A 57,671-nucleotide genomic window follows, 5' to 3' on the forward strand; every position below is an offset into this window, starting at 1 on the left:
CGTCGCCAACGTCCACGGAGCCGATGATTTCACCGTTGTCCCAGACGTCGATGCGGTTGCCCGGCTCGCCGGTGCCTGAGAGCTCCGGCTGCGGGTCGTCGGTTACGTCGCCGCTCTGGATCGGGCCGGTCTTCTCGCCCACGTTATCCATGGCAACCGGTGGCTTATCATTGCCTGCTGGCGCCGTAGTATCGACGACAATATTCATCCCCGGCGACGGTTCAGAAACATTGCCTGCACGATCGGTTTCAGTAGTAGAGATATCATGGCTTCCGTCAGCTAAAGGCACATCCGGCGTCCATGACCAATTTCCGTTATCGTCAACGGTTGTTGAACCAATCGCTTTATTGTTATCGAGGATGGTAATTGTATTGCCCGGCTCACCTTTACCGGTGATTTGCGGGCGAGTTTCATCGGTGATATCGCCTGGTGAAAGCGGTCCGGTTTTAGTTCCGGTATTATCCAGCATTCCACTAACGCCCTGACTTACCGGCGGTGTCGTATCAATGACGGGATTATCATGATGACCGTCACCTTTACGATTATGATGAACCACGGCAGCGCCTACACCCACCGCACCTGCGAGCCCAAATAACCCCAGGAAAAGTGGCCACAGAGTAGTATCTGATTCGTCAGCGGCAAAGAATGCGTCTCCTGGCCCGACGGAAATACCGCCTAATGCAACAGGTAGCATCTGCCCATCGTTAACGACGTAGCCAGCCTCATAGCTTTCCCCAGACAGCGGAACATAAGGGTAAAGTTGACCATCTTCTGACATTCCTATCAGGACAGGTGAACGCTCACCATCTCCAAGCTCGGCAAAGTAATCTTCGAGAATGAGGCAAGGCTTGTCATCGCCTTCATTGAAAACCAGAAGATCGTTATCTATGCGTTTTATCGTGATGTTTTCTGGTGCAAAATTATCTGATTTGTTCTTCAGCAGATACACTGTATCTGATTTAGTTAATACACTAACCGTATTGTCAGAAGCGGGTTCGAACATTCCACTTTTTCCATCCGTAGTCCTTGTGACGAGGACGATATTCTTCTCGTACATACTTTCTCCAGATATGATTTTTGAGCTCAGCTCTCCAGGCAAACTCTTGGCGGTTAGGCCAATCTTAATATTCTATTTAACCAACAAGGCCAAAGATACCGAGGGAAATAGACCCTAAATAACCTCAGTTTTGAAACAGCCCAAAAACACATCATAACCAACTGAAATAAAAAGAGTTTAAACCCCAAGCAACGTGCCGATCCCGCCAGAAAAATAATCAAATTTAAGAAATACTCAATTAATTACTTACGCTTTTTCAGAAGAAATAAGTAATTTATTCCGTATTACCGTAAGATGAACCTGTATTTAAAATAAGGTTCACAAGGAATTCTACGAAAGCCAGAGCTCGATACTACGAAGCCTGCAATAGACTTAATGACTAATACGCACAGTACTGTAGTTAATCCATTAATATTACTTAATTATTTCTTTTGGTTATTTATGGCAGTTAGTCATGTATTGTTACAAGATGAAGATGGGATAATGCAGAAATAAGAGCAGTATGAGTTTTTGAAAAAGTCTAATACTTGCCACCCTAAGTTAGAAATGGCAAGAAAAAAATATTACCTGTCTGTTTTTTTAGACAGAGGTCCTTTTAGCTGCCAGCTTTTAATGCCTAATTTTTTAAAAATATTCGATTTATGAGAACTTATTGTTTTTTCACTTCTGGAGAGCTTATGAGAAATCGATTTATTAGTTTCACCAGCAAGGCACAGTCTGAGAATTTCTTTTTCTCTACGCGTTAATCCTGCTTTTTCATAAATATCATCAGCCATATTACCATATGCTGGTGCCACACAGTTTGAAATATTCCATGAAAAGCAATACCCTCCCCCTACGATTAGCTCAATAGCTTTAGCCAGAAATCCGGCATTCACGTTGCGATTAATCATCCCTTTCAAAGAAGGCAACTCATTTTGAAAGGTGCGCAGGAGATTGCTTTCCACTGCAATGACTAATACTGGAATATGAGTTCCAGAAAACATATTACTTACAGTATCTAAATGCGGGCTTACTGCTTCACAATCAAGAATAATAATATCGTAGTGATCATGAAAAGGAGTACAGCCATCGCTTTCAATACTAGCGAATACAATATCGTCCTTAACAAAATATTGCTTAAGGATATAATACATCCCATTACAGCTGAGATTATCTATTCCTACGTATAACATTTTCATTGTCAGTTTCCCTTCCGCCCAATGATTTTTATTTTAAATGGGAGAGAATGTTTCAGAGTTATTATAAAAAATTGGTAATTTAATACGCCTGGATGTATCAATATTAGGTGTTTTTGAAATGCCAGAACTCTTTCCATACGGCATTTTCTTATTTAATGATAATGGTAAAAAAAGCATTAATGATAACAGAGCAATGTCATTATTGTTAATCAGCCCTGACTTTTCACTAATATGACTTTTATGTAAACTTACCGTTTTGATACTCAAACCTAGCGATGAGGAAATCTCCTTAAGACTCGCCCCTTCAAGCATCATAGACATAACCGTTTCTTCTCGCTGAGTAAGATATCTCTTACGCAAAGCATACTTTTTCCCATATAAAACGCTCTCAACATCTTGAACTGATGCATGAGCAGATAAAAAAAATATATTGTTAACTTCTGATAAGATAGTAGAGAATTTAAAATCAAGGCAGATAATTATCTTTGCCCGGCTATAATTCATATAGTGGTTATAGAAATAATACATATCTTCTAGTGAGGAAAGGTTTAGCAAAATCCAGTCTTCACTTGAGATATGCGGGAAAAAACGCCTGTTCTTTTTTACATTTTCAGGGGAATAATAGATAGCATCGACTACGTCCTGCAGTCCCTGCATGTAATAATAATTATCAGTTACAATCAAAACCTTCATGATTATTTTCGCTATATTAGCAAGTCGTATACACTTCTTAACCTACTCCATTAACTCTTGCTCCTGAGAGATGAAGTGAGGAACCCATTACCTGAGCATCGGTTGAAGATGCGGATGTTCAGCATACCCCTTACACAACTCTTGAGACGATAGTAATCAAGAAAATTCTGTAATGGATACTCATATTTTTATGAAATACACCACTTCATAACTTCACTTCTTCATAAAGTCATAACCAATTGAATTTTAAGTAAAATCACATTTAAGCATTACTTAAAATTACCGTTTCGATTATTTTTTATTGAGATTTTTCTTACGCATCATAAGCTGAATTGTGCTGTCCCTGTGCTAATATGCAACTTCATAAATCAGATGGATTCTGATAGTTATCATTATTAGCAAAGCAGATGTGATATGGATACCATTTATCTTATTGATAACTCTTTCATTTTTAACCCTTCAGCGCATACCTTGCAAAAAATAGAGGGTAGCGAAACTATTAATCTGGCCATTTCGGCTAGCCTCTGCTTAACACTCCTTATTGAAAATCAAGGAGAGGTGACATTACGCCATGAGCTTCTCAACCAGGTCTGGGGGAGTCGAGGCATGAACGTAACCACTAACACGCTTTATCAGAATATCTCATTATTACGTAAGGCTTTTACCCGAGCAGGTATTGATATATCAATGATTCAGACAGTACCAAGGCGTGGTTTCTTATTTGATAGAAATGTTGATATCAAAAAGCAGATTGGGGAAAGAAGGCCGACCAAACTAATTGATACATCTGACGTTTATAATGCAAGATCGACAGAGATATACCAGACGGTAAACTATGCTTCAAATTTAACGCTCAGTAAAGAAGACAATGCAAAAATAACCACAAAGTGTTATAAAAAAATAGCCATTGGTAGTATAAGCATATTCTTGTTTATCATGATTTTTATTACTGCTTATGCAAGTAAGTTGGATAGCCTGCCTGAGACTTATGATAGGTTTATTTCTAAAAACAGCTGCGTAAAGAACATCAATCAGAGCTCAGCCATCGCTAACGGCTATGATAAAAATACTGCGAATAGTGATTTTAAGTGCGGCCAAAGGAATACAACATCAAAACTAATACATCATCCTGTATCACACCCGGACAGCGTGCTATGCCAATACCCGATAACGTTATCCCATTGGTCTGAGTGCGCCCCGTCAGTTTATTTTTAAGAGCACCAAAAAAATATCCCCGGATAGTCAACCAATAGCACAGGTTGCTGCCTTTTAATGAAAGGCGATCTTATTTTCTTAGCGAACCTATTCATTAGGCAGTATTAAGTATTAGCAGTTAACTTATTACTATGCTATCAGTTGAATGAAGTCACTGGATGTCAGTATTTATATCAAAATGAGTAGTCGGGAGTCAGTTCATCTAATACATACGCTACCGGCAAGGCCCTGACGGAGCAGGAGCACATATCCTCATTTAAAGTGCCAGCTCCCTGAGCGTTGCCTGTGATACCTCAAATCAGCGTGGATATCATCAACAGCTACCTTAACGCGCCGTAAAGCTTTAGTCTGCGCCCCGCTCCAGCATGGGTTATAAAAAACCCCGGATATTGAATGACAACATCCGGGGTGTTCAGATCGCACTAAGTAAAAGTACTCACATATGTGCAGCAATCAGCCGCTGATTATCCTGATACATACTCAGAAGGAAGTTGTTATAGCTGGAGCCACGCGTTGAGTAACCCTTAAGCTTATGGATCATCGCCGTAGCCGTAACTTCCTGATCGGTCTTGCGAAGCTGGGCCCGCGACTTGCGGAAAGAGTTATACGCCGGGTGGGTATTGATATTCACAACGTACGCTTCAACAGACTCTTTGACCGAATTAAAATTCGAATAGCCTTTTACCTTACCACCGGTAGAGGAACATTTGCCACGTCCGCACTTCATACCGAACAGGTTGTTATTAGAGCGCGCGAGTTTCGAGGTGCCCCAACCGCTCTCTGCCGCGGCCATCGTGGCAACCATGCTGCCCGGGATAATGTCCACGCGCTCAAGCAGCGAGTTCCACGGAACCTTGCGGGTGTTGCCTGACCACTTGACCTTATAACGCTGGGCGATATCCTTCAGGCGCGCGCGCTCGGAAGGTGACCAGCGAGACTCATACTGCTTTGAAATCAACCAGTTGCGATCTGAGTTGATTTTAGCATTTTGATTTTTAATAAAAGGCATCACTGTCCGGAGAAACGCTCTTTTCCTTGGGGTTCCGGAAGGGTATTTTCGCAAATCAGGAAGTGAACTGCTCTTTGCACTATTGCGAGAATACTCTTGTTTACTGCTGACCTTAGAACTGCCTGTTGCTTTTATTATTGGGGCTTTGTGACTCGCTGTTGCCGTGTGCTTTTGTGCCAGCACTTCACCTGAAAATGCGCAGATGAGTAACATGAGTATCGCTGCCCCATATCGTCGAATGGGAGTCGATATCATTAGGTCTCCTGGTCGGATTTAATCATTCCAACACCGTTGGTTTATCAAAAGTTTGCGTTAAAGAGCAGCAAATTATATCAAAAATACCCGTTTGGCGCATCCCAATTAATAGTCCAATTCCGAAAGGCTGTCACCAGGCAATGCAGGCTGTTCGCGGCTTAGCGCAACATATTTATGAAATTTAACGAGTTAGCGCAGTAACATTTTCCCCCAATTTGCCCGCACGATCCTCCTGCGTCATCCTCCCCCACAAAAGCGCATCAGGAGGAGTTGCGCCTGCCGCGCCGCTGGCAAAATAGCCAAAAATCGACAACAGGTGAACGCCATGAAGCTTGCCGCCCTGCCCATTCTCCTCCTGCCGGGATCTGCTCTCGCCGCCTGGACTACCACGGACTTCCCCGACCTGGTGCCAGACGGTAGCGGAAAATTCGTTACCCACAAAACGCTGGATAAAGGCGTACGCACGCTGCAGCTTAGCGCTGACGGCCAGTGCTGGCAGCCGGCTTCCCCCATTAAGCTCAATCAAACACTGTCGATGATGCCCTGCGAAGGTACCGCCCCCGAATGGCGCATCTTTCGCCGCGGTAGCTACACGGTCGCGGTAGACACGCGGTCGGGCACGCCGACGCTGCTGCTGAGTATTGAAAATACAGACCCGCCAGAAAAAGCGCCCGCGCTGCGCCAGTGCCCGCTATGGGACGGTAAACCGCTGACCGTTGAGGTGAGCCCCACCTTCGTCGAGGGTAGCCAGGTACGGGACTTTTACAGCGGGCAGACGGCGATTGTGAAGCAGGGAAAAGTCACGCTGCAGCCCGCCGCCGACAGCAACGGCCTGCTGCTGCTTGAGCAAGCCAGCGCGCCCGGCACAGCGCCCTTTGACTGGCACAACGCTACCGTCTACTTCGTCCTCACCGACCGCTTTGCCAACGGCAATCCCGATAATGACGGTAGTTACGGCCGCCACCGGGACGGCATGCAGGATATCGGCACCTTTCACGGCGGCGATCTGGCCGGCCTTACCGGCAAGCTGGATTACCTTCGCCAGCTCGGGGTTAACGTGCTGTGGATAAGCTCGCCTCTGGAGCAAATCCACGGTTGGGTGGGCGGCGGCACCAAAGGGGATTTTCCGCACTATGCCTATCACGGCTATTACCCGATGGACTGGACGAAGCTCGACGCCAACATGGGCACCGAAGCCGATCTACTCAAGCTTGTGGATGAAGCCCACCGCCGCGGCATCCGCATTCTTTTTGACGTCGTGATGAATCACGCCGGCTACGCCACGCTTGCAGACATGCAGGAGTTTCAGTTCGGCGCTCTATACGTGGCCGGAGCCGAGAAGGAAAAAATCCTCGGCGCGCGCTGGACGGACTGGACGCCGGGCCCGGGACAGACGTGGCACAGCTTTAACGACTACATCAACTTCAGCGATAAATCCGGCTGGGCCCAATGGTGGGGCAAACACTGGATCCGCACCGACATCGGCGACTACGACAGCCCGGGCTTTGACGATATCACCATGTCGCTCTCCTTCCTGCCCGATTTAAAGACCGAATCCACCGAAGCCTCGGGCCTGCCGATATTCTATCAGCACAAACCCGACACCCGCGCCCGGGACATTCCCGGCTTTACCCCGCGGGATTACCTCACCCGCTGGCTCAGCCAGTGGGTACGCGACTACGGCATCGACGGCTTTCGCATAGATACCGCTAAACACGTCGAGCTTCCCGCCTGGCAGCAGCTGAAAGACCAGAGCCAGCAGGCGCTGGCCGCGTGGAAAAAGGCCAATCCGGGCAAATCCCCGGACGAGGGCCCTTTCTGGATGACCGGCGAGTCCTGGGGCCACGGCGTCATGAAAAGCGCGTATTACCAGAATGGCTTTGATGCGATGATCAATTTTGATTATCAGGAGCAGGCTGCCAAAGCCGCCGGCTGCCTTGCGGATATTGATCCGGTCTGGCAGCAGATGGCGGAAAAACTGCAGGATTTCAACGTACTGAGCTATCTCTCTTCGCACGATACGCGGCTGTTCCGCGAAAGTGACTCCTCTGCTGCCGAACTACTGCTGCTCGCCCCCGGTGCGGTACAGATTTTTTACGGTGATGAATCCGCGAGGCCCGAGGGCCCGGGCGGCTCGGATCCGCTGCAGGGCACCCGCTCTGATATGAACTGGCAGGATGTTACCGGGAAAGATGCCGCGCGGGTTGCGCACTGGCAAGTGCTCGGCCAGTTCCGCGCGCGTCATCCGGCTATCGGCGCGGGAAGGCAAACGACACTGCCGCTGCCCCGGGGCTACGGATTTGTCCGCGAGCGCGGCGACGATAAGGTCATGATTATCTGGGCAGGCAAATCCTGAGCATTCGACTCAATCCCTCCGGTTCACCGGAGGGATCTGCTTTTAACATAAACATAATCAGCACAAATCACTCATCGTATGACCACTCCCCCGTTTGCACCACGCCAGCGCAAGGGTTATCGTTAGCCACTTCTTTGTGAGACCGACAGATTACCCGCATATGACATTTTCACTTTTCGGCGACAAATTCACCCATCACTCCGGTATTACCCGCCTGATGGAAGACCTTAACGACGGCCTGAGAACGCCGGGAGCCATCATGCTCGGCGGTGGAAACCCGGCGCAAATTCCGCAGATGAATGATTACTTCGACCAGCTGCTGGCGGAGATGCTGAAAAGCGGGAAACTCGCAGACTCGCTGTGCAACTACGACGGCCCGCAGGGCAAGTCAGAGCTGCTGACCCTGCTGGCGCAGATGCTGCAATCGGAGCTGGGCTGGGATATCGGACCACAGAATATTGCACTGACAAACGGCAGCCAGAGCGCATTTTTCTACTTGTTTAATCTCTTCGCGGGCCGCAGGGCCGACGGTACCACCCGCAAGGTGCTGTTTCCCCTGACGCCGGAGTACATCGGCTATGCCGACGCCGGTCTTGAAGAAGACCTGTTCGTCTCCGCGCGGCCGAACATTGAGCTGCTGCCGGAAGGCCAGTTTAAGTACCACGTTGATTTTGAGCATCTGCGGGTGACTGACGAAACCGGGATGATCTGCGTTTCGCGCCCGACCAACCCTACCGGCAACGTCATTACCGACGACGAGCTGAGAAAGCTGGACGCTATTGCCAACCAGCACAATATTCCGCTGGTGATTGATAACGCTTACGGCGTGCCTTTCCCGGCCATTATCTTCAGCGAAGCGCGCCCGCTGTGGAATCCAAACATCGTGCTGTGTATGAGCCTGTCGAAGCTCGGCCTGCCGGGCAGCCGCTGTGGAATTATTATTGCCAGCGAGCAGATCATCAGCGCCATCAGTAATATGAACGGCATTATCAGCCTGGCACCCGGCGGCGTCGGTCCGGCAATGATGTGCGAGATGATCAAACGTAACGATCTGCTGCGCCTGTCGGAAACCGTAATCAAGCCGTTTTACTATCAGCGCGTTCATGAAACGATTGCCACAATTCGCCGCTATCTGCCGGAAGATCGCTGCCTGATCCATAAACCGGAAGGCGCCATTTTCCTCTGGCTGTGGTTTAAAGATCTGCCGATTACTACCGAAGTGCTTTACCAGCGCCTTAAAAAGCGCGGCGTGCTGATGGTGCCCGGGCACTTCTTCTTCCCGGGCCTGGATAAGCCCTGGCCGCACACTCACCAGTGCATGCGCATGAACTACGTGCCGGATCCGGAAAAAATTGAGGCGGGCGTGAAAATACTGGCGGAAGAAGTTGAAATCGCCTGGCGGGAGAGCGGCTGTGAGCCAGCCTGAGCCTGAAAATGCGAAAAGCCCCGATGGGGCTTTTTTTCTGCGCTGAGGGCGAAACGGGCCACCCGAATTCGGTGGCCCGTCCGGCAGTTCCCTCTGCGACCATTCGTTATTTAGTCAGTTCAGCGGTCATGTGCACGCGGTTGTTGAACTGAGCGCTGGTAATTTTATAAGACGCCCCTTCTTTAGCAGCCTGTGCTGCAATTTTCGCTTCGGCGTTATCCAGCGTGGAAGCAGTTGCGCTTACGCTCTGGGCAAAAGCACCGAAAGAAAGGACTGAGAGGGCGGCAACAGCAACAAAAGTTTTGATAGTTTTCATGGTCGTATTCCTTAGCTAATCTGTTCACTGGAAGGCGTTTCGCCTTGATGTGATAAATAGTAGCCGCAGACCTGACTGATTAAAATCGAAACAATTTGCAGTTCTCATTCAAAATAAATGAATAATAATACCTCTCATTGTTTTACCTCTCTGAGCAACTTTCCGACCCGGCTAAACATCTCCTGAAACACCTGCATAATTGACAAATCCTGACGTGACAGTAATTATGCACCCAAATTACTGACCAGGCAGCAATCATGCAGGACGATTATCCGCAAACGCTCAAACTCAACCTTGCGCTTCTCTTTCACCTGTCGAACCAGTTCAAAGACCAGCTGATTGGCAAATACTTTGCCGGGATTGGCGTCACCGCCGCGCAGTTCAAGGTACTGATCAATATCTATCGCGGTACCGTCACGCCGGCGGAGATCTGCAAGCACCTGCAAATGGATACCGGCGCCATGAGCCGGATGATTGGCAGGATGGTTAATAGCCAGCTGATAGAGCGTCATCCCGACCCGCACAATAAACGCCAGGTGCGGCTGGGCCTGACCGACAAAGGCAGAGAAATCTGCCAGTCTTTTGAAAGCGTCGCGCTGGCGGACATCCTCGGCGATCTCACCGCACGCCTGGCCCCGGAAGAAGTGAATCAGCTTACCGGCCTGCTGCTCAAGCTGCTGCCGGACGAATTTACCGCCCGCTATCGCTAACGTTAAGGCACTCAAATGACCGACACCACCACTGAATCTCCCGCGCGTCCGGGCAGAAGAAAACGTAATTTACTGATACTTCTGCTTGTGCTGGTGCTGATTGGCGCAGGCACCCTGGCCTGGTATCTGCTCTACGGCCGCTACTACGAAAGCACCGATGACGCCTACGTTAACGGCAATCTGGTGACCCTGACGCCGCAGATCACCGGCACGGTAACCCAGGTCAGCGTTGACGACGGCGATCTCGTCCATAAGGGCCAGCCGCTGGTGCAGCTCGATCCCAGCGACACAAAAATCGCGCTGGAGCAGGCCGAAGCTTCGCTTGCCAACACCGTTCGCCAGGTGCGTGGCCTGTACAGCACGGCGGATAACTATCGCGCTCAGGTGGCCGCCCGCCGGGTTGCGCTGAAAACCGCGGAGAGCGATTTCGCCCGGCGCAGCAAAATTTTCGCCGCCGGGGCGGTCTCCGCCGAAGACCTCTCCCACTATCGGGATGCCGTGACCTCCGCCCGCAGCGATTTAGCCGCCGCCGAACAGGCGCTGAACACTAACCAGGCTATGGTTGACGACACCGTTATTGACAGCCATCCGGAGATCAAAGCTGCTGTCGCGACGCTGCGCCAGCGCTATCTCGACAACGCCCGTACCGCGATCCTGTCTCCGGTCAGCGGCTATGTGGCCAAACGCGCCGTGCAGCTGGGAATGCGGGTCACTTCCGGCACCACGCTGCTGTCCATTGTTCCTCTTGATGAGGTGTGGGTTGACGCCAACTTCAAAGAGAGCCAAATGCAGGCGATGCGCCTCGGCCAAAAGGTCACCCTCAGCGCCGATCTGTACGGCGACGACATCAAGTATCGGGGACGCATCGAAAGCCTGGGGATCGGCACCGGCAGCGCCTTCTCGCTGCTGCCCGCGCAGAACGCCAGCGGCAACTGGATCAAAATCGTCCAGCGCCTGCCGGTGCGCATTGTTCTCGACCCGCACGATATGCAGAAGCACCCGCTGCGCATCGGCCTGTCGATGGACGTAAAAGTGGATATTCACAACACCGACGGGCATCTGCTGCCGCAGAAAACCGTGGCGCAGCCGCGATTTACCACCGACGTCTACGATTCACCGCTGGCAGGCGCCGACCGGCTGGTGGCTAAAATCCTGCATGAGAATCTCAGCGCCGCTGCTGCGGTAAAACCGTAAGGAAGCCGTATGTCAGAGCAGAAGGCCGCCTTTACGCCACCCAGCCTGTTTCTCGCCACCCTGGCACTTTCGCTGGCGACGTTTATGCAGGTGCTGGACTCCACCATTGCCAACGTAGCGCTGCCGACCATCTCCGGTAACCTCGGGGTCAGCGCCGATCAGGGCACCTGGGTTATCACCTCGTTCGCGGTGTGTAACGCGATCGCCCTGCCTCTGACCGGCTGGTTTACCCGCCGCTTTGGCCAGCTGCGGCTGTTTATCGGCTCGGTGGTCTTTTTTACGCTGACCTCGTTCCTGTGCGGCTTCGCCCACAGCATGACCGAGCTGATTATCTTTCGCGCGCTGCAGGGCTTCTTCGCCGGGCCGATGTTCCCGATGTGCCAGACGCTGCTGCTGGTGATTTTCCCGCCGATGAAGCGCAGCATGGCGCTGGCGCTGCTGTCGATGGTGACGGTGGTTGCGCCAATCGTCGGGCCGATCACCGGCGGCTGGATAACGGATAACTACTCCTGGCCGTGGATTTTTTATATCAACGTGCCGATCGGTATTTTCGCCGCGCTGGTGGTCTGGTCCCAGCTACGGAGTCGCGAGGAGACCACTCAGTCGTCGCCCATCGACTATATCGGCATCGCCCTGCTGGTCCTCGGCGTGGGGCTGCTGCAGGTGGTGCTCGACAAAGGCAATGACGAAGACTGGTTCTCCTCCACGCCCATCGTAGTGATGTCGATTATCTCGGCCATTAGCCTGATCACCTTCGTTATCTGGGAGCTGGACGAACGCCACCCGATCGTTAATCTGCGGCTGTTCAAAGACCGCAACTTCGCCATTGGCACGCTGGCGCTGATGCTGGGCTACGCGGCATTTTTCGCCATCAACATTATTCTGCCCCAGTGGCTGCAAACCCAGATGGGCTACACCGCCACCTGGGCCGGGCTGGCGGCGGCGCCAATGGGCTTTTTGCCGCTGTTGCTGACGCCGATCCTCGGGCGCTACGCCACCCGCGTCGATATGCGCATTCTGACCACCATCTCGTTTCTGACAATATCCGCGTCGTGCCTGATGCGGGCGCAGTTCAACACCAGTGTGGATTTCCAGACCATCGCCGGCGTGCAGCTGTTTATGGGTATCGGCGTGGCGTTCTTCTTTATGCCGCTGACCACCATCGTGCTCTCCAACCTGAGCGGCGGCGAGGTGGCGGAGGGCTCAGGGCTGGCGACCTTCTTCCGGGTGCTGGGCGGCTCGTTTGCCTCCTCGCTGACCACCTGGATCTGGCAGCGGCGGGAGATCTTCCACCACGCTAATCTGGCGGAGAGCGTCTCCCTCTACAATCCGTCGGCGGTGGACTATTTGCAAAAGGTGGGGGGCGCCAGCCAGCAGCACTTTGCCGCTATCGACAGAACCATTGAGCAGCAGGCGTACATGATGTCCACCATCGACTACTTCTGGCTGCTGGGCTGGGGCTTTCTCGGGCTTATCGCCATTATCTGGTTTACCCGTCCGCCGTTCGTGAAGTCCGGGCCGCCGGGGGCGGCGCCCGCGGGCGGGCATTAAAAAAGCCCGCGACCGCCTCCTGAAAGAGAGGGCTGCGGGCCTTGGTCAAGCGACGCGTACGACTACATTGCCGCGCGGTAAATCGCCATAATCTCGTCGTGGCTGGCCTGAATCGGATTGGTCGCGCCGCAGGCGTCTTTCAGCGCGTTGGTCGCCAGCACCGGGAAATCTGCCTCCTTCACGTTCAGATCCCGCAGGCCGGCCGGGATATTGACCCGCTTCGCCAGCTGGCGAATGGCGTCAATGCAGGCTTTTGCCCCCTGCGCATCGCCCATTCCCTCAACGTTTACGCCCATCGCCCTGCCGCAGTCGCGCAGGCGACCGGCCACCGCTTTACTGTTGAACGCCTCAACGTGGGGCAGCAGCACCGCGTTGCACACGCCGTGGGGCAGATCGTAAAAGCCGCCGAGCTGGTGCGCCATCGCGTGCACGTAGCCCAGCGAAGCATTATTAAAGGCCATTCCGGCGAGGAACTGGGCGTAGGCCATCGCCTCGCGGGCTTCGGCATTATTACCGTCATCAACCGCCGCAGGCAGATTTTCGGCAATCATGGTCATCGCCTTCAGCGCGCAGGCGTCAGTGATCGGCGTCGCCGCCGTGGAGACGTAGGCCTCGATGGCGTGGGTCAGCGCGTCCATCCCGGTGGCGGCGGTGAGCGACTTCGGCATCCCGGTCATCAGCGAGGCATCGTTGACCGACAGCAGCGGCGTGACGTGCTTATCAACAATCGCCATTTTAATGTGCCGCGCCTCGTCGGTAATGATGCAAAAGCGCGTCATCTCCGAGGCGGTGCCCGCGGTGGTGTTAATGGCAATCATCGGCAGCTGCGGTTTTGACGAGCGGTCAATGCCTTCGTAATCGCGAATATCGCCGCCGTTCGCCGCCAGCAGCGCAATACCCTTGGCGCAGTCGTGAGGCGAGCCGCCGCCCAGCGAAATGACGCTGTCGCACTGGTTTTCCTGCAAAAGCTTAAGGCCGTCTGCCACGTTGCGGGTGGTCGGGTTTGGATGGGTGCCGTCGTACACCACGCTGGAAATACCGTGCTGCTGCAGCGCGTTCTGAATCTCGCCCGCCATGCCCAGCTTGCTCAACATGGCGTCGGTGACGATCAGGGCGCGGCGAAAACCGTACTCCTCCATCATCTTCAGGGCATCTTTTAAGCAGCCGGATCCAATAACGTTCACGGCTGGAATATAGAAAGTCGATGTTGGCATCATAGCGTCCTTTTTACGTGCAATAAGGTCGAAAAGAAACAGGCGGCACGAGGGCCGCCCGCGGTGTTGGCGATCAGAACAGACCCTGAGGTTTTTCGGAGTAGCTCACCAGCAGGCACTTCGTCTGCTGATAGTGTTCGAGCATCATCTTGTGGGTTTCGCGCCCGATACCGGACAGCTTGTAGCCGCCAAACGCGGCGTGTGCCGGATAGGCGTGATAGCAGTTGGTCCACACGCGCCCGGCCTGAATACCGCGGCCCATCTTATAGGCGATATTGCCGTTGCGGCTCCAGACGCCCGCCCCGAGTCCGTACTGAGTGTCGTTGGCGATAGCCAGCGCCTCTTCCATGGTTTTAAACGTAGTCACCGCCAGTACCGGGCCGAAGATCTCCTCCTGGAAGATGCGCATGTCGTTGGTGCCTGCCAGAATCGTCGGCTCAAGGTAGTAGCCGCCGTGCAGATCGCCCTCCAGCAGGCGGCGCTGGCCGCCGGTCAGCACCTTCGCGCCCTCTTTCTTGCCAATGTCGATATAGTTGAGGATGGTATCCAGCTGGCCCTTCGAGACCTGGGCGCCCATCTGGGTCGTCAAGTCCAGCGGGTTGCCGCTGCGGATAGACGCCACTTTCTGCACCGCGCGCTCCATAAAGCGCTCGTAGATGGACTCGTGAACCAGCGCACGGCTCGGGCAGGTGCAGACTTCGCCCTGGTTGAAGGCGAACAGCGCAAACCCTTCCAGCGCCTTTTCAAGGTAGCTGTCGTCGGCGTCCATCACGTCCGGGAAGAAGATGTTCGGCGACTTGCCGCCCAGCTCCAGCGTGACCGGAATGATGTTCTGCGTCGCGTACTCCATGATCTGCTGGCCCACTTCCGTGGAGCCGGTAAAGGCCACTTTGGCGATGCGTTTCGAGGTAGAGAGGTATTCGCCAATTTCGCCGCCCGCGCCGTTGACCACGTTCACCACGCCCGGCGGCAGCAGATCGCCGATAATTTCCATCATCAGCAGTACCGACAGCGGCGTCAGGCGCGCGGGCTTGAGCACCACGCAGTTGCCGGCGGCCAGCGCCGGAGCCAGCTTCCAGCACGCCATCAGCAGCGGGAAGTTCCAGGGGATTATTTGCGCCACCACGCCCAGCGGCTCGTGGAAGTGGTAAGCCACCGTTTCGCTGTCAATTTCGCTGATCCCGCCCTCCTGGGCGCGGATGCAGGAGGCAAAATAGCGGAAGTGGTCGATGGCCAGCGGCACGTCCGCCGCGCTGGTTTCGCGCAGGGGCTTGCCGTTGTCCCAGGTTTCCGCCGCGGCCAGCAGATCGAGATTCTGCTCCATGCGGTCGGCAATTTTCAGCAGTACGGCGGCGCGCTGCTGTACGGAGGTATGCGCCCATTGGTCCTTCACCTTATGGGCCGCATCAAGGGCTAAATCGATATCTTTTTTACCCGAGGAAGCAATTTCGCAAAGCGGCTTACCGGTAACCGGGGTCAGGTTCTGGTAATACTCGCCGCTTGCCGGAGCAATCCACTCACCGCCGATAAAGTTATCGTAGCGCGGCTTTAAATTCAGAGAATATCCATATGTGCCGGGCTGAATGCCGGTGGTGGAAGAGGTCGTTGTCATTATTATCTCCTTGCATTTTGTAGGTGCTTTGCAAGGATATATTCAGCTGGCGAATAATTCGCCAGCCATAATTAGTATTTACGAGGAAGATCACTCATTTAATGGATCGGTTGCAGGAAACAACATTGCGTCCCGTAAAAGGTGATCGTTACCGCGGCGGCGGGTAAAACCGATGCGGTCAAAGTGCTCGAGGATCTGGATCGCCAGCTTGCGCCCGACGCCGAGGCTGTCGCGAAAGTCCGCCGCGCAGGTCGATCCGCGCGCCAGATCCAGCCGGCGGATCAGCTGGGCGAACTGCACAATGCGATCGTTGAGGTAATAGCGATCTTTAACGATCGCGGTGATGATCCCCTGCTGCGCCGCCTGGCGCAGGGTTGCGCGCATCAGCGCCTCGTCGGTGGCGGTTTCCCGCGCTAAATCCCGAACCCACCACGGCTCATCGGCAAACAGCGCCTGCGCTTTCTGCCACACCGCGGCCTGCTCGTCGGTAAAGCCCGCCTGGTGTTCCGGCAGGTGCAGCCAGCCGTGGTGGCTGGCGATAACGCCGCTGGCCCGCAGCTGCTCGATAAGCGCCAGCACCAGCCCTTCATCTTCCACCGGCAGCGCAATACGCCGCAGGCGTTCGCGCCCGGGGCCGGGCTCGTCGCGGTGCTGTTCGTGATAAACCGCCAGCGCTTTCAGCAGCGCCTGCTGCCAGCCGGCGGCAACCCCGGCGCTGAGCAGGCTATCCCCGGCAACGATGGTTTCCGGTTCGCGGATCAGCGCGGCTAATCCGCCCTCGCCGAGCTGCCGCGCCCAGCCGAAGGCCCGGCGGCTAACCGCGCCGCGCTGCAGATGAACCGCCAGTGTCCGCGCGTCGGTTTGCGCCTCGGCAAGCTCGGCCAGCCACTGCAGATAGGCCGGCTTGCGCTTGCCGCGCCGGGGAGGATTGAGCGCGACGACCCGCGCGCCGGCCAGCGTTTCCCGGGCAGAAATATCCCGCAGCACCAGCCGATCGTTATCCGCCAGCCGCAGCGGCGCGTCCAGCACCAGCTCCGCCAGATTGCCCTCCAGCAGGGAAACCCGCCCGGTAATGTGGCTCGCCGCGTGGTGAATGTGCAGCGGCTGCCACTGGCCGAGCGGCGCGTGGCGGGCCAGCTCAACGATCACCCGCTCCGACGCCGCGGGCAGCTCCTGCGCCAGCAGCCAGTCGCCCCGGTGCAGATCCTCTTTTTCCACGTCGCCGGTAATGTTCAGGGCAATGCGCTGCCCGGCACGCGCCTGCTCTACCGGCTGATTCTGGGCGTGCAGGCCGCGCACGCGAACCGGCTTATCAACGCCGGTCAGCCACAGCGTATCGCCGACACGCACTTCACCGGAAAGCGCCGTGCCGGTCACCACCAGCCCTGCGCCTTTCACGCTAAAGGCGCGGTCCAGCGCCAGCCGGAAACGTTTGTCTCCGGTATGCTGGCGCTCGGGCAGGTTCAGCAGATGCGCGCGCAGCGCCTCAATCCCGACCCCTTCGGCAGCCGCAGTTTCAAATATCGCTGCGCCGTTGAAGCCGTACTGTTGAAGAACGTTGGTAACTTCCCGGCGAACGTCGGCAATTCTGCTGCTATCCACGCGATCGATTTTGGTCAGCGCCACCGTTAACGTCGGGCTACCGGTCAGCTGCAGGATAGCCAGATGCTCCCGGGTCTGGGCCATCACGCCGTCGTCACAGGCCACCACCAGCAGGGCGTGATCGATGCCGCCCACGCCGGCCAGCATATTGGCGAGAAACTTTTCATGCCCCGGCACGTCGATAAAGCCCGGCACGCGCCCGTCGGGCTGCGGCCAGTAGGCATAGCCTAAATCAATCGTCATTCCGCGCGCTTTTTCTTCCGGCAGGCGATCGGCGTTGATCCCGGTGATCGCCTGCAGCAGCGTAGTTTTGCCGTGGTCAACGTGACCGGCGGTGGCAATAATCATTTCAGCATTATCTCCAGAAAGCGGGATTCATCTTCGAGGCAGCGCAGGTCGAGCCACAGCCGGGCGTCACTGATGCGGCCAATCACCGGCACCACACCGCTGCGCAGCTTCTCAGCCAATGCCTCCAGGCTGCTGCCACGCCCGTCGTTAGGGGCAAAGGTCAGCCCCAGAGACGGCAGGCGGTCGACCGGCAGCGAGCCGCTGCCGATCTGCGACAGGCACGGCTCCAGCCGCAGGGTAAAGTCGGGAAACGCGGGCGCCAGCGCCGCCAGCAACCGCTCGCCCGGCGCGCGCAGCGCCTCGGCCGTGCGGGTCAGCAGACGCAGGGTCGGCAGAGCCTCCGCCAGCTTTTCAGGATGCAGATAGAGGCGCAGCGTGGCCTCCAGCGCTGCCAGGGTCATCTTATCGGCGCGCAGGGCGCGCTTGAGCGGGTGCTTTTGCAGCTTTGCAATCAGCGCCCGCTTGCCGACGATAATTCCGGCCTGCGGGCCGCCGAGCAGCTTGTCGCCGGAGAAGCTCACCAGGCTCACGCCGCTGGCAATCAGCGTCTGCGGCATCGGCTCCCGGGGCAGGCCATACAGACTCAAATCCACCAGCGAACCGCTGCCCAAATCGGCAATGACCGGCACATTCAGCTCGCGGCCAATGTCCGCCAGCTCAGCCTCATCGACCGCTTTGGTAAAACCCTCAACGCTGTAGTTGCTGGTATGAACCTTCATCAGCAGGGCCGTATTTTCTCCCACCGCCTCGCGGTAGTCCCGCTGGTGGGTGCGGTTGGTGGTGCCCACTTCGCGCAGCACGCAGCCGGCCTGGCGCATCACGTCGGGAATGCGGAACGCGCCGCCGATCTCCACCAGCTCGCCCCGGGAAACTACCACCTCTTTGCCTTCGGCGGTGGCCGCCAGCATCAGCAGCACCGCCGCCGCGTTATTATTAACGATGCAGGCATCTTCCGCGCCGGTCAGCCGGCACAGCAGGTCGGCGATCCCTCTATCCCGGTGACCGCGCCCGGCGCCGTCGAGATCGTATTCAAGGGTCACCGGAGAGCGCATGGCCTGGGTCACCGCTTCTATCGCCGCTTCCGCCTGGATCGCGCGGCCCAGATTGGTGTGCAGCACGGTGCCGGTAAGATTGAATACCGGACGCAGCACCGTTTGCGGTCTGAGTAGCGTGTCTACCGCCTTTGCCCAGTCGCCGCTCCAGCCAGGCAGCGTGCCGCTGGCGCGGATATGCGCCCGGGCCTCTTCCTGCAACTGGCGCAAGGCATGAGTCACCTGCGCATGGCCAAAAGTGTCCAGCAGCGGCGCAAACGCGGGCTCGCGCAGCAGGCGATCGGTGGCGGGGATCTGGCTAAACGGCGATGGATTTTCGGTAGTCATGGATAAACCTGTAGTTTGCCTCCTCCCGACGGGAGAGGGGTCAGAAGACGGTAATCTGCCGCCAGCGTGAATCATAGCAGACGCGCCGTAAAGGTTGCGCCAGCCCGGCGGGCGAAGCCATACACAGTAGCAGGAAGCGCTGGCAGGCGGTTTGATCTTAACCGCCGCGGGCCGAATTTTTTATGGTATACCCTAAATACGTCGAGTTGCATGCGGGATGGACAAAAGAAGCCAATACGCAGGCAACCCGAAGCATGACGGAGAGATTCCTGCTGAAAAACATCGCGGAGAAAGCGCGTGGATAAGGTCGAAAACTTACTGCCGATGGCAATATTTGCCCGGGTTGCCGAAACGCTGAGCGTCACGGAGGCCGCCCGCTCGCTGGGAGTGTCAAAATCTTCCGTCAGCCGGGCCATCGCCCAGCTGGAAGAGGCTACTGGCGGACCGCTGCTGAAAAGAACCACCCGCAAAATTGAAATCACCGGGCTGGGCGCGGAGTATGCGCGCTACTGCACCCGCATCGTTGAGACGCTCGCGGAATCGGAGGCGTTTATCCGGGAATATTACCGCCCGCCGGAAGGAACGATGACCCTGCTGGCGCCGGTGACCTTCGGCACCCAGCACGTGGTGCCGGTCTTGAGCCGCTTTCTGAAAAATAATCTTCACGCCCGCATCGACCTGGATCTCTCGGATAAAGAGGTGGATATCCGCGAGAGCCATTACGATCTGGTGATTGAAGTCCTGCAGGGCACACCCGCCCACGAGCACGCCCGCTATTTGTGCGCAATCAGCTGGGGGCTGTACACCACCCCGGACTATCTGCGGCACATCAAACCCATCGTGGTACCGAAAGACCTGCCCTGTCACGACTACATTTTATTTCGCGGCGTGGCCCGCACGGTGTCGCTGCCGTTTCGCAAAGAGAAGCAGAAATTTGCCCTTAGCGTCGAGAGCCGCTTTCGCAGTAACAACAGCATTACGCTGATGAATATGGCGCTTTCCGGCTGCGGTATCGCCTATCTGCCCGCCTACGCCGCCCGCGCCTTCGTCGAGAGCGGGCAGCTGGTGAGGCTGCTGCCGGGCTGGACAATGGACGAGCATAAAATCTGGCTGCTGGCAAAAGAGAAACAGACGTTAACCGAGAGCATCAGGCGCTTTAGTGAAGATCTGCAGCAGCACATTGCTGCCGCAGAGGGGCGGGAAAATCAGTAGTAGTCGCCGTGGCGGTAGTCCCAGCTGGTAAAGCCGTCCGCCAGCAGCGCCATGATTTTATCGACGTCCAGCCCTTTGCGGATCAGTACCGGGCACGGCGTGACTTTGCGCTGCCCGCGCTGCTCCGGCACCAGGCGGCCCTCGCTGTCCACCATCGACACCATTACGCCCTGCTCGTAGCGCGCGTCCTCGCTTTTACCCGACTGGATTGACGCCACGTAGTCGTTAGCGCTGATAATTAAATCCGCCCGGGACTCAATGCGCTCGCCAATCCCCTCCACCAGGCCGCGGTTGCCCTTGCCGGAAGGATTCGCCGAGCTGGCGAAGGCCAGCTTGCCGTGCTGGCTCCACAGCGCGTCGGCCAGCATTTCGCCGGGCTTGCCAAATTTAATGACGAAACAGCTGGTCTGGCGGCCGTCCATCATCAACGCCTTTAGCCCGTCATCGGCCAGCTGCGCCACGGCTTCCGGTTTCCACGGCAGGATGCAGCCAAGCAGGATATCCGCGTCCCAGTGGGCCTGATAAAACGCCTCAATTTCCGGATTAAGCTGCGCCAGCGATTTGAGCTGCTCCATGCTGGCACACAGCACCACGCCGGGCTTGTTGCGGTTGCGCTGCTTGGCTTCAAACTTGCGTTCGAGCCCGGCCTTGTCCGAGGTCATGATGATGTAGCCCACTTTGGTGGGGCAGACAATCATTCCGCCGTCGGCGGCTAACAGGGTCATGGCTTCTGGCTGGACGCCGCCGTTCCAGACAACTTTGCTGTGGGTCATATTTACGCTCGCTGATGAGGGAGAAGTCCCTGCATCATTGCCGCCGCCGGTGAGTCCGGCAATCAATGGTCGCTAATTGGGCGCATTGTTCCTCTCCTGCAACAGAAGACATCTATACCCGTCATACTTCAAGCTGCTTGTGCGTTGGCTTTATTACTCGGCTCATCCCTGAGCCTCGCCCTGAAGGGCCGCCGCTCCGCGACGTTCAAATCTGCTCCAGACAGATTTGTCGTTCACCCCGGTCACTTACGGAAGTCAAGCTCCCGGGGATTCACTCACTTGCCGCGTTATTCGGCCTGCGGCCTCACCCTTTCAGGGTCAGCGCAAGCGCTGCTCAAAGCATCAGAGATGCTTTGTCAAGCAACTCGAATTATTTAGGGTATATATACGCTTAATCTGATCTCTCAACGCTCCGCCAGCATGCGGGTAAAAATGTCGACGAAGGCGCTCACTTTGGCCGGGCGATAGCTGGTGGTGGGATAGACGATATAGATGTCGGCAGCGGGCAGCGTCCAGTCGGGCAGAACCTCAAACAGCCTTCCCTCTGCAATATCCCCGGCCACCACATAATCCGGCAGCACGGCAATACCGCCGCCCGCCAGCACTGCGCGGTGCACCGCCAGGGTGGCGTTAAACAGCATCGACGCCTGAATAGCGACTTTTTGCTGCTCTGCGCCGCGGGAGAAAACCAGCCGGGTGGGCTCTTTCAGTGCGGTATTGGCAATCAGCGAGGCGTTCTGCAGTTCAGACGGCGCGCCAATACCGGCAAACTGCGCCGACAGCACCGGGGAGGCCACCAGCTTCTGGGCAAACGTGCCTATTTTGCGCCCCTGAAGATGCGATTCGGTCAGCCAGCCCATGCGCACCGAAAGATCGAACTGGCTGGCATTGATGTCCTGAATCTGGTCGCTGAAGCTCACCTCCACTTTGCAGTCCGGGTAGCGGGTGGTAAAGCGGGCCAGCGCGGGGACGATCACTTCAATGCCGTAGTCGTAGGGCGCGGTAAGGCGCAGCACGCCGGAAGGTTTGCCGGAAGACTCCGACAGCTCGCCAAAGGCGTTTTCAGCCTCTTTCAAAATGCGGATACAGCGCAGGTAAAAGCCTTCGCCGGCCTCGGTCAGCCGCACCCGGCGGGTGGTGCGGATCAGCAGCGCAATATTGAAATCCGCTTCGAGCCTCGCCACCTGCTGGCTGACCACCGCTTTAGTGATCCCCAGCCGGTCGGCGGCGGCAGTGAACGAGCCTGCCTCCACCACCGCGACAAAATAGACGATGCGGTTAAGACTAAAGCCCTCTACGGAGGTCACGCTATCGATATTGTTTATTTTTTCCATACTATATGTTCGTATTGTATGCGTTTATCTGTCAATAGGGAGCCGATATAGTCTGCGGCATGCGATACCGCTGACCACAATGAATTAATAAGGTGAACTCAATGATGTTATCCCGTTATGCACTGCCTGCCGGCGCTATCCTGCTGGCATCACTGATCGCCGGCTGCCAGCCTCACGAAGCCATTGCTAAAACATCCGCCACAGCGGTATCCGGCGCGCAGCAGCAGGCGCTGAAAACCGTGGTATTTAATCCCGGCGAGCAGGCCATTTTTGCCGTCTCTTCGGTGCTGGTGGAAGGCAATAAAGACGCGGTGCTGATCGACGCCCAGTTCTCCGCCGAGCAGGCCCGCAAGCTGGCAGAACAGATCAAAGCCTCCGGCAAGCGCCTGACCACCATCTATATCAGCCACGGCGATCCGGACTACTACTTCGGGCTGGACACCCTCCACGCCGCTTTCCCGGACGCGAAAATCCTCGCCACGCCGCAGACCATCGCCCACATCGAGGAAACGAAGGCCGAAAAGCTGAAAATCTGGGGCCCAAAGCTGGCCGCCAACGCGCCGAAAACCCTGATCGTACCGCAGCCGCTGGTGGGCGATACGATCGAGCTTGAAGGCCAGCCGCTGAAAATCATCGGCCCGACGCCGGACCGCACCGTTGTCTGGATCCCATCCATCAGAACGGTTGCCGGCGGTATTCCGGTGCAGGCGGGCGAGCACGTATGGATGGCGGATACGCAAACCGCGAAGTCCCACATCGACTGGCTGGCAACCCTGGCGCAAATCAAAGCGCTTTCGCCGCGCGTCGTCATTCCGGGCCACTTCGTCGGCCAGATGCCGTCTGGCGTGCAGGCAGTAGATTTTACCGCCGACTACATCCGCGCCTTCGATAAAGCAGCGGCCAACGCGAAAAACTCAGCCGCGCTGATTAAAGCGATGAACGCGCGCTATCCCGGTCTCGGCGGCGAAGTTTCGCTGGAGCTGAGTGCCAAAGTGGCCAAAGGCGAGATGGCCTGGAAATAAGCGGCATCAGCGATGATCGGAGTGCCGGGATCGGCATTCTGTTTTAACAGGCCCGGCGCAGCGCGTCGAGCCTGTTGTTACATTTGCGCCGCGCCGGAAAGTTTGCGCCCCGTCACATTCGTTACCGTCCGGTTAAAAATACTTTGTGAAACACCTCACACTTCTCGAATAAACAGACGATTCAGAAATGTGACACATATCACTTACAAGACCAATAGCACCGCATTTTTGGTCACGATTTAGCAGGCGCAAATCCATTTATGTGATCTAAGTCACTCTAAAACACCGCCTACCCCACACCAATTCGTGACACGAGTCACACAAAATCCCGCCTGCTGGACAGCTTCGCCTTTCGATGCCAGATTTCAGCTCATTAACATTATCCGGCTTCCTCTGCCACTCATTAACAACAAACCTCGGGCCTCCGGCCTCGCGACAGCAACTAAGAAGGGGTGTTTTTTATGTCATCCGATATCAAGATCAAAGTGCAAAGCTTTGGTCGATTCCTCAGCAATATGGTGATGCCAAATATCGGCGCGTTTATCGCGTGGGGCATTATCACCGCTCTGTTTATTCCGACAGGCTGGTTGCCGAACGAGACGCTGGCGAAGCTGGTCGGCCCGATGATCACCTACCTGCTGCCGCTGCTGATTGGCTACACCGGCGGACGCCTGGTAGGCGGCGAGCGCGGCGGCGTGGTAGGTGCGATCACGACCATGGGCGTTATCGTGGGCGCCGACATGCCGATGTTCCTCGGTTCGATGATTGCCGGCCCGCTGGGCGGCTACTGCATCAAGAAATTTGACGCAGCCGTCGACGGCAAAATCAAATCCGGCTTTGAAATGCTGGTAAATAACTTCTCCGCGGGCATTATCGGGATGATCCTCGCCATTCTGGCGTTCCTCGGTATCGGTCCTGCGGTTGAGGTGCTGTCCAAACTTCTGGCGTCGGGCGTTAACTTCATGGTCGCCCACGACATGCTGCCGCTGGCGTCTATCTTTGTTGAACCGGCGAAAATCCTGTTCCTCAACAACGCCATTAACCACGGCATCTTCTCGCCGCTGGGTATTCAGCAGTCCAACGAGCTCGGCAAGTCCATCTTCTTCCTGATTGAAGCCAACCCGGGTCCGGGCATGGGCGTTCTGCTGGCATATATGTTCTTCGGCCGCGGCAGCGCGAAGCAGTCCGCGGGCGGCGCAGCAATCATTCACTTCCTCGGCGGCATCCACGAGATCTATTTCCCGTACGTGCTGATGAACCCGCGCCTGATTATCGCCGTGATCCTCGGCGGCATGACCGGCGTCTTTACCCTGACGCTGCTGAACGGCGGCCTGGTCTCTCCGGCTTCTCCGGGATCCATCCTGGCCGTGCTGGCGATGACGCCAAAAGGCGCCTACTTCGCCAATATTGCAGCAATTCTTGCCGCTACCGCCGTCTCTTTCGTGGTCGCTGCCTTCCTGCTGAAAACCAGCAAAGTGAAGGAAGAAGATGACATTGATGCCGCAACTCGCCGGATGCAGGACATGAAAGCGGCCTCCAAAGGCGCCGCCTCTCCGCTGGCTGCCGGTGACGTGACCAGTGACCTGAGCCACGTGCGCAAAATCATTGTTGCCTGCGACGCGGGCATGGGCTCCAGCGCCATGGGCGCCGGCGTGCTGCGTAAAAAAGTAAAAGACGCGGGTCTGGACCACATTTCCGTCACCAACAGCGCGATCAATAACCTGCCGCCGGACGTGGACCTGGTGATCACTCACCGCGACCTGACCGAACGCGCGATGCGCCAGGTGCCACAGGCCCAGCACATCTCCCTGACCAACTTCTTAGACAGCGGCCTGTACAGCAGCCTGACCGAGCGTCTGGCGGCGGCCCAGCGCCACGAAAGTAACGAAGTTAAAGTGCGCGACAACCTGAAAGACAGCTTCGATGAGAGCGAAACTCACCTGTTCAAGCCGGGCCCGGAAAACGTCTTCCTCGGCTGCAAGGCAACAAATAAAGAAGAGGCGATCCGTTTCGCGGGCGAGCAGCTGGTGAAAGGCGGCTACGTTGAGCCGGCCTATATCGACGCCATGCTGGCGCGCGAGCAGCTGACCTCGACCTACCTCGGCGAATCCATCGCCGTGCCGCACGGCACCATCGAAGCAAAAGATCGGGTGCTGAAAACCGGCATCGTCTTCTGCCAGTACCCGGAAGGCGTGCGCTTCGGCGACGAACCGGACGAGGTCGCTCGCCTGGTGATCGGCATCGCGGCGCGCAACAACGAGCACATTCACGTCATTACTGCCCTGACCAATGCGCTGGACGACGACGCGGTTATTGAGCGTCTGGCCACCACCCAGAGTGTGCAGGAAGTGCTGGATCTGATTGCCCCGAAACCGTAACGCCGTTTCCCCCCTCTCCCCACCGGGAGAGGGCTGGGGTGAGGGGAAAGCCTCACCCCAGCCCTCTCGGGTAACAACATTGAAAGGTAACGATGATGAAAGCATTACACTTTGGCGCAGGTAACATTGGCCGCGGCTTTATTGGCAAACTGCTGGCGGACGCCGGTATCTCCCTGACGTTTGCCGACGTTAACCAGACGGTGCTGGACGCGCTCAACGCCCGCCACAGCTATCAGGTTCACGTGGTCGGAGAACAGGAGCAGGTGGACACCGTCTCCGGCGTCAGCGCCGTCAGCAGCATCGGCGACGAGGTTATCGATCTGATTGCAAACGTCGACCTGGTCACTACCGCGGTGGGTCCGGTGGTGCTGGAGCGTATTGCGCCGGCCATCGCTAAAGGCCTCAGCAAGCGCCGGGCCGCGGGCAACACCGCGCCGCTGAATATCATCGCCTGTGAAAACATGGTGCGCGGCACGACCCAGCTGAAAGGCCACGTTGACGCCGCGCTGGCGGAAGAGGACAAAGCCTGGGTCGCCGAACACGTCGGCTTCGTCGACTCTGCCGTAGACCGCATCGTACCGCCGTCGGCCTCCGCCACGCAGGATCCGCTGGAAGTGACCGTGGAAACCTTCAGCGAGTGGATCGTTGATGAAACCCAGTTCAAAGGCCCGCTGCCGGCGATCCCGGGTATGGAACTTACCAACAACCTGATGGCGTTTGTTGAGCGTAAACTCTTCACCCTGAACACCGGGCATGCTATAACCGCCTACCTCGGCAAGCAGGCAGGCCTGCAAACCATTCGCGAAGCGATTCTGGATACGGCGATCCGCGCGGTGGTGAAAGGCGCGATGGAAGAGAGCGGCGCGGTGCTGATTAAGCGCTACGGCTTTGATGCTGACATGCACGCGGCCTATATCCAGAAAATCCTTGGCCGCTTTGAAAACCCGTTCCTGCAAGATGACGTTGAGCGGGTAGGACGCCAGCCGCTGCGCAAGCTGAGCGCCGGCGATCGCCTGATCAAGCCGCTGCTGGGCACCCTGGAGTACGGTCTGCCCCACGCCAACCTGATCAAGGGCATCGCCGCTGCCATGCACTACCGCAGCGCGGAAGATCCGCAGGCGCAGGAGCTGGAAGCGCTGATTAACGCTAAAGGTCCGCAGGCGGCGCTGGCTGAAATCTCCGGGCTGGATGCCCACAGCGACGTTGTCGTTGAAGCCGTTAACGACTATAACGCCAGCCGATGATGCCCGATCCGGTGCTGTCCGGCGGGCAGCACCTCATCAACAGATTGTCAGATATGCAGGCAATAATGGAACAAACCCAGGCTTTTGAAAATCGGGTGCTTGAGCGTCTGAACGGCGGTAAAACCGTCCGAAGCTTCCTGATAGCCGCGGTCGAGCTGCTGACAGAAGCGGTGAACATGCTGGTGCTTCAGGTCTTTCGCAAAGACGATTACGCGGTAAAGTACGCCGTGGAGCCGCTGCTGGACGGCGAAGGCCCGCTGGGCAATCTGTCGGTACGCCTGAAGCTTATCTACGGCCTGGGCGTTATCAACCGGGCCGAGTATGAAGATGCCGAGCTGCTGATGGCCCTGCGCGAAGAGCTTAATTACGACGGCAGCGACTACGCCTTCACCGATGACGAGATCCTCGGCCCCCTGGGCGAGCTGCACTGTGTTGACGCCCTGCCCCCGCAGCCGCATTTTGACAGCAGCGACGCTGAACTCTACGACATGCAGCGCCAGCGCTATCAGCAGGTGGTGCGCTCAACAATGGTCCTTTCACTGACAGAGCTGATCTCGCGTATCAGCCTGAAAAAAGCCTTTCAGAAGTAGCTTATCCTCTCTTCCCTTCCGAGCAGCAGGTCAGCCCTTTGGCGTAGCCAATAAAATCCGCCAGCGCGCCGTTTTTACCGCGCCGCTTCCAGATTAAGGTAAGCGTAGTGGTCGCCTCGGCATCCTCCAGCGCGCAGTAGCTGACGTCAGTCATCATCACCGACCGCTGGGTCTCCGGCACCAGCGCCACGCCCATTCCGGTTGACGCCAGGCTAATGGCCACCGACACGTCGCGGGTGAGCTGTACCTTTCCCGGTACAAATCCCGCCCGCTCGCAGGCGCGCAGCACCGACCAGCCCAGCCCGATTCCCGGCGGATCGTCCTGGATCAGAAACGGCATATCGGCGAGGGCGGCGAGGTCGATCCTGGAGGTGCCCGCCAGCGGATGATCGTAGGGCAGCGCCGCCACCAGCGGGCGGGTAGCTACGTCGAGATACTCCAGCTCGTGGCTTCGCGGCACCGGGGAGCGCACGAGGCCAAAATCGAGCTGGCCCTCCCTCAGCAGCGCCAGCTGGCTGTTAACATTATGTTCTTCAATCGAGACCCGGATCCCGGGATGCTGCCTGCGGTAACCGTTAATTAACAGCGGCATTGCCGGATCGAGAATCGAGGAGCCGACATAGCCGAGCGTGATCTGCCCCTGAAAACCCGCGCGCAGGCTGCCGGCACGCTCCTGGAAAGCGCGATAGTGCTCCAGCACGCTCTGCGCTTTTTCCACCAGCTGCCGGCCTTCAAACGTCAGGGCCACGTTGCGCTTATCGCGGTTAAACAGGGCCAGGCCGAGGCTCGACTCCAGGCTTTTAATCTGTTGGCTGAGCGCCGGCTGGGCGATATTAAGCCGCAGCGCGGCCCTGCCAAAGTGCAGCTCTTCGGCCAGCACCACAAACGCGCGCAACTGTCGATATTCCACGGCGACCTCGCTGAACTAATAAAAAATACTTATTAAATATAGCAAGTTTAATATTGGATTTTTACTGCCGACCGCCGTGAAAATAAACCCTACAAACAATAAGCGTGCTCTTCCAACAGCGCGCGCAAAAATAACGATGAGAGGAAAATTTAATGTCTGAACATGCACCCGTTAACGATTTACGCTCGGCGCTGGCCCTACTTGACCGCTACGGCGACGAACTGATCGGCACCGATGAACCCGTCGATCCTGCTGCTGAACTCTCCGGCGTGTACCGCTACGTCGGCGCGCACGGCACGGTGATGCGCCCAACCCGCGTGGGCCCGGCCATGATCTTTAACCGTATCAAAGGTTACGACGACATGCGGGTGCTGATTGGCCTGCTCTGCTCCCGCCGGCGCGTGGCGCGCCTGTTCGGCACCGAGCCGGAAAAGCTGGCCTTCCTGCTGAAGGACTCGGTCGCCAATCCTATTGCGCCGGTGGTTATTCCGCGCGAGCAGGCGAAGTGCCAGGAGGTGGTGCACCTGGCCTCGGATCCGGACTTTGATATCCTGAAAATTCTGCCTGCTCCCACCAACACGCCGGAAGACGCGGGCCCCTATTTCACCCTCGGCATGTGTTACGCCGCCGACCCCGAAACCGGCGAGCACGACGTGACCATCCACCGCCTGTGCGTGCAGGGCAGAGATGAAATTTCGATGTATTTCGTACCCGGCCGCCATCTCGACGTTTTCCGCCAGAAAGCGGAAGCCGCCGGCAAGCCGCTGCCGATTTCGGTCAGCATCGGCGTAGATCCGGCCATTGAGATTGGCGCCTGCTTCGAACCGCCTACCACACCGCTGGGCTTTGACGAGCTGTCGATAGCCGGCAGCCTGCGCAACCGGCCAGTGGAGCTGACCGAATGCATCACCGTCGGCGCCCGGGCCATCGCTAACGCTGAGATTGTGATTGAAGGGGAGCTACTGCCGAACTACCGCGTGCAGGAGGACCAGCATACCCACACCGGCAAAGCGATGCCGGAATTTCCGGGGTACACCGGCGAAGCGCAGGCCGCCGTGCCGGTAATTAAAGTGAAAGCCATTACCCACCGCCGCCATCCGATCCTGCAAACCTGCATCGGCCCGAGCGACGAACACACTAATCTGGCGGGCATTCCTACCGAAGCCAGCATTCTGCAAATGGTGGAGCGCGCCCTGCCGGGCTTCGTGCAGAACGTACACTGCCCGTCGCCGGGCACCGGCAAATACCTGGCGGTGATTCAGGTGAAAAAACGCTTCGCCGGAGACGAAGGGCGCCAGCGCCAGGCCGCCCTGCTGGCCTTCGCGGCGTTCTCCGAGCTGAAGCACGTCATGCTGGTGGACGAGGACGTGGATATTTTCGATATGAATGACGTGATGTGGGCGATGACTACCCGCTACCAGGGCGATGCCAGCACGGTGTTTATTCCCGGCGTGCGCTGCCATCCTCTCGACCCGTCGTCGGACCCGGCCTTCAGCCCGTCGATTCGCGATCGCGGCATCGCCTGCAAGACCATTTTCGACTGCACGGTGCCCTACGACATGAAACACAGCTTCCGGCGCAGCGCGTTTATGGACGTGGACGTAGAACGCTTCATTCCCGGCTTTAATCGCAAAAAATAGCGGGTATTCGCTGCAGATTAGCTAAAATTCATCGCCGTGGACTATCAGTCGCGGCGCTCAGCGCATACTATAGGCCATCGATACACTTTTACGACACGTAGCCCGAAACCATGAAAGAAGTTGAAAAGAACGAAATCAAGCGCCTGAGCGATCGCCTCGACGCCATCCGCCACCAGCAGGCCGATATGCCGCTGGTAGATGCCGCCGATAAATATGCCGAACTTGAGAAAGAGAAAGAGACTATCGAGGCGGAAATCATCCGCCTGCGCGGCGTGCAGAGCCAGAAGCTGAGTAAAGAAGCGCAGAAGCTGATGGCGATGCCGTACCGCCGCGCCATCACCAAAAAAGAGCAGGCCGATATGGGCAAGCTGAAGAAAAGCGTGCGCGGCCTGGTGGTGGTGCACCCCATGACCGCCCTTGGCCGGGAAATGTCCCTCGAAGAGATGACGGGATTCTCGAAGACCGAGTTCTGATCGCCGCCTCTCGCAAGGCCCTCTTCCACGAAGAGGGCTTTTTTCTTACCTCGCCGAAATTGGCCCTACCAATATCCCTTTAATCTGTACACCTCCTCACAGATCTGCAAGATAGCGCAACAGCCACGTTGCTAAGAAGCAACATCTGATTAACCATTCGTTGTCATTAACCCTACACTGCACTATTGGCAGGGCCAATTTTACATTACGTGCGTATTAAGACGGGCAAAGACCCGGTCGCGCAATGTGGGCCCCACTGGAGACCTCTGCATGAATCTGTGGCAACAAAACTACGATCCCGCCGGCAATATCTGGCTCTCCAGCCTGGTTGCCGCGCTGCCTATTCTGTTCTTCTTCTTTGCCCTGATTAAGCTCAAGCTCAAAGGCTACGTGGCGGCCAGCGTTACGGTGCTGATCGCCCTGGCGGTGGCGCTGCTGTTTTATAAGATGCCGGTGGATCGCGCGCTGGCGTCGGTGGTGTACGGTTTCCTCTACGGGCTCTGGCCGATTGCCTGGATAATTATCGCGGCGGTGTTCGTCTACAAAATCTCGGTGAAAACCGGGCAGTTCGACATTATCCGCTCCTCTATCCTCTCCATTACGCCGGACCAGCGCCTGCAGATGCTGATCGTCGGCTTCTCTTTCGGGGCCTTCCTGGAAGGGGCCGCCGGCTTCGGCGCGCCGGTGGCCATCACCGCAGCGCTGCTGGTGGGGCTGGGCTTTAATCCGCTGTACGCCGCCGGGCTGTGCCTGATTGTCAATACCGCGCCGGTGGCGTTCGGCGCGATGGGGATTCCGATTCTGGTAGCCGGGCAGGTAACGGGGCTCGACAGCTTCCAGATTGGCCAGATGGTAGGCCGCCAGCTGCCGTTCCTGACGATTATTGTCCTGTTCTGGATCATGGCGATTATGGACGGCTGGCGCGGCATTAAAGAGACATGGCCGGCGGTAATCGTCGCCGGCGGCTCGTTTGCCGTTGCCCAGTTCCTGAGTTCCAACTTCCTCGGCCCGGAACTGCCGGACATCATCTCATCGCTGGTATCGCTGGTGTGCCTGACGCTGTTCCTCAAGCGCTGGAAGCCGGTGCGCATTTTCCGCTTCGGCGACATGGGCGCTTCGCAGGTAGACATGACGCTGGCGCAAACCAAATACAGCGCCGGGCAGATTATTCGCGCCTGGTCGCCGTTCCTGTTCCTCACCGCCACCGTGACGCTGTGGAGCATTCCGCCGTTTAAAGCGCTGTTCGCTCCGGGCGGCGCGCTGTACGACTGGGTGATTGCCGTACCGGTGCCGATGCTCGATAAGCTGGTTGCCCGCATGCCGCCGGTGGTCAGCGAGGCCACGCCGTATGCCGCAGTCTTTAAGCTCGACTGGCTCTCCGCGACCGGCACCGCCATTCTGTTCGCCGCGCTGCTCTCCATCATCAAACTGCGCATGAAGCCGCGCGACGCCATTGCCACCTTCAGCCTGACGCTGAAGGAGCTGGCGCTGCCCATCTACTCTATCGGCATGGTGCTGGCGTTTGCCTTTATCTCGAACTACTCCGGCCTGTCGTCTACCCTGGCGCTGGCGCTGGCCCACACCGGCAGCGCGTTTCCGTTCTTCTCGCCGTTCCTCGGCTGGCTGGGCGTGTTCCTGACCGGATCGGATACCTCCTCCAACGCGCTGTTTGCCGCGCTGCAGGCCACCGCCGCCCAGCAGATTGGCGTCTCGGACCTGCTGATGGTGGCGGCCAACACCACCGGCGGCGTGACCGGCAAGATGATTTCGCCGCAGTCCATCGCCATTGCCTGCGCGGCGGTGGGGCTGGTGGGCAAGGAGTCGGACCTGTTCCGCTTTACCGTTAAGCACAGCCTGATTTTCACCTGTATGGTGGGGCTGATTACCACCCTGCAGGCCTATGTTTTAACCTGGATGATCCCATGATAGTGATGCCACGGCGCCTCGCGGACGATGTTGCAGACCGCATTCGGGCGCTGATTAACGAACAGCAGCTGGAGGCGGGCATGAGATTACCCGCCGAACGCCAGCTGGCAATCCGGCTCGGCGTCTCCCGCAACTCGCTGCGGGAGGCGCTGGCGAAGCTGGTAAGCGAGGGACTTTTGCTAAGCCGCCGCGGCGGCGGCACCTTCGTGCGCTGGCAGCACGAGCCCTGGTCTGAGCAGAATATTGTTCAGCCCCTGAAGGGCCTGCTGGCGGACGATCCGGATTACAGCTTTGATATTCTCGAAGCCCGCCACGCCATCGAGGGCAGCACCGCCTGGCACGCGGCGCTGCGGGCCTCCGACGCCGATAAAGAAAAAATTCGCCTCTGTTTCGAGGCGACACTGGTTGACGATCCGGACCTCGCCTCCCAGGCCGACGTCCGCTTCCACCTCGCCATTGCCGAAGCGTCGCACAACGTGGTGCTGCTGCAGACCATGCGCGGCTTCTTCGATCTGCTCCAGTCCTCGGTGAAGCAGAGCCGCCAGCGCATGTACCAGGTGCCGCCGGTTTTCGCCGGACTCACCGAGCAGCACCAGTCCATTCTCGACGCCATCCTGCGCGGCGACGCCGACGGCGCTCGCCAGGCCATGATGGCCCACCTCAGTTTTGTTCATACCACCATTAAGCAGTTTGACGAAGACAGGGCCCGCCAGGCACGCATCACCCGCCTGCCCGGCGACGCCGACATTTCTTCAGGGGAGAAAAACCGATGATTATTTCCGCAGCAAGCGACTACCGGGCGGCCGCGAAACGCACTCTGCCGCCGTTTCTGTTCCACTATATCGACGGCGGCGCCTACGCCGAACACACGCTGCGCCGCAACGTCGAGGATCTTTCCCAGGTGGCGCTGCGCCAGCGGGTGCTGAACAACATGTCCGATCTGAGCCTTGAGACCCGGCTGTTTAACGAAACGCTGTCGATGCCGGTGGCCCTTGGCCCGGTCGGCCTGTGCGGCATGTACGCCCGGCGCGGTGAAGTGCAGGCGTCGGCGGCAGCGGATGCCAAAGGCATTCCGTTCACCCTCTCTACGGTTTCCGTCTGCCCCATTGAAGAGGTGGCGCCAAAACTTAGCCGCCCGATGTGGTTCCAGCTGTACGTCCTGCGGGATCGCGGCTTTATGCGCAACGCGCTGGAGCGCGCCAAGGCCGCGGGCTGCTCAACGCTGGTGTTTACCGTAGATATGCCCACACCCGGCGCGCGCTACCGGGACGCCCACTCCGGGATGAGCGGCCCGAACGCCGCCATGCGCCGCTATCTGCAGGCCGTTACCCATCCCAAATGGGCGTGGGACGTGGGCCTCAACGGCCGCCCGCACGATCTCGGCAATATTTCCGCTTATCTCGGCAAGCCCACCGGACTGGAAGACTATATCGGCTGGCTGGCGAACAACTTCGATCCGTCAATTTCGTGGAAAGACCTGGAGTGGATCCGCGAATTCTGGGACGGCCCGATGGTGATCAAAGGGATCCTCGATCCGGATGACGCCCGCGACGCGGTGCGCTTCGGCGCGGACGGGATTATTGTCTCCAACCACGGCGGCCGCCAGCTGGACGGCGTGCTCTCGTCCGCCCGCGCTCTGCCCGCCATTGCCGATGCGGTGAAGGGAGACATCACGGTGATGGCCGACAGCGGCATCCGCAACGGTCTGGACGTGGTGCGGATGATTGCGCTGGGCGCCGACACGGTGCTGCTGGGCCGCGCCTACCTGTACGCACTGGCTACCGCCGGGCAGGCCGGGGTGGCAAACCTGCTGGATCTGATTGAAAAAGAGATGCGGGTGGCGATGACGCTCACCGGCGCGAAGACGATCCGCGATATTACCCGCGACTCGCTGGTGCAGGAAGCCACCGCGCTCAACGCGGCGCTGGCGCCGCTGGCCCACGGAGATGCGGCCTGATAAAACAGACCCGGCTCCGCTGGCGGAGTCGGGTATCCTGCCCGCGCGATCCTCTTTCCCTGCCGCTGCGGATTTCTGCTATCCTGCCCGCCGTCAAAAGGGGGCAGCATGCTTAACATCGTCTTATTTGAACCTGAGATCCCGCCGAACACCGGCAACATCATCCGCCTGTGCGCCAACACCGGCTTTCGCCTGCACATCATCGAGCCGATGGGGTTTGCCTGGGACGACAAGCGCCTGCGCCGCGCCGGGCTGGATTACCACGAGTTTGCCGCCGTAAAGCGCCATCGCGACATGGCAGCATTTATGGCCGCCGAAAACCCGCAGCGCCTGTTTGCCCTGACCACCAAGGGTACGCCCGCACACAGCGCGGTAGGCTATCAGGCCGGGGACTATATGATGTTTGGTCCGGAAACCCGCGGCCTGCCGGGAACGACTCTCGACGCGCTGCCGCCGGAGCAGAAGATCCGCATTCCGATGATGCCGGACAGCCGCAGCATGAACCTGTCTAACGCGGTGTCGGTAGTGGTATACGAGGCGTGGCGCCAGCTGGGCTATGCCGGCGCGGTGCTACGCTAGCCTGTTATCAGGCTACAGGGGCAGAGGAGAGTAAGCGGAGGCGGTATCAGATCCCGTCGCCGTACTCAAAGGTGTGGTGGATGCCGTTAAAGTGCTGATCCATATCCATTGAGGGTTTGTCGCTGTCGGGCTTGCCGACGATGCGCGCCGGCACCCCTGCGGCGGTGGTGTGCGGCGGAACCGGCTGCAGCACCACCGAGCCGGCACCGATCTTGGCGCCCGCGCCCACTTCAATATTGCCGAGAATTTTCGCTCCGGCGCCAATCATCACGCCTTCGCGAATTTTCGGGTGGCGATCGCCGCTGGTTTTCCCCGTCCCGCCGAGCGTCACGGACTGCAGAATCGAGACGTCGTTTTCAATCACCGCCGTTTCCCCCACCACAATGCCGGTGGCGTGGTCGAGCATGATCCCGCGGCCGATTTTCGCCGCCGGGTGAATATCCACCTGGAAACTCACCGACACTTCGTTCTGCAGGAAGATAGCCAGCGCCTGACGCCCCTGATGCCACAGCCAGTGGCCGATGCGATAGGCCTGCAGGGCGTGGAAACCTTTGAGGTAGAGCAGCGGCGTGGAGTATTTATCGACGGCGGGATCGCGGGTGCGCACGGCCTGAATATCGCAGGCGGCGGAGGCAATCATCTCGGGATCGGCGGCGTAGGCCTCCTCCACCACTTCGCGAATGGCTATGGCGGGCATGATCGGAGACGCGAGCTTATTCGCGAGCATGTAGCTCAGGGCGCTGCCGAGGTTTTCGTGCTTGAGCAGGGTTGCGTGGTAAAAACTGGCCAGCATCGGCTCACAGTCGGCCAGCGCCCGGGCTTCAGCTTTGATATTGTTCCAGACAATGTCCAGTTCTTCACACGGCATGGCTAACTCCAGAGACGATAAAAACGCCCGGCCAGCGCGGCGCTGGTCGGGTCATTCAGGTGGCTAGTCGCGGCTGCGCTCGTCTTTGCGGGCGCGGCCCAGAAGCGTTAATGCTGCCTCGCGCGCGTTTTTTCCGCAATACAATACCTGATAAATTTCCTCGGTAATGGGCATTTCGACACCGTAACGGTGTGCCAGCGCCCTCACCTCTTTGGTATTGCGATAGCCTTCAACTACCTGGCCTATCTCGTCTTGGGCGGTCTGCACGTCCTTGCCCTCGCCAAGCTTCATACCGAAGCGGCGGTTGCGGGACTGATTATCGGTGCAGGTCAGCACCAGATCGCCTAACCCCGCCATCCCCATAAAGGTGGCCGGATCGGCACCGAGCGCGGCACCCAGGCGGGACATCTCGGTCAGACCGCGGGTGATCAGCGCCGTGCGGGCATTGGCACCAAAGCCGATGCCGTCGGACATGCCCGCGCCGATGGCGATAACGTTCTTCACCGCGCCGCCCAGCTGTACGCCGATAAGATCCGGGTTGCTGTAGACGCGAAAGCTCTTGCCGCAGTGCAGCAGCGTCTGCAGCTCACTGGCAAACTGCGCGTCCGGTGACGCGAGGGCAATCGCCGTCGGCAAACCAGCGGCCAGCTCTTTGGCAAAAGTGGGCCCGGAAATCGCCGCCAGCGGAATGGCATCACCCAGCGCTTCGCGCGCGACGTCCTGCAGCAGGCGACCGGTTTCGGCCTCCAACCCTTTCGTCGCCCACACCAGGCGCGCGTCCGGACGCAGCAGCGGCTTCAGCTGGCGCAGCACGTCGCCAAACACGTGGCTCGGTACAACCACCAGAATATCGCGGCTGGCGGCCAGTGCGGTGGCCAGATCGCTCTCAAGGTGCAGGGTATCGGGGAAGGTGACGTCGGGAAGGAAAGCCGCGTTGCAGCGGTCGTGGGCCAGCGTGGCGATGTGTTTGGGGTCGTGCCCCCACAGCACCACGTCGTGGCCGTTTCTTGCCAGCGTGATGGCAAGAGCGGTGCCGTACGAGCCGGCACCGATCACAGTCATTGCAGCATTAGGCGCGTTCATCAGGCATCCTGATGTTGCTCGGCACCTTCGCCAGCCTGCTGCTGCAGGTAGTTCATGAACAGCGCGTCAAAGTTGACCGGCGCGAGGTTCAGCTGCGGGAATGTACCGCGGCCAACCAGGCTGGTGATGCATTCGCGGGCATACGGGAACAGGATGTTCGGGCAGTAGGCACCCAGGCAATGCGCCATCTGGTTGCCGTCGATGCCTTCGATGGAGAAAATACCGGCCTGCTGTGCTTCGCACAGGAATGCGGTTTCTTCGCCCAGAGACGCGGTCACGGTCACGCGCAGCACGACTTCATAAACACCTTCCGCCAGCTGGGTAGATGCGGTGTCGAGGTCAAGCTTAACTTCCGGCTGCCACTCTTTCTGGAAAACCTGCGGCGCGTTCGGCGCTTCGAAAGAGACATCTTTGGTGTAAATACGCTGGATCTGGAAAGTCATTTCCGGGTTGTTTTGTTCTGACATCTTTTAGTCCTTAAAAGGGAAATTAGCGCAGCAGGGGATCGAGTCCACCACGCGCGTCAAGAGCATACAAGTCGTCGCAGCCGCCAATGTGCTGCCCATCAATAAAAATCTGCGGCACCGTGGTGCGGCCACTACGTTCAATCATCACTTCACGCTTCGCGGCGTCGCCGTCAATCGGCAGCTCCTGGAAGGTCACGCCTTTGTCGTTCAGCAGCGCTTTCGCGCGGTGGCAGAACGGGCACGTTGCTTTGGTATAGATTTCAATATTGGCCATACAACACCTCAGTTATTTTCCGCGAACCAGCGGCAGGTTTTCACCGCTCCAGCCCGCAACACCGTCTTTCAGAACATACACGCGCTCGAAGCCCGCTTTATTCAACGCGGTCGCGGGTTCCTGCGCCTGCATACCGGAACCATCAACAACAATAATGGGCTTATCTTTATGCTTTTCAAGCTCGCCCAGGTTATTGGCTTTAATTTCGGCCGGCATCAGGTTAATGGCGCTGGCAATATGGCCCTTGCGGAAATCGTCACGCTGGCGCAGATCGACGACAACAGCATCTTCTTTATTGATAAGGCGCGTTGCTTCACCGCGGCTGATCGTTTTGACGCTGGAGGTCAGTCCTTTGATGAAGGTGAAGATAACGGCTGCCAGCAGGCCAATCCACGCGATGCTCAGAACAGGGTGGCGACCAACAAATTGCATAATTTCTTGCATGGGGGGTACAGACTCCCGACTGTGTGATAAAAAAAACCAGCAGGGAGTATACCTGTGCGTGGTGGCAAATACAGCAAACCGCGCATCCCCGAAACTAATTTCTGCGCGCTTGCCCGAGAAAATCACCTTTAAAATCGATCTCCGAAACCCCCACCCGACCCGATCTTTGATCTTCTACGGCAGTTTTATCGATTCAGCTGGAGTAAAATTGCGCAAAATTTTATTTTCAGCACAGAGGTTGTCGCAATGTCGGTTACTAAAAAACCTATGGTACTGGTGATTCTGGATGGCTACGGCTATCGCGAAGATCAGCAGGATAATGCAATTTACAGCGCTAAAACCCCGGTTATGGACGCGCTGTGGGCAACCCGCCCGCACACGCTGATTGATGCATCCGGCCTTGAAGTGGGCCTGCCGGATCGCCAGATGGGCAACTCCGAAGTCGGCCACGTTAACCTCGGCGCCGGCCGCATTGTTTATCAGGACCTGACTCGCCTGGACGTTGAAATTAAAGAGCGCACCTTCTTTAAAAACAGCGTGCTGACCGGCGCGGTGGACAGTGCGGTTGCCGCCGGCAAAGCGGTTCACATTATGGGCCTGCTCTCCGCGGGCGGCGTACACAGCCACGAAGAACACATTCTGGCGATGGTCGAACTGGCGGCCGAGCGCGGTGCTGAAAAAATCTACCTGCACGCCTTCCTCGACGGCCGCGACACGCCGCCGCGCAGCGCCAAAGGCTCGCTGGAGAAATTTGAAGCGAAGTTTGCCGAACTGGGTAAAGGCCGCGTCGCCTCCCTGATTGGCCGCTACTACGCCATGGACCGCGATAACCGCTGGGACCGCGTCGAGCAGGCCTACGATCTGATGACCCTGGCGAAAGGCGAGTTCCAGTTTGATACCGCCGTAGCCGGCCTGGAAGCAGCATACGCCCGCGATGAAAACGACGAGTTCGTGAAAGCCACGGTTATTCGCGCCGAAGGTCAGGCCGATGCGGCGATGGAAGACGGCGACGCGCTGATTTTCATGAACTTCCGCGCCGATCGCGCTCGCGAAATCACCCGTGCCTTCGTTAACAGCGACTTCGACGGCTTTGCCCGTAAGAAAGTGGTTAAGCTCAACTACATCATGCTGACCGAATACGCCGCCGATATTAAAGTGCCGTGCGCTTATCCGCCGGCATCCCTTGCAAACACCTTCGGCGAGTGGATGGCGAAGCACGATAAAACCCAGCTGCGCATCTCCGAAACTGAGAAATATGCCCACGTCACCTTCTTCTTTAACGGCGGCATTGAAGCGCCGTTCGCCGGCGAAGAGCGTATTCTTATCAACTCGCCGAAAGTCGCTACCTACGATCTGCAGCCGGAAATGAGCTCCGCCGAGCTGACCGAAAAGCTGGTTGGCGCCATTAAAGGCGGCCAGTTCGACGCCATCATCTGCAACTACCCTAACGGCGATATGGTCGGCCATACCGGCGTGATGGAAGCCGCGGTGAAAGCGGTAGAAACGCTGGATAGCTGCATGAATGAAGTGAGCAAAGCGGTAGAGTCCGTCGGCGGCCAGCTGCTGATCACCGCCGACCACGGCAACGCCGAGCAGATGCGCGATCCGGCTACCGGCCAGGCGCACACCGCGCACACTAATCTGCCGGTGCCGCTGATTTACGTGGGTGACAAAGCAGTGAAAGCGGTAAACGGCGGCAAGCTGTCCGATATCGCACCAACTATGCTGTCGCTGATGGGGATGGCGATCCCGGAAGAGATGACTGGTAAGCCGCTGTTCATCGTGGAATAATCCCTCCCCATGAGGGGAACGGCGATAAATTCCAGAACATGGATTGCGACTGTAGTCCGATCCGTATGCTACGCCAGCGCGCTCAGCGCTGGCGTATTGCTGTGCGCGTCGTATGCCCACGCCGACGATCGAGATCAGCTAAAGTCTATTCAGGCGGACATCGCCGCCAAGGAGCGCGCGGTGCGCCAGCAGCAGCAGCAGCGTGCTGCCCTGCTGGCCCAGCTTAAAGCGCAGGAGGAGGCGATTGCCGCTGCCGCCCGCACGCTGCGCGCAACGCAGGACTCCCTGACCCAGATAAACCGGCAGGTGGATGCCATGAACGCCTCCATCGCCAAACTCGAAAAGCAGAAGGCCGTGCAGGAGAAAAACCTCTCCGCGCAGCTCGATGCCGCCTTCCGCCAAGGTGAGCACACGGGAATTCAGATGATTCTTAGCGGTGAAGAGGGCCAGCGCGCCCAGCGCCTGCAGGCCTACTTTGGCTATCTGAATCAGGCCCGCCAGGAAACCATCGCCCAGCTCAAACAGACCCGGGAAGAAGTCGCCGCCCAGCGCGCCGAGCTGGAAGAGAAGCAGAGCCAGCAGCAAACCCTGCTGTACGAGCAGAAAGCCCAGCAGGCGAAGCTTGAGCAGGCGCGCAACGAGCGTAAGAAAACCCTTTCCGGCCTTGAATCCTCGATTCAGGCAGGCCAGCAGCAGCTCGGCGAAATGCGCGCTAACGAATCCCGCCTGCGCAATAGCATCGCCAGAGCGGAAGCTGCCGCCAGAGCCCGCGCCGAAAAAGAGGCCCGCGAAGCGCAGGTCGTTCGCAACAAGCAGCAGGACGCCTCCCGCAAAGGCTCCACCTATAAACCGTCCGAAAGCGAGCGCTCGCTGATAGCCCGCACCGGCGGACTGGGCGCGCCGCGCGGTCAGGCTTTCTGGCCGGTTCGCGGCCCGATCCTGCACCGCTACGGCGAACAGCTGCAGGGTGAGCTACGCTGGAAGGGCATGGTTATCGGCGCCTCCGAAGGTACCGACGTGCGGGCAATTGCCGATGGCCGGGTGATCCTCGCCGACTGGCTGCAGGGCTACGGCCTGGTGGTGGTGGTCGAGCACGGAAAAGGCGACATGAGCCTGTACGGCTATAATCAGAGCGCGCTGGTCAGCGTCGGAACCCAGGTTCGCGCCGGACAGCCGATTGCCCTCGTGGGCAGCAGTGGCGGACAGGGCAGACCGTCACTCTACTTCGAAATTCGCCGCCAGGGTCAGGCGGTCAATCCACAGCCGTGGTTGGGAAGATAAGTTTTGCTTCAATTTCGCGCTATTGTTTTATCCGCTGTCGCTGCCCTGGCGATTGCGGCACCGGCGCAGGCCGGCAAGCTCGCCATCGTCATTGACGATTTTGGCTACCGCCCGCATCAGGAAAATCAGGTTCTGGCCCTGCCAAATACCGTTTCCGTAGCGGTGTTGCCCAACGCGCCGCACGCGCGGGAGATGGCGACCAAAGCCCACAGCGGCGGCCACGAAGTGCTCATTCACCTGCCGATGGCCCCGATCAGCAAGCAGCCGCTGGAGAAAGACACCCTGCGCCCGGACATGAGCAGCGCGGAGGTAGAGCGCATTATTCGCGACGCGGTGAGCAAGGTGCCTTACGCGGTAGGTCTGAACAACCACATGGGCAGCGCCATGACCTCCAGCCTGTTCGGCATGCAGAAGGTGATGCAGGCGCTCAGCCACTACAATCTCTACTTCCTCGACAGCGTCACCATCGGCAACACCCAGGCGATGCGCGCCGCCGCCGGCACCGGCGTGAAGGTGATCAAGCGTAAGGTGTTCCTCGACGATACGCAGAATGAGGCAGATATCCGCGTCCAGTTCAACCGCGCCGTGCAGCTGGCGCGCCGTAACGGCTCCGCCATTGCCATTGGCCATCCGCACCCCACCACGGTAAGAGTGCTCCAGCAGATGGTGTACAATCTGCCGCCGGATATTACGCTGGTGCGCCCGAGCAGCCTGCTTAACGAGCCCCAGGTGGATACTTCCACGCCGAACGGCGCTGGCCCGGCTACCGCTCAACCGCAGAAACCGCGCAATCCGTTCAGCGGCGTGAAGCTATGCCGGGCGAAGAAAGGTGTCGAGCCGGTGTACGCCAGCCGCTACTTTGAGATTCTGGGCGACAGCATCCGCCACAGTACGCTGGTGCAGTACATGACGCTGCAGTGGCAGGGCTGGGGAAACAAGTAAAAGAAAGGGGCCGATGGCCCCTTTCTCATTTTAATTCCAGTTCAGAATTACTTTGCCGGACTGGCCCGAGCGCATCGCGTCGAAGCCCTTCTGGAAGTCGTCAATGCCGAAGCGGTGGGTAATGATCGGGTTGAGATCGAGGCCGGACTGGATCAGTGCCGCCATCTTGTACCAGGTTTCGAACATCTCGCGGCCGTAAATACCCTTGATGAACAGTCCCTTAAAGATAACCTTGGTCCAGTCGATAGACATTTCTGACGGAGGAATGCCGAGCATCGCGATGCGGCCGCCGTGATTCATGGTATCGAGCATGGTGCGAAATGCCGCCGGCGCGCCGGACATCTCCAGCCCCACGTCGAACCCTTCAGTCATGCCCAGTTCGGCCATCACGTCGGTCAGGCTTTCGTTGGCAACGTTCACCGCGCGGGTGACGCCCATTTTACGCGCCAGATCCAGGCGATACTCGTTCACATCGGTGATCACCACGTTGCGCGCACCGACGTGCTTTGCCACCGCCGCCGCCATCACGCCGATCGGCCCCGCGCCAGAGACCAGCACATCTTCCCCAACCAGGTCGAACGAAAGCGCAGTGTGCACCGCGTTGCCGAACGGGTCGAAGATGGAGGCCAGATCGTCGGAGATATTGTCCGGGATTTTGAAGGCGTTAAACGCCGGCAGCACTAAATACTCCGCGAAGCTGCCCGGGCGGTTTACGCCGACGCCCATCGTGTTGCGGCACAGGTGAGTGCGGCCGGCGCGGCAGTTGCGGCAGTGGCCGCAGGTGATATGCCCTTCGCCGGAAACACGATCGCCAATGTTAAATCCCTTTACTTCCTGACCGATGCCGACCACTTCGCCCACGTATTCATGGCCGACGACCATCGGAACCGGAATGGTTTTTTGCGACCACTCGTCCCAGTTGTAGATGTGCACGTCGGTACCGCAGATGGCGGATTTGCGAATTTTAATCAGCAGATCGTTGTGGCCGAGTTCTGGCTCCGGCACGTCGGTCATCCAGATCCCTTCTTCAGCTTTCAGCTTGGCTAATGCTTTCATCTCACATCCTCAGGCAATCACGCCCAGTTGCTTACCAATACGAATAAACGCGGCGACCGCGTGCTCGATTTGCTCAGGGGTGTGCGCCGCGGACATCTGGGTGCGGATGCGCGCCTGCCCTTTCGGCACCACCGGATAGAAGAAGCCCGTCACGTAAATGCCCTCTTTTTGCAGTTCGCGGGCAAAGGCCTGAGCGACCGTGGCTTCGCCAAGCATCACCGGGATAATCGCGTGATCGGCACCGGCCAGCGTAAAGCCCGCAGCGCTCATTTTTTCGCGGAACAGGCGGGCGTTGGCCCACAGGCGGTCGCGCAGCTCGCTACCGCTTTCCACCATTTCCAGCACTTTAATGGAGGCGGCAACAATCGCCGGCGCCAGCGAGTTGGAGAACAGATACGGGCGCGAGCGCTGGCGTAGCCACTCCACTACCTCTTTGCGGGCAGCGGTATAGCCGCCGGACGCGCCGCCGAGGGCCTTGCCCAGTGTGCCGGTAATAATATCGACGCGGCCCATCACCTCACAGTATTCGTGGGAGCCGCGGCCGTTTTCGCCCACAAAGCCCACCGCGTGGGAGTCGTCGACCATCACCAGCGCGTCATATTTGTCTGCCAGATCGCACACGCCTTTCAGATTGGCGATCACGCCGTCCATCGAGAACACGCCGTCGGTGGCAATCAGCACGTGGCGGGCGCCGGCTTCGCGGGCCTCTTGCAGGCGCGCTTCCAGCTCCTGCATGTCGTTATTGGCATAGCGGAAACGCTTCGCCTTGCACAGGCGCACGCCGTCAATAATCGAGGCGTGGTTCAGGGCGTCGGAGATAATGGCGTCTTCCGGGCCGAGCAGCGTCTCAAACAGGCCGCCGTTGGCGTCAAAACAGGAGGAGTAGAGAATGGCATCTTCCATACCGAGGAAGTCGGCGAGCTTTTTTTCCAGCTGCTTGTGGCTGTCCTGAGTGCCGCAGATAAAGCGCACGGAGGCCATGCCGAAACCGTGGCTGTCCATACCTTCTTTAGCAGCGGCAATCAGATCGGGGTGGTTGGCCAGGCCGAGATAGTTATTGGCGCAGAAGTTAATGACCCGGCTGCCGTCGCCGACGGTAATATCCGCCTGCTGCGCGGAGGTAATAATCCGCTCTTCTTTAAAGAGTCCTTCTTCCCGGGCGGTATCAAGATCGCGGTTCAACTGCTGATAAAAATCACCACGCATTGCAATTCTCCAGATTCAGCAAAATTTAGTCGATATTACCCAATGCCGCACGGGGATACGAGATGACGCAGCACAGGATTCCTGTTTTGCAGCATAAATCACGCGTACCCCTGCCGCCAGTCGGTGAATGGCTGAAGCCTCCGCCGTGTGATGATATGATATTAGACATTCGCGTCCGGGAGAGTCCCGGCCATCTACAGTTCAAGGGCTATCGTTATGATCATCGTTACCGGCGGCGCAGGCTTTATCGGCAGCAACATTGTTAAGGCGTTAAATGACAAGGGCATCACCGACATTCTGGTGGTCGACAACCTGAAGGACGGCACCAAGTTCGTCAACCTGGTGGATCTGAACATCGCCGACTACATGGATAAAGAAGATTTCCTGATCCAGATTATGGCCGGGGAAGACTTCGGTGATATCGACGCGGTATTCCACGAAGGCGCCTGCTCTTCCACCACCGAGTGGGACGGCAAGTACATGATGGATAACAACTATCAGTATTCGAAGGAGCTGCTGCACTACTGCCTGGAGCGCGAAATTCCGTTCCTGTACGCCTCTTCTGCAGCGACCTACGGCGGACGCACTTCCGACTTTATCGAGTCCCGCGAGTACGAGCAGCCGCTGAACGTCTACGGCTACTCCAAGTTCCTGTTCGACGAATACGTGCGCCAGATCCTGCCGGAAGCGAACTCCCAGGTTGTCGGCTTCCGCTACTTTAACGTCTACGGACCGCGCGAAGGCCACAAGGGCAGCATGGCCAGCGTCGCTTTCCATCTCAACACCCAGCTTAACAACGGCGAAAGCCCGAAACTGTTCGAAGGAAGCGATGGCTTCAAGCGCGACTTCGTGTACGTGGGTGACGTGGCAGCGGTTAATCTGTGGTTCATGGAAAACGGCGTTTCCGGCATTTTTAACCTCGGCACCGGCCGCGCAGAGTCGTTCCAGGCGGTTGCCGACGCGACGCTGGCATTCCACAGCAAGGGCAGCATCGAATATATCCCGTTCCCGGACAAGCTGAAGGGCCGCTACCAGGCGTTTACGCAGGCCGACCTCACCAACCTGCGCGCCGCCGGCTATAAAGACGAATTCAAAACCGTTGCCGAAGGCGTAACCGAATATATGGCGTGGCTGAACCGCAGCGCCAATCCGCATTCATAATTTCGTTCAGGCAGTATCAAAACGGGCATCGGATACAGCGGCGGGAGCGTCTTACAGGCGCGCCCGCTGCATCATCGGTGGCCAATGCAGAGACGCGCGTAGGATTAAGTGAATGAAAATACTGGTGATAGGCCCGTCCTGGGTGGGCGATATGATGATGTCGCAGAGTCTCTACCGCTCGCTGAAGGCGCGCTTTCCCCAGGCCATCATCGACGTGATGGCGCCCGCATGGTGCCGCCCGCTGCTGTCGCGAATGCCGGAGGTGAACGAAGCTATCCCGATGCCGCTGGGCCACGGCGCGCTGGAGATTGGCGAGCGCCGCAGGCTCGGACGCAGCCTGCGGGATCGCCGCTATGACCGTGCCTATGTATTGCCTAACTCGTTTAAGTCGGCGCTGGTTCCCTTCTTCGCCGGTATTCCGCTGCGCACCGGCTGGCGCGGCGAGATGCGCTACGGTCTGCTGAACGATGCCCGGGTGCTGGACAAAGCGGCCTGGCCGCTGATGGTTGAGCGCTACGTTGCGCTGGCGTTTGATAAAGGCGCGATGGACAGCGCGAAAGATCTTCCCCAGCCGCTGCTCTGGCCGCAGCTGCAGGTGAGCGAGTCGGAAAAAATGCAGGTTACCGGCGCGTTCAACCTCTCATCCGAGCGCCAGATAATCGGCTTCTGCCCGGGCGCCGAGTTTGGCCCTGCGAAACGCTGGCCGCATTACCACTATGCGGAGCTGGCAAAGCAGCTGATCGATGAAGGCTATCAGGTGGTACTGTTCGGCTCGGCAAAAGACCACGATGCCGGTAACGAAATCCTGGCGGCTCTGACCGTCGAACAGCAGGCGTGGTGCCGCAATCTGGCAGGGGAAACTCAGCTTGAGCAAGCGGTGGTGCTGCTGTCGGCCTGTAAAGCCGTGGTCACTAACGACTCCGGCCTGATGCACGTTGCCGCCGCGCTCAATCGCCCGCTGGTAGCGCTGTACGGCCCGAGCAGCCCCGACTTCACCCCGCCGCTGTCGAAAAAAGCCAAAGTCATTCGCCTGATCGACGGCTATCACCGCGTGCGTAAGGGCGATGGCGATGAAGGCTATCACCAGAGCCTGATCGACATTACGCCCGCACGGGTGCTGGAGACGCTCAATCAGCTGCTGCTGGATGAGGAAGCCTGACGGATGCGGGTACTGATTGTTAAAACCTCATCAATGGGCGACGTGCTGCACACGCTGCCTGCCCTGACCGACGCCGTACAAGCGATTCCGGACATTCGTTTTGACTGGGTGGTGGAAGAAGGCTTCGCGCAAATCCCCGGCTGGCACGCAGCGGTAGATCGGGTGATCCCGGTAGCAATCCGCCGCTGGCGCAAGGCGTGGTTCTCTGCGCCGGTGAAAGCGGAACGGCTGGCCTTTCGTCAGGCGGTGCAGGAACATAAATACGACGCGGTTATCGACGCGCAGGGGCTGGTAAAAAGCGCCGCGCTGGTGACCCGGCTGGCGCGGGGCGTCAAACACGGCATGGACTGGCAAACCGCCCGCGAGCCGCTGGCGAGCCTGTTCTACAACCGCCGCCACCACATCGCTAAACAGCAGCACGCCGTTGAGCGCACCCGGGAACTGTTCGCCAAAAGCCTCGGCTATAGCAAGCCGGAAACCCGCGGCGATTACGCCATCGCGCAGCATTTCCTGAATAACCTGAATGCTGAAGCGGAACAGTACGCCATCTTTCTGCATGCCACCACCCGCGACGACAAGCACTGGCCAGAAGCACGCTGGCGGGATCTGATCGCGCTGCTGGGCGCGTCGGGTATTCGCATCAGGCTGCCCTGGGGCGCACCGCATGAAGAGGCGAGAGCCAAAAGGCTGGCGGAAGGGTTTGACTACGTTGAAGTGCTGCCGAAGATGAGTCTGGAGGGCGTTGCAAGGGAGCTTGCCGGTGCGAAATTTGTGGTTTCGGTGGATACCGGGCTGAGCCATTTGACCGCCGCGCTGGACCGCCCTAACGTCACGCTGTACGGGCCGACGGATCCGGGGCTGATTGGGGGATATGGGAAGAATCAGGTGGTGTGTCGGGCGCCGGATGGGGATCTCAGCGCCCTGACGGCTGATGCCGTTTTCGATAAGCTGGCGACGCTGTAGCATTTCTGTCGCTATCGGCGCAGCGCCGATAGCGATGCCTGTTACTCCTTAATCTGTATCGGCTGCTTTATCTTTGAACCCGCTTTTAAAAAAACAAACAGCAACACGAAAGCGATAAATACGGATGTCGGCACAGATTTAGAAAAGAAGATGACGTCGCTTAATCCCTCTGCCAGCACCGCCAGCAGCATAACCAATATACACGGCTGCCTGGCTTTTTTTACCGCGTAGTAAATCAGCGAGAGGTAAACCAGTAGAATTGATAAAACACCCGGCAGGCCGCGTGTCGACAGGGTTTCGATAAAATCGTTATGCAAGTGAGAGTCAATAAATTCAAGCGCGCCGCTTAATCTTGGTTCTGCGGCTTCTACTTTTCTAATCTTCTCATTACGCTGCTCAATAGACTGCCCCCACGCATCATAGGTTTTTAGACCGAGCTCGTACATAGCCAGCCGGGCGCCGATTGAAGTTACGCTATCATTATTTTCATAATGCGTTAAATCGCTATTAATCTCCTGAGCCCTGTTCATGAGGGTATCTTTAAACAAGAATGCGCCAGCCACAGCCGCAATCAGGAAAAAAAGGTAAAGGCGATAATCAATCTTCTTGCTCAAAATACCTTCAACGGTAATAAGCAAGAAAATAGAGACCAGATAAACCAAAATGACGGATCGCGTCCCTGTCGCGAAGAGAGTCAGGAAACCCAGCACGACAGTCAAAGCAAACAGTAGCGTTTTATATTTTATATCACTTTTTAGCGTAGCAATTGCAGAGAGCAATGCAGAGCTCATTATCACATATCCCGCCGTTGTCGCGTGGGATGTTGATAAAATAATGCGATCGATGTGCAGGTGATAGTGCTGCCACATAGCAAATATAAAATAAATGACAGGTGCTACTAGCGCACCGCAAAGTATCCATTTCCGGGGTTGTATCATAAATGCAGTATTATCATCAGATAACAGTGCAATAAAGATAAAGGCACTGAGTATAGCAAGCTTACCGGCCTCCATCGGCCCGCGATAGGCATTAGCAAAAACGGTGCCGGGTTCTTTATATAGCGTATACCAGGCCAGATTCATGATACCAAACAGGCATAATGCACAAAAAATCAAGAATGCCGGACTTTTCAGAAAGTCTTTTTTAGGCATCATTACAATATATAATAATGAAAGCGCGCCTGCCGCATGCAACATTTTAGTTGCAATACCATCCTTAAAGGACAGGAAAATCAAAGAAGCTACACTCAATATCAAAATCAGCGTCTTATTATATGAACTGATTTGATTTCTTGTTAAATGCATACATTGCCCTTTACAATACAATAAATTACCCATCCTAAAAAGTTCGAGTTACTCGAAGTAGGACGGATATAAGACCAATTTTCGTCGTTTTCCCAGCTATCGTGTAGGATAAACCTACCGATTAAGGCTTTCTATTAATTAAGCGAACAACTTTCCATACAAGAATGTTATCGCTCTTAAGAATTTTAATTTTCTTCCTTGATTTAGTATCCAGAGTTTTAATATTTGCAGGTTCACTGAATTCATTTCTGTTTTCAGCAACCAGTTGCTTCAGCAGACTAAAATCACCGTAAAGCAGCGTCTTCCACATATATCTGACTTTATGATGAAACATCTTCTCAGACAACATTTGTAAAACCTTATGACGCTCTTCTCCCTGATAAATCTCCTCCATTGCCTGGTAAATTAGACCGTGAGCATAAGATTCATGCTGATAATGATTGAGCGTTCTTTTTGAGTTCATAAGCGAGTCCTCCCGGAACATGTGCGTATACATGTAAGAGGGAACAGAGCTTACGTGGCAGAGGGTCAAAAGTTTATAAATAAAAAGAAGATCTTCACCTAACCGCAATCTCTCGTCAAAATATAAACCAATTTCTTCGACGTATTCACGCTTAAGAAATATGCCGCCGACGTGAAATTTGACCTTTTTATTCAAAAAATCGAGCAGGATAAGGCCTTCTGCGAAGTTAGAGTCAATACTTTTATAAGTACCAGTATCTCTTCCCTGATAGCGATGTAATCCACAGTAGATTGCATTTGCCCCCGTCTCCAGGTGTCTGGCATACATCTTATCTAAAAATGCAGGATCGTACTGATCGTCATCATCCAAAAAAGAGATAAATTCGCCTTTTGCAGCTTTTATGCCGGCATTCCGGGCTGAAGAAACACCGCCGTTGACCTTATTGATAACGACCAGTTTTTGATTAGAGGCAGCTTCCTGCTCCAGTATTTCTAATGTGTTATCTTTAGAACCGTCGTTGACAACTACGATTTCAAAATTACAGTAGCTTTGCTGCTCTAATTTTTTAAGCGTGTTTTTTATATAACTCGATGAATTATAGGTAGGAATGATGACAGATACTAATGGATAATTTTTCATCATATTAACACACTGGTGCGTAATCCGATGTAGAAAAGTGATGACTGGCTAATGAACAGTAAGACATTGCCGCCTGCCTATTTAGAGTGAACATATCATTTTTTACCCTTCAACTTCTTAATAAATTTCCGAAGCCGGGTCTTATATATTACAGAATAATAACCAAAATCTTTAATCTCGTTAGGAATCGCAAGATGCCGCTCCATTGCAAGACGATCCCGGGCCTTTCTGTCGGCAGTGCTGCTTTTACCAGAAAGATCGATAATGCGCACGCCGTCTTTACTTACAATAAAATTGCCGCGGTGGGGATCGCCAGATAGCATGTTTAGCGCGTGCAGCTTTTCCATTGAGGATTTAATCTCGGCTCTGACATTATCCGGGATCTCATCCATATCGTTAAGCTCAACACCTTCAACGTACTCAATCAGCATAATAAAAACGCTGGCATAATTGAATATTTTTCGTTCGGCCAGAAAATAGAAATCGTTGGGAAACGTCAGACCGGCGTTGCGTACCCGATCGGTTTCAACGATCAGGTTTTTATAGTAATCCCCCTTCACGAACGACTTAAAAAAACGTTCGTTACGCTTTGTCTTCGGCGCGAACACCTTGAACACGTAGCGGCCATAGCGGGTATCAATCAGAGACACTTTAGTGTCATCAATGTTACGCAATACTTTTACGGTTTTAACATTATAGCTCAGGATATCATCAAATATCTCTTTGTAGCGTGCATCATTATCTTTGTAATAAAATGCAAAACCGCGGTATTTGGTTGATGTAATCATAATATTTTCTTAATTTTATATCTTATTAATGCCATGATGCCAGAAAGATAATGTCCCTGAGTGAACTGGTGCTTATAGGCTTTTTGCATCTCAACACGTGATTTCGCGGCCTGCAGCGGGCTGTCCCGCCACGGAGACGCCTGCCAGGCGTTATTGAATACGTCGCGGGAGCGATAGTCCGCCCAGGCATGCCACGGTTTGGTGATACCGGTATAGTGGACCAAAACCGTATCATCAGTAATGACAGAAAGGTATTTTTGATGGGTTTTATCTTTCAGCTCGGACTTCAGAGTAAAAACCGTATTAAACCTGCGCGGAAAATAGATCAGCTTCCGGCTTAACAGCACATTTAAAACATCCTGATCGGGATACTTTATCACCGCGCCATAATCAGAGGATAGCAGCATTTCAAGCGCGCTGTGGGTTAATTTCTGTGCGTGCCATTCTTTAAGATTTACGCACATAACCCCGGAATTAAAATAGTGTTCTCTGTCAGCTAAAAGGCTACCCAGTCGTTCAATACTGCGTGCTTTTGTGCCCGGCAGATCGTCAACCACCACCGCAATACTCTCGCCGAAATCCACTTCGGCAAAAGCGCTAAGGTTACCGGCGCATATAACGTCCGCATCCAGATACAGGACGCGATCGGTTTGGCTATCAAGGTATTCGTAAGCCAGCAGCCGGTAGTACATCGCATGTGACCAGGCTTTTGTGCTCGGTAAGGTGGTAAAAAAAGCAGCATCAACATCATATATGACGATGAGCGTAGAATATTTACGCGCGATCTCGTCGAGATTGCTCAAGTATTCATCGCTACATGCTTCGGTGAAGATATGAAAAACAAAGCGCCGGTCAGCATTATTAATCAACACTGAAACAATCGAGATCCCCACGCCAAGCTGATAATTAGCATCGGTTCCGTAGGTAATATGAAAGAGATTATCCTGCTGCTGCAGCGTCCGATCGCCTAATACCGTGGTCTTTTTTATCGAATCCCGGAGAGAGTAATTAAGCATTATTGAGTCAACTTAGCTTTAAAATAGAGACAGTAATATTTAATACCGGCAAGCCGTTGCCGCTGCTTAAAGCTGTGTTTAGCCGCGTAGCGAAACTGCATGCTCGTGCGGGGCGATTGAAACGCCACATCCCGCCACGAGGACGCGCTTTTAGCACGCGTGTAGGGCCCGGAAATGTCGTAGCCGCAGGCGTAGGCGTGCCACGGCTTGGTCGGACCAATATAGTGCAGCAGCACCGCTTCGCGCTCGTTGGGGCGCGGATGCCTGTTTTGCAGCTCATAGTTCAGGCTATACTGGACATTATACTTACGATCGATAAACAGAACGCTGCCGCAGGTAATCAGGTTCAGGACATCCTGATCGAAATAGCTCAGTCGACTGACAACATCCGGATCGCGCAGCAGCGCCACGGCGCGCGGCGTCACGTCCTGCTGATACCATCGCTGCGTATCAATCAGCAAAACGCCGCTGTTGTAATAGCCCTTCGCCAGCGCTTTTTCGCCGAGGCTTTCTGCTCTGTTTGCCCACCAGCGCTCGTCGCGTTCGGTGACGGCGGCAACAGTATTGCCCTCAAGTCCGATATCAAAAAGCGGCTGCAGCGGACCGGTGCAGACAATATCGGAGTCGATATACAGCACCTTCTCTTTCTTCTGATAAAAGTAGTCGGCGATGATAAAACGGTAATAGATGGCCGTAGACCAGAGCTTATTTTCCGGCAGCGACGTTAGCAGGTCGCTGTTGATGATATGGATAACCACGCTAACCCGCTCGTTTTCGGCAAAAGCTTCAAAGCGGGCGCGATGGATATCATCGATGCCGTTGGTGAAAATATGGAAAGCGATATCTGACTGCGGATTTTCCGCCGCTACGGAAAAGGCGGACACGGCCGCGCCGGGCATAAAACTCGCGTCGGTACCGTAGCAGACCGTCATCTCGCCCTGAGGCGCACTGTCGCGCCGGTGAATAAAAGAGAGAGTTTCCAGCACAATATTGTCATCGAAATAACGCATAGGTTTATCTTCCTAAAGGGCCTTGCGAACAGTTCGCTCTCTGATCTTCTCGGCTTTCTGCCCCGCTTCCACCAGCAGGCGCTGCTCGCTCGCGATTATTTCTTTCAGCGGCTTATTAAAATAGACCCGCATAAAGCGATAAATATCCCGCCGGGTAAGCCCAATGTTCATTGACGAGAAATAGAGGCCGATCAGGTCTTTGTCGCGCCAGCGGCGGGGCACTCTGGTGCGGATCTGCGCCCGGTGCAGGTCGATAACCGAAATCTTCAAATCGTCCTCGCGCCCGCTGAACGGAAGGTGCAGCAGAAAGTGGCAGATGTAGCAGTCGCGGTGGTTGATCCCGCCGGCGTGCATGTCGCGCACCATCGTCGCCACGCGATGAATAATCATCCGCTTCACCCGCACGTCCGGCGGATTCGTTGCCCAGTCCGCGCAGTAGTCTTCCAGGCTGACGGTGGGCGTTAAGTCTTCGGTAATAATGAACGAGGTGCGGGTCAGCGGATTGAGCCCCTTTTCACCAAACCCCACGCCGCACATTGTATCGACACCCAGCTTGTGGAGCCGGTGAATGGCATGCCACTCCCGGTCGGCGCCCAGCACCGGCGCGCGCAGCGACAGCAGATTTTTAACGATCTCTTTGAGCGTCGTTCCTTTGTGCCATTTGAGAAAATAGCTTTTCCCCGCGGCCTCAAAGCGCAGCGTGCGGCGGGTCTCAAGCTCGCGGAAGACCTCACCGTCCAGCTTTTTAACCTCTTCAAATGCGTCTTTACCGCGCCACAGCGTGGTAAAGGGCTCTTTCAGCTCAACCATCAAGACCACCCGTTATAATGTCCGCCGCCTTTTCCGGCAGACTGTATAGATCCTGCGTGTCGGCGTAGTGCCGCGCATTTTCAGCCCAGGCGGTGCACAGCGCGGGCTGAGCAAGCGCTTTACGCAATATTTCGTTCAACGCTTCCTGGCGAAATGGCTCGGCCAGAACGTCGCCGCAGTTTGCATCCGCCACATAGTGCGCGTAGCCGCAAACTGCCGTAGTCAGTACAGGTAAGCCCGCGGCAATCGCCTCCAGCAGCACGATGCCTGCCGCTTCCTGATACGCCGGATGCAGCAGCAGATCCGCCGCGGCCATCAGCTCGGCGACATCGTCGCGCCCGGCAAAAAAGCGGACGTTGCCCTTCACGCCGAGCTTCTCTGCCAGGGCGGCAAACTTCTTCGGCTTATCCTGACCGACCACGTACAGCAGCGTATTGTGCCGCACGCTCTCCGGCAGCGCCGCCAGCGCCCGCACCGAGCGATCGACACCTTTGCGGGTAAAGTCAGAACCCACCTGCAGCAGCAGGTGCTGCTGGGCGCCGATACCGTTTTTTTGCCGGTATACCGCCCGCGCGTCGGGGATCTGCTGGCTGTATTTTCTGTCCGGATAGATACCCGGCGGCAGAATGCGGAAGCGCTCGGCTTCTGTCTGATAGTGCCGCTGGAAATCAGCGATCTGCTTATCGGTAAGCATCAGCAGCTGGGTGGTATTCCCTTGCTCAAAGGTGGCCCGCTCGAAGGCCGCATAGTGCCGGTAGCGGGAGGTAAGGCGATAGAAGAACCCTTTTTCGCGGGCGACCTTCTCGGCGTAGCAAACATCAGCAGCGTAGTAGACATCGAGTCCCGGCATCTTGTTAAAGCCGACAATCCGGTCTACCGGATGCGCCTGCAGGTGGGACTCGACCCAGGCGTGATACTGCGCATTGCGCCCGTGATTGGTGCGGGAAGTGACCGGCACCTCGATCACTTCGAAGCTGCCGGGACGCTCGCCTTCCCAGGACTGGGTATAGACGTGGACATGGTGCCCGCGCGCGGCCACGGTCTGCGCGATGCGCATAAAGTCGCGCTGCAGGCCGCCGAACGGAAAATATTTGTATAAGCAAAATGCGACAATCATGCGGACGCTCCCGGATACGCCGCCAGCAGTTTATCCACCGCGGCAATCACGTCCTGTGCCGGAATAGCAGAAAGGTACATCTCGCTGCGGTCCCGCTGCTCGCGGTCCGGCATCGGCCGGTAATCGCCGGCCCAGAACTGAATCATTTTATTTGACCACGGCCGCCAGAATTTATGATCCGTGGCGCCGAACAGGCTTATCAGCGGCGTATCAACCGCCGCCGCAATGTGGGCCGGCGCGGAGTCTACGCCGATAAACAGGCAGGCGCCATCGATAAGCGCGCCCAGCTCCGGGAAGGTCAGCTTGCCGGCGAGCGCCGTCACCGGCGTCTGGCTGCAGCCGTCGGCAATCGCGTTGACGCAGGCTAAATCGTCGGCGCCTGGCCCTGAGGTCAGCACCACTTCCAGGCCGCGTGCGTGAAGCGCATCGATCACCTGAGAGAACTTTTCGTTGTTCCAGCATTTGAATATCTGCCGCGCCGTCGGCTGGATCACCACGTAGCGCGGCCCCACTCCGGCACGGGCCAGCTCGTCGCGCACGCGCTCCCGGGCAGCGGGCGGATAGCTCATGGTGGTTCGGGCAATTGTCTCTTTTAGCCTCAGCGGCGCCAGCACCGAGAGATTGCTCTCGACGACGTTGCCGCCCTGCAGCGGAGCCAGTCGGGTAAAGCTGTTTTTCCAGAAGGCGGACTGCCGGTGCGTGTAGTCCTGGGAAATGCTCAACGGCGCATTGATGAGCCTGACCAGCATCGCCACCATCCACTGATCGGCCAGATTCACAATCAGATCGTAATGGTTAGCCCGCAGCGTCTTTACGAGATGCAGAAAGTTAGTGATTTTTTCGCCAGTTTTGGCTTTTTTGTTCTTAATGCCGTAAAGCGTATGAATTTCAGGGTTTTCAGACAAAATAGGCATCGTGTCTTCGTAGAGAAGCACGTCGATGCGGGCATCGGGATAATTTTGTTTCAGCGTGCTAATCACGGGGGTTGTCAGCAGCATATCCCCGTGGAAACGCATTTTTATGAGCAAAATTTTTCGAAAAGGCTTATCCACAAGCGACTCTTTTGTTGAGATTGTCCGTCAGAAAGTAAGCAGAAAAAGCACGCTACCGCCCCAGGCTCAACAGCTACCCGTCCGCGAATACCGCACTTGCTTTAACGCGCTAGTGTAGCACTTCTTTATGTGCAATCCGACCTGAATGAAATTCAGGCAAATTTTTATTTTTTACCTTTAAAAACATTAAGATATTAATATTTGATACTGAGAGCGTTACCGCACTTTTGCACTTATGGATTTAGCAACGTGCTAAATATCAACGAAACGAATAAAAATACAAAAAAACGGTGAGTCTGTGGGTACAGCGGGCTGGTTAAGCGCTATTTCAGTCAAATCAGGGAAAAGTAATGGCAAAGGACAGGCTAAATACATAGAATCCCCAGCACATTCATAAGTCAGCTACCTACTATGCTCGAATTGCTTTACACCGCCCTCCTCTACCTTATTCAGCCACTCATCTGGATACGGCTCTGGGTACGCGGACGTAAGGCTCCGGCCTACAGAAAACGCTGGGGTGAACGCTACGGATTTTTTAGCCACCCGCTCAAGCCCGGCGGCATTATGCTGCACTCTGTTTCGGTGGGTGAAACCCTGGCGGCGATCCCGCTGGTGCGCGCCCTGCGCCACCGCTATCCGTATCTGCCGATCACCGTAACCACCATGACGCCAACCGGCTCCGAACGCGTGCAGTCGGCCTTTGGCGGCGACGTTCAGCACGTTTACTTGCCTTACGATCTGCCCGACGCGCTTGACCGCTTCCTCGATAAAGTCGATCCCAAGCTGGTGCTGGTGATGGAAACCGAGCTGTGGCCGAACCTGATCCGCATTCTGAACAAGCGCCACATTCCGCTGGTTATCGCTAACGCCCGCCTGTCCGCCCGTTCGGCAAAAGGCTACGGCAAGCTGGGCAAGTTTATCCGCACGCTGCTGCAGCGCATCACGCTGATTGCCGCTCAGAATGAAGAGGACGGCGAGCGCTTTATTACGCTCGGCGCCAAGCGCAGTCAGGTTCAGGTTACCGGCAGCCTCAAATTTGATATTTCAGTGACGCCGCAGCTGGCTGCCAAAGCCATTACGCTGCGCCGTCAGTGGGCGCCGCGCCGCCCGGTGTGGATTGCGACCAGCACCCACGACGGCGAAGAGAGCATTATCCTGGACGCGCATCAGGCTCTGCTTAAGCAATATCCTGACCTCTTACTGATTCTGGTGCCTCGCCATCCTGAACGCTTTCCTGACGCTATCGATCTGGTCCGCAAGGCCGGGCTCAGCTTTACCACCCGCTCGTCGGGCGAAGTGCCCTCCTCCGGCACGCAGGTGGTTGTTGGCGATACCATGGGCGAGCTGATGCTGCTTTACGGTATTGCCGATCTGGCATTCGTCGGCGGCTCGCTGGTAGAGCGCGGTGGCCACAACCCGCTGGAGCCCGCCGCCCACGCCATCCCGGTGTTGATGGGCCCGCACACCTTTAATTTTAAAGATATCTGCGCCCGGCTGTCCGACGCGAGCGGGCTTATTACCGTCACCGACGCGGCCTCGCTGGTCAAAGAGATTAGCGCATTGCTCAACGACGCGGACTATCGTAGCTTCTACGGACGCCACGCGGTCGAGGTTCTGTATC

51 protein-coding genes (1 of these 51 running past the window's edge) are annotated in these 57,671 nt (G+C 56.7%); 24 read left to right on the forward strand and 27 right to left on the reverse strand.

The genetic code is table 11. The annotated features are described in order from the left end of the window. From QZ766_RS14500 to QZ766_RS14510, 3 genes are all read right to left on the reverse strand, one after another. A partial coding sequence (locus tag QZ766_RS14500) for an Ig-like domain-containing protein (RefSeq protein ID WP_297203097.1) occupies positions 1-1,057 on the reverse strand: 1,057 nt, incomplete at its 3' end. A gap of 563 nt (positions 1,058-1,620) precedes the next feature. Next, positions 1,621-2,238, reverse strand: a complete 618-nt coding sequence (locus QZ766_RS14505) for a response regulator transcription factor (protein WP_297203098.1) — start codon at positions 2,236-2,238, stop codon at positions 1,621-1,623. Between the two features lie 33 nt (positions 2,239-2,271). After that, the gene (locus tag QZ766_RS14510; protein ID WP_297203100.1) at positions 2,272-2,931 is read right to left on the reverse strand and encodes a helix-turn-helix transcriptional regulator; all 660 of its coding nucleotides are present in this window, start codon (positions 2,929-2,931) and stop codon (positions 2,272-2,274) included. A 414-nt stretch (positions 2,932-3,345) separates the two neighbouring features. Here QZ766_RS14510 and QZ766_RS14515 point away from each other — a divergent pair, with 414 nt between their 5' ends. Continuing rightward, on the forward strand, positions 3,346-4,146 hold the full coding sequence (locus QZ766_RS14515) for a winged helix-turn-helix domain-containing protein (RefSeq protein ID WP_297203102.1): 801 nt from the start codon (positions 3,346-3,348) through the stop codon (positions 4,144-4,146). Positions 4,147-4,582: 436 nt separating this feature from the next. Here QZ766_RS14515 and QZ766_RS14520 read toward each other — a convergent pair whose 3' ends face one another. Then, positions 4,583-5,410, reverse strand: coding sequence for a protein bax (locus tag QZ766_RS14520; protein WP_297203104.1), 828 nt, complete (start codon positions 5,408-5,410; stop codon positions 4,583-4,585). A gap of 325 nt (positions 5,411-5,735) precedes the next feature. Between QZ766_RS14520 and QZ766_RS14525 the strand changes: the two genes are divergently transcribed. Continuing rightward, positions 5,736-7,766 (forward strand): alpha-amylase, encoded by a 2,031-nt coding sequence (locus QZ766_RS14525; protein WP_297203105.1) that lies wholly within the window; start codon positions 5,736-5,738, stop codon positions 7,764-7,766. A gap of 160 nt (positions 7,767-7,926) precedes the next feature. After that, positions 7,927-9,192 carry a valine--pyruvate transaminase gene (gene avtA, locus QZ766_RS14530; RefSeq protein ID WP_297203107.1) on the forward strand — a complete coding sequence of 422 codons (1,266 nt, stop codon included), beginning with the start codon at positions 7,927-7,929 and terminating at the stop codon, positions 9,190-9,192. A 106-nt stretch (positions 9,193-9,298) separates the two neighbouring features. On the opposite strand, the gene QZ766_RS14535 is transcribed toward avtA, so the two are convergent. Continuing rightward, on the reverse strand, positions 9,299-9,508 hold the full coding sequence (locus QZ766_RS14535) for a YdgH/BhsA/McbA-like domain containing protein (RefSeq protein WP_297203109.1): 210 nt from the start codon (positions 9,506-9,508) through the stop codon (positions 9,299-9,301). A gap of 257 nt (positions 9,509-9,765) precedes the next feature. Between QZ766_RS14535 and QZ766_RS14540 the strand changes: the two genes are divergently transcribed. Genes QZ766_RS14540 through QZ766_RS14550 form a run of 3 tightly spaced genes read left to right on the forward strand, consistent with a single transcriptional unit; the run spans position 9,766 to position 12,963 of the window. After that, complete coding sequence (locus QZ766_RS14540) at positions 9,766-10,218, forward strand: MarR family transcriptional regulator (RefSeq protein WP_297203111.1); 453 nt, start codon at positions 9,766-9,768, stop codon at positions 10,216-10,218. Positions 10,219-10,233: 15 nt separating this feature from the next. Then, entirely contained in the window at positions 10,234-11,412 is a 1,179-nt protein-coding gene (locus QZ766_RS14545; RefSeq protein WP_297203113.1) for an efflux RND transporter periplasmic adaptor subunit, read from the forward strand. 9 nt (positions 11,413-11,421) lie between these two features. Beyond that, positions 11,422-12,963 carry a DHA2 family efflux MFS transporter permease subunit gene (locus QZ766_RS14550; RefSeq protein ID WP_297203115.1) on the forward strand — a complete coding sequence of 514 codons (1,542 nt, stop codon included), beginning with the start codon at positions 11,422-11,424 and terminating at the stop codon, positions 12,961-12,963. A 62-nt stretch (positions 12,964-13,025) separates the two neighbouring features. Here QZ766_RS14550 and yiaY read toward each other — a convergent pair whose 3' ends face one another. The 4 genes from yiaY to selA form a co-directional block, all read right to left on the reverse strand. Continuing rightward, positions 13,026-14,177, reverse strand: coding sequence for an L-threonine dehydrogenase (gene yiaY / locus QZ766_RS14555; protein ID WP_297203116.1), 1,152 nt, complete (start codon positions 14,175-14,177; stop codon positions 13,026-13,028). A gap of 73 nt (positions 14,178-14,250) precedes the next feature. Next, complete coding sequence (locus QZ766_RS14560; RefSeq protein WP_297203117.1) at positions 14,251-15,789, reverse strand: aldehyde dehydrogenase family protein; 1,539 nt, start codon at positions 15,787-15,789, stop codon at positions 14,251-14,253. 90 nt (positions 15,790-15,879) lie between these two features. Continuing rightward, a complete protein-coding gene (selB, locus tag QZ766_RS14565; RefSeq protein ID WP_297203118.1) occupies positions 15,880-17,739 on the reverse strand; it encodes a selenocysteine-specific translation elongation factor in 1,860 nt (619 codons plus the stop codon). After that, complete coding sequence (gene selA, locus QZ766_RS14570; RefSeq protein WP_297203120.1) at positions 17,736-19,118, reverse strand: L-seryl-tRNA(Sec) selenium transferase; 1,383 nt, start codon at positions 19,116-19,118, stop codon at positions 17,736-17,738. Before selA ends, selB begins: the two co-directional genes overlap by 4 nt. Before the next feature lie 297 nt (positions 19,119-19,415). Here selA and QZ766_RS14575 point away from each other — a divergent pair, with 297 nt between their 5' ends. Further along, on the forward strand, positions 19,416-20,330 hold the full coding sequence (locus tag QZ766_RS14575) for a LysR family transcriptional regulator (protein WP_297203122.1): 915 nt from the start codon (positions 19,416-19,418) through the stop codon (positions 20,328-20,330). On the opposite strand, the gene QZ766_RS14580 is transcribed toward QZ766_RS14575, so the two are convergent. Together QZ766_RS14580 and QZ766_RS14585 are read right to left on the reverse strand one after the other, a co-directional pair. Then, complete coding sequence (locus tag QZ766_RS14580) at positions 20,324-21,103, reverse strand: Sua5/YciO/YrdC/YwlC family protein (protein ID WP_297203123.1); 780 nt, start codon at positions 21,101-21,103, stop codon at positions 20,324-20,326. The genes QZ766_RS14575 and QZ766_RS14580 overlap by 7 nt on opposite strands. Before the next feature lie 404 nt (positions 21,104-21,507). Further along, the gene (locus QZ766_RS14585; RefSeq protein ID WP_297203125.1) at positions 21,508-22,437 is read right to left on the reverse strand and encodes a LysR family transcriptional regulator; all 930 of its coding nucleotides are present in this window, start codon (positions 22,435-22,437) and stop codon (positions 21,508-21,510) included. A 101-nt stretch (positions 22,438-22,538) separates the two neighbouring features. On the opposite strand from QZ766_RS14585, the gene QZ766_RS14590 reads away from it, so the two are divergent. The 4 genes from QZ766_RS14590 to mtlR all read left to right on the forward strand — a co-directional run bounded on the left by QZ766_RS14590 (position 22,539) and on the right by mtlR (position 27,671). Beyond that, positions 22,539-23,459 carry an MBL fold metallo-hydrolase gene (locus tag QZ766_RS14590; RefSeq protein ID WP_297203127.1) on the forward strand — a complete coding sequence of 307 codons (921 nt, stop codon included), beginning with the start codon at positions 22,539-22,541 and terminating at the stop codon, positions 23,457-23,459. A 461-nt stretch (positions 23,460-23,920) separates the two neighbouring features. Next, positions 23,921-25,837: a PTS mannitol transporter subunit IICBA gene (locus tag QZ766_RS14595; RefSeq protein WP_297203129.1), complete on the forward strand. Its 1,917-nt coding sequence runs from the start codon at positions 23,921-23,923 to the stop codon at positions 25,835-25,837. Positions 25,838-25,932: 95 nt separating this feature from the next. Further along, complete coding sequence (gene mtlD / locus QZ766_RS14600) at positions 25,933-27,081, forward strand: mannitol-1-phosphate 5-dehydrogenase (protein WP_297203299.1); 1,149 nt, start codon at positions 25,933-25,935, stop codon at positions 27,079-27,081. Continuing rightward, complete coding sequence (gene mtlR / locus QZ766_RS14605; protein ID WP_297203301.1) at positions 27,081-27,671, forward strand: mannitol operon repressor MtlR; 591 nt, start codon at positions 27,081-27,083, stop codon at positions 27,669-27,671. The genes mtlD and mtlR overlap by 1 nt, the downstream gene beginning before the upstream one ends. 1 nt (position 27,672) lies before the next feature. On the opposite strand, the gene QZ766_RS14610 is transcribed toward mtlR, so the two are convergent. After that, on the reverse strand, positions 27,673-28,581 hold the full coding sequence (locus QZ766_RS14610; RefSeq protein WP_297203130.1) for a LysR family transcriptional regulator: 909 nt from the start codon (positions 28,579-28,581) through the stop codon (positions 27,673-27,675). A gap of 152 nt (positions 28,582-28,733) precedes the next feature. On the opposite strand from QZ766_RS14610, the gene QZ766_RS14615 reads away from it, so the two are divergent. The 6 genes from QZ766_RS14615 to trmL all read left to right on the forward strand — a co-directional run bounded on the left by QZ766_RS14615 (position 28,734) and on the right by trmL (position 35,156). Continuing rightward, complete coding sequence (locus QZ766_RS14615; protein ID WP_297203132.1) at positions 28,734-30,221, forward strand: UbiD family decarboxylase; 1,488 nt, start codon at positions 28,734-28,736, stop codon at positions 30,219-30,221. Positions 30,222-30,331: 110 nt separating this feature from the next. After that, a complete protein-coding gene (locus QZ766_RS14620; protein ID WP_297203134.1) occupies positions 30,332-30,694 on the forward strand; it encodes a YibL family ribosome-associated protein in 363 nt (120 codons plus the stop codon). Between the two features lie 270 nt (positions 30,695-30,964). Then, positions 30,965-32,620 (forward strand): L-lactate permease, encoded by a 1,656-nt coding sequence (gene lldP / locus QZ766_RS14625; RefSeq protein WP_297203136.1) that lies wholly within the window; start codon positions 30,965-30,967, stop codon positions 32,618-32,620. Then, positions 32,617-33,393 carry a transcriptional regulator LldR gene (lldR, locus tag QZ766_RS14630; RefSeq protein ID WP_297203138.1) on the forward strand — a complete coding sequence of 259 codons (777 nt, stop codon included), beginning with the start codon at positions 32,617-32,619 and terminating at the stop codon, positions 33,391-33,393. The genes lldP and lldR overlap by 4 nt, the downstream gene beginning before the upstream one ends. After that, complete coding sequence (lldD, locus tag QZ766_RS14635) at positions 33,390-34,577, forward strand: FMN-dependent L-lactate dehydrogenase LldD (protein ID WP_297203140.1); 1,188 nt, start codon at positions 33,390-33,392, stop codon at positions 34,575-34,577. The genes lldR and lldD overlap by 4 nt, the downstream gene beginning before the upstream one ends. A gap of 108 nt (positions 34,578-34,685) precedes the next feature. Continuing rightward, a complete protein-coding gene (gene trmL / locus QZ766_RS14640; RefSeq protein ID WP_297203142.1) occupies positions 34,686-35,156 on the forward strand; it encodes a tRNA (uridine(34)/cytosine(34)/5-carboxymethylaminomethyluridine(34)-2'-O)-methyltransferase TrmL in 471 nt (156 codons plus the stop codon). Between the two features lie 46 nt (positions 35,157-35,202). Here trmL and cysE read toward each other — a convergent pair whose 3' ends face one another. From cysE to QZ766_RS14665, 5 genes are all read right to left on the reverse strand, one after another. Next, positions 35,203-36,024: a serine O-acetyltransferase gene (gene cysE, locus QZ766_RS14645; RefSeq protein WP_297203144.1), complete on the reverse strand. Its 822-nt coding sequence runs from the start codon at positions 36,022-36,024 to the stop codon at positions 35,203-35,205. A 63-nt stretch (positions 36,025-36,087) separates the two neighbouring features. Beyond that, on the reverse strand, positions 36,088-37,107 hold the full coding sequence (gene gpsA, locus QZ766_RS14650) for an NAD(P)H-dependent glycerol-3-phosphate dehydrogenase (protein ID WP_297203146.1): 1,020 nt from the start codon (positions 37,105-37,107) through the stop codon (positions 36,088-36,090). Continuing rightward, on the reverse strand, positions 37,107-37,574 hold the full coding sequence (secB, locus tag QZ766_RS14655) for a protein-export chaperone SecB (RefSeq protein ID WP_297203148.1): 468 nt from the start codon (positions 37,572-37,574) through the stop codon (positions 37,107-37,109). Before secB ends, gpsA begins: the two co-directional genes overlap by 1 nt. A 22-nt stretch (positions 37,575-37,596) precedes the next feature. After that, a complete protein-coding gene (grxC, locus tag QZ766_RS14660; RefSeq protein ID WP_297203150.1) occupies positions 37,597-37,848 on the reverse strand; it encodes a glutaredoxin 3 in 252 nt (83 codons plus the stop codon). Positions 37,849-37,860: 12 nt separating this feature from the next. Continuing rightward, entirely contained in the window at positions 37,861-38,292 is a 432-nt protein-coding gene (locus tag QZ766_RS14665; protein ID WP_297203152.1) for a rhodanese-like domain-containing protein, read from the reverse strand. Positions 38,293-38,538: 246 nt separating this feature from the next. On the opposite strand from QZ766_RS14665, the gene gpmM reads away from it, so the two are divergent. Genes gpmM through QZ766_RS14680 form a run of 3 tightly spaced genes read left to right on the forward strand, consistent with a single transcriptional unit; the run spans position 38,539 to position 42,306 of the window. Next, entirely contained in the window at positions 38,539-40,083 is a 1,545-nt protein-coding gene (gpmM, locus tag QZ766_RS14670) for a 2,3-bisphosphoglycerate-independent phosphoglycerate mutase (RefSeq protein ID WP_297203154.1), read from the forward strand. 9 nt (positions 40,084-40,092) lie between these two features. Then, positions 40,093-41,364 carry a murein hydrolase activator EnvC gene (gene envC, locus QZ766_RS14675; RefSeq protein ID WP_297203156.1) on the forward strand — a complete coding sequence of 424 codons (1,272 nt, stop codon included), beginning with the start codon at positions 40,093-40,095 and terminating at the stop codon, positions 41,362-41,364. A 3-nt stretch (positions 41,365-41,367) separates the two neighbouring features. Continuing rightward, a complete protein-coding gene (locus tag QZ766_RS14680; protein ID WP_297203158.1) occupies positions 41,368-42,306 on the forward strand; it encodes a divergent polysaccharide deacetylase family protein in 939 nt (312 codons plus the stop codon). 30 nt (positions 42,307-42,336) lie between these two features. Here QZ766_RS14680 and tdh read toward each other — a convergent pair whose 3' ends face one another. Together tdh and kbl are read right to left on the reverse strand one after the other, a co-directional pair. After that, positions 42,337-43,362 carry an L-threonine 3-dehydrogenase gene (gene tdh / locus QZ766_RS14685; RefSeq protein ID WP_297203160.1) on the reverse strand — a complete coding sequence of 342 codons (1,026 nt, stop codon included), beginning with the start codon at positions 43,360-43,362 and terminating at the stop codon, positions 42,337-42,339. Between the two features lie 9 nt (positions 43,363-43,371). Continuing rightward, positions 43,372-44,568 carry a glycine C-acetyltransferase gene (kbl, locus tag QZ766_RS14690; protein ID WP_297203162.1) on the reverse strand — a complete coding sequence of 399 codons (1,197 nt, stop codon included), beginning with the start codon at positions 44,566-44,568 and terminating at the stop codon, positions 43,372-43,374. Between the two features lie 216 nt (positions 44,569-44,784). Here kbl and rfaD point away from each other — a divergent pair, with 216 nt between their 5' ends. From rfaD to rfaC, 3 genes are all read left to right on the forward strand, one after another. Next, on the forward strand, positions 44,785-45,729 hold the full coding sequence (gene rfaD, locus QZ766_RS14695) for an ADP-glyceromanno-heptose 6-epimerase (protein ID WP_297203163.1): 945 nt from the start codon (positions 44,785-44,787) through the stop codon (positions 45,727-45,729). A gap of 112 nt (positions 45,730-45,841) precedes the next feature. Then, positions 45,842-46,888 carry an ADP-heptose--LPS heptosyltransferase RfaF gene (rfaF, locus tag QZ766_RS14700; RefSeq protein WP_297203165.1) on the forward strand — a complete coding sequence of 349 codons (1,047 nt, stop codon included), beginning with the start codon at positions 45,842-45,844 and terminating at the stop codon, positions 46,886-46,888. Positions 46,889-46,891: 3 nt separating this feature from the next. Beyond that, entirely contained in the window at positions 46,892-47,851 is a 960-nt protein-coding gene (rfaC, locus tag QZ766_RS14705) for a lipopolysaccharide heptosyltransferase RfaC (protein WP_297203167.1), read from the forward strand. Between the two features lie 41 nt (positions 47,852-47,892). Here the strand turns inward: rfaC and QZ766_RS14710 are convergent, their stop codons facing one another. The 8 genes from QZ766_RS14710 to rfaQ form a co-directional block, all read right to left on the reverse strand. Then, positions 47,893-49,155, reverse strand: coding sequence for an O-antigen ligase family protein (locus QZ766_RS14710; RefSeq protein ID WP_297203169.1), 1,263 nt, complete (start codon positions 49,153-49,155; stop codon positions 47,893-47,895). A gap of 121 nt (positions 49,156-49,276) precedes the next feature. Then, the gene (locus QZ766_RS14715; RefSeq protein WP_297203171.1) at positions 49,277-50,260 is read right to left on the reverse strand and encodes a glycosyltransferase family 2 protein; all 984 of its coding nucleotides are present in this window, start codon (positions 50,258-50,260) and stop codon (positions 49,277-49,279) included. 92 nt (positions 50,261-50,352) lie between these two features. Next, a complete protein-coding gene (gene rfaY, locus QZ766_RS14720; RefSeq protein WP_297203173.1) occupies positions 50,353-51,045 on the reverse strand; it encodes a lipopolysaccharide core heptose(II) kinase RfaY in 693 nt (230 codons plus the stop codon). Then, a complete protein-coding gene (locus tag QZ766_RS14725; RefSeq protein WP_297203175.1) occupies positions 51,042-52,061 on the reverse strand; it encodes a glycosyltransferase in 1,020 nt (339 codons plus the stop codon). Before QZ766_RS14725 ends, rfaY begins: the two co-directional genes overlap by 4 nt. Beyond that, positions 52,061-53,071, reverse strand: a complete 1,011-nt coding sequence (locus QZ766_RS14730) for a glycosyltransferase (RefSeq protein ID WP_297203176.1) — start codon at positions 53,069-53,071, stop codon at positions 52,061-52,063. The genes QZ766_RS14725 and QZ766_RS14730 overlap by 1 nt, the downstream gene beginning before the upstream one ends. Before the next feature lie 12 nt (positions 53,072-53,083). Beyond that, a complete protein-coding gene (rfaP, locus tag QZ766_RS14735) occupies positions 53,084-53,881 on the reverse strand; it encodes a lipopolysaccharide core heptose(I) kinase RfaP (protein WP_297203178.1) in 798 nt (265 codons plus the stop codon). Beyond that, positions 53,874-54,998, reverse strand: coding sequence for a glycosyltransferase family 4 protein (locus QZ766_RS14740; protein WP_297203180.1), 1,125 nt, complete (start codon positions 54,996-54,998; stop codon positions 53,874-53,876). Before QZ766_RS14740 ends, rfaP begins: the two co-directional genes overlap by 8 nt. Then, on the reverse strand, positions 54,995-56,050 hold the full coding sequence (rfaQ, locus tag QZ766_RS14745) for a lipopolysaccharide core heptosyltransferase RfaQ (RefSeq protein WP_297203182.1): 1,056 nt from the start codon (positions 56,048-56,050) through the stop codon (positions 54,995-54,997). Before rfaQ ends, QZ766_RS14740 begins: the two co-directional genes overlap by 4 nt. Positions 56,051-56,461: 411 nt before the next feature. Between rfaQ and waaA the strand changes: the two genes are divergently transcribed. Then, positions 56,462-57,671, forward strand: the 5' portion of a protein-coding gene (waaA, locus tag QZ766_RS14750; protein WP_297203184.1) for a lipid IV(A) 3-deoxy-D-manno-octulosonic acid transferase. It continues 68 nt past the right edge of the window; 1,210 of the gene's 1,278 nt are visible here — the first part of the coding sequence; its start codon is at positions 56,462-56,464; the stop codon falls past the right edge of the window.

Source organism: uncultured Pluralibacter sp., assembly GCF_913775985.1.
In the GTDB taxonomy this organism is placed as follows: domain Bacteria; phylum Pseudomonadota; class Gammaproteobacteria; order Enterobacterales; family Enterobacteriaceae; genus Pluralibacter.

What these genes read in the sequence shown, in the direction of transcription:
- QZ766_RS14730 (WP_297203176.1), bottom strand. Translation starts at nt 53,071, where the DNA reads ATGCGTTATTTCGATGACAATATTGTGCTGGAAACTCTCTCTTTTATT.
- QZ766_RS14510 (WP_297203100.1), bottom strand. Translation starts at nt 2,931, where the DNA reads ATGAAGGTTTTGATTGTAACTGATAATTATTATTACATGCAGGGACTG.
- rfaD (WP_297203163.1), top strand. Translation starts at nt 44,785, where the DNA reads ATGATCATCGTTACCGGCGGCGCAGGCTTTATCGGCAGCAACATTGTT.
- lldP (WP_297203136.1), top strand. Translation starts at nt 30,965, where the DNA reads ATGAATCTGTGGCAACAAAACTACGATCCCGCCGGCAATATCTGGCTC.
- QZ766_RS14585 (WP_297203125.1), bottom strand. Translation starts at nt 22,437, where the DNA reads ATGGAAAAAATAAACAATATCGATAGCGTGACCTCCGTAGAGGGCTTT.
- QZ766_RS14535 (WP_297203109.1), bottom strand. Translation starts at nt 9,508, where the DNA reads ATGAAAACTATCAAAACTTTTGTTGCTGTTGCCGCCCTCTCAGTCCTT.
- QZ766_RS14540 (WP_297203111.1), top strand. Translation starts at nt 9,766, where the DNA reads ATGCAGGACGATTATCCGCAAACGCTCAAACTCAACCTTGCGCTTCTC.
- rfaP (WP_297203178.1), bottom strand. Translation starts at nt 53,881, where the DNA reads ATGGTTGAGCTGAAAGAGCCCTTTACCACGCTGTGGCGCGGTAAAGAC.
- secB (WP_297203148.1), bottom strand. Translation starts at nt 37,574, where the DNA reads ATGTCAGAACAAAACAACCCGGAAATGACTTTCCAGATCCAGCGTATT.
- QZ766_RS14710 (WP_297203169.1), bottom strand. Translation starts at nt 49,155, where the DNA reads ATGCATTTAACAAGAAATCAAATCAGTTCATATAATAAGACGCTGATT.
- QZ766_RS14740 (WP_297203180.1), bottom strand. Translation starts at nt 54,998, where the DNA reads ATGATTGTCGCATTTTGCTTATACAAATATTTTCCGTTCGGCGGCCTG.
- cysE (WP_297203144.1), bottom strand. Translation starts at nt 36,024, where the DNA reads ATGCCGTGTGAAGAACTGGACATTGTCTGGAACAATATCAAAGCTGAA.
- QZ766_RS14545 (WP_297203113.1), top strand. Translation starts at nt 10,234, where the DNA reads ATGACCGACACCACCACTGAATCTCCCGCGCGTCCGGGCAGAAGAAAA.
- lldD (WP_297203140.1), top strand. Translation starts at nt 33,390, where the DNA reads ATGATTATTTCCGCAGCAAGCGACTACCGGGCGGCCGCGAAACGCACT.
- tdh (WP_297203160.1), bottom strand. Translation starts at nt 43,362, where the DNA reads ATGAAAGCATTAGCCAAGCTGAAAGCTGAAGAAGGGATCTGGATGACC.
- gpmM (WP_297203154.1), top strand. Translation starts at nt 38,539, where the DNA reads ATGTCGGTTACTAAAAAACCTATGGTACTGGTGATTCTGGATGGCTAC.
- kbl (WP_297203162.1), bottom strand. Translation starts at nt 44,568, where the DNA reads ATGCGTGGTGATTTTTATCAGCAGTTGAACCGCGATCTTGATACCGCC.
- envC (WP_297203156.1), top strand. Translation starts at nt 40,093, where the DNA reads ATGAGGGGAACGGCGATAAATTCCAGAACATGGATTGCGACTGTAGTC.
- rfaF (WP_297203165.1), top strand. Translation starts at nt 45,842, where the DNA reads ATGAAAATACTGGTGATAGGCCCGTCCTGGGTGGGCGATATGATGATG.
- yiaY (WP_297203116.1), bottom strand. Translation starts at nt 14,177, where the DNA reads ATGCCAACATCGACTTTCTATATTCCAGCCGTGAACGTTATTGGATCC.
- trmL (WP_297203142.1), top strand. Translation starts at nt 34,686, where the DNA reads ATGCTTAACATCGTCTTATTTGAACCTGAGATCCCGCCGAACACCGGC.
- selB (WP_297203118.1), bottom strand. Translation starts at nt 17,739, where the DNA reads ATGATTATTGCCACCGCCGGTCACGTTGACCACGGCAAAACTACGCTG.
- QZ766_RS14725 (WP_297203175.1), bottom strand. Translation starts at nt 52,061, where the DNA reads ATGCTTAATTACTCTCTCCGGGATTCGATAAAAAAGACCACGGTATTA.
- QZ766_RS14620 (WP_297203134.1), top strand. Translation starts at nt 30,332, where the DNA reads ATGAAAGAAGTTGAAAAGAACGAAATCAAGCGCCTGAGCGATCGCCTC.
- QZ766_RS14515 (WP_297203102.1), top strand. Translation starts at nt 3,346, where the DNA reads ATGGATACCATTTATCTTATTGATAACTCTTTCATTTTTAACCCTTCA.
- selA (WP_297203120.1), bottom strand. Translation starts at nt 19,118, where the DNA reads ATGACTACCGAAAATCCATCGCCGTTTAGCCAGATCCCCGCCACCGAT.
- mtlD (WP_297203299.1), top strand. Translation starts at nt 25,933, where the DNA reads ATGAAAGCATTACACTTTGGCGCAGGTAACATTGGCCGCGGCTTTATT.
- QZ766_RS14615 (WP_297203132.1), top strand. Translation starts at nt 28,734, where the DNA reads ATGTCTGAACATGCACCCGTTAACGATTTACGCTCGGCGCTGGCCCTA.
- QZ766_RS14665 (WP_297203152.1), bottom strand. Translation starts at nt 38,292, where the DNA reads ATGCAAGAAATTATGCAATTTGTTGGTCGCCACCCTGTTCTGAGCATC.
- lldR (WP_297203138.1), top strand. Translation starts at nt 32,617, where the DNA reads ATGATAGTGATGCCACGGCGCCTCGCGGACGATGTTGCAGACCGCATT.
- QZ766_RS14550 (WP_297203115.1), top strand. Translation starts at nt 11,422, where the DNA reads ATGTCAGAGCAGAAGGCCGCCTTTACGCCACCCAGCCTGTTTCTCGCC.
- mtlR (WP_297203301.1), top strand. Translation starts at nt 27,081, where the DNA reads ATGCCCGATCCGGTGCTGTCCGGCGGGCAGCACCTCATCAACAGATTG.
- grxC (WP_297203150.1), bottom strand. Translation starts at nt 37,848, where the DNA reads ATGGCCAATATTGAAATCTATACCAAAGCAACGTGCCCGTTCTGCCAC.
- avtA (WP_297203107.1), top strand. Translation starts at nt 7,927, where the DNA reads ATGACATTTTCACTTTTCGGCGACAAATTCACCCATCACTCCGGTATT.
- QZ766_RS14520 (WP_297203104.1), bottom strand. Translation starts at nt 5,410, where the DNA reads ATGATATCGACTCCCATTCGACGATATGGGGCAGCGATACTCATGTTA.
- gpsA (WP_297203146.1), bottom strand. Translation starts at nt 37,107, where the DNA reads ATGAACGCGCCTAATGCTGCAATGACTGTGATCGGTGCCGGCTCGTAC.
- QZ766_RS14590 (WP_297203127.1), top strand. Translation starts at nt 22,539, where the DNA reads ATGATGTTATCCCGTTATGCACTGCCTGCCGGCGCTATCCTGCTGGCA.
- QZ766_RS14715 (WP_297203171.1), bottom strand. Translation starts at nt 50,260, where the DNA reads ATGATGAAAAATTATCCATTAGTATCTGTCATCATTCCTACCTATAAT.
- rfaY (WP_297203173.1), bottom strand. Translation starts at nt 51,045, where the DNA reads ATGATTACATCAACCAAATACCGCGGTTTTGCATTTTATTACAAAGAT.
- rfaC (WP_297203167.1), top strand. Translation starts at nt 46,892, where the DNA reads ATGCGGGTACTGATTGTTAAAACCTCATCAATGGGCGACGTGCTGCAC.
- QZ766_RS14525 (WP_297203105.1), top strand. Translation starts at nt 5,736, where the DNA reads ATGAAGCTTGCCGCCCTGCCCATTCTCCTCCTGCCGGGATCTGCTCTC.
- QZ766_RS14560 (WP_297203117.1), bottom strand. Translation starts at nt 15,789, where the DNA reads ATGACAACGACCTCTTCCACCACCGGCATTCAGCCCGGCACATATGGA.
- QZ766_RS14580 (WP_297203123.1), bottom strand. Translation starts at nt 21,103, where the DNA reads ATGACCCACAGCAAAGTTGTCTGGAACGGCGGCGTCCAGCCAGAAGCC.
- QZ766_RS14595 (WP_297203129.1), top strand. Translation starts at nt 23,921, where the DNA reads ATGTCATCCGATATCAAGATCAAAGTGCAAAGCTTTGGTCGATTCCTC.
- QZ766_RS14505 (WP_297203098.1), bottom strand. Translation starts at nt 2,238, where the DNA reads ATGAAAATGTTATACGTAGGAATAGATAATCTCAGCTGTAATGGGATG.